Source organism: Eisenbergiella sp. OF01-20, from assembly GCF_003478085.1.
Classification (GTDB): domain Bacteria; phylum Bacillota; class Clostridia; order Lachnospirales; family Lachnospiraceae; genus Eisenbergiella.
Map to the genome: position 1 here is coordinate 115,343 of NZ_QUES01000007.1, position 57,671 is coordinate 173,013.

General features: G+C 47.7%; 47 protein-coding genes (2 of these 47 running past the window's edge). 15 read left to right on the forward strand and 32 right to left on the reverse strand.

Features of this window, described 5'->3' with window-relative positions; translation table 11 throughout:
* The 13 genes from DXA36_RS11265 to DXA36_RS11325 all read right to left on the reverse strand — a co-directional run.
* Positions 1-2,491, reverse strand: partial view of an alpha-L-rhamnosidase gene (locus DXA36_RS11265; RefSeq protein WP_118679169.1) — the 5' portion only. 215 nt of this gene lie to the left of the window's left edge; only the first 2,491 of its 2,706 coding nucleotides appear in the window; its start codon is at positions 2,489-2,491; its stop codon lies off the left edge, out of view.
* Positions 2,492-2,515: 24 nt separating this feature from the next.
* Positions 2,516-4,819, reverse strand: coding sequence for a helix-turn-helix domain-containing protein (locus DXA36_RS11270; protein ID WP_182479017.1), 2,304 nt, complete (start codon positions 4,817-4,819; stop codon positions 2,516-2,518).
* Positions 4,820-4,893: 74 nt separating this feature from the next.
* Positions 4,894-6,315, reverse strand: a complete 1,422-nt coding sequence (locus DXA36_RS11275; RefSeq protein WP_147366578.1) for a hypothetical protein — start codon at positions 6,313-6,315, stop codon at positions 4,894-4,896.
* 100 nt (positions 6,316-6,415) lie between these two features.
* Complete coding sequence (locus DXA36_RS11280; RefSeq protein ID WP_118679175.1) at positions 6,416-7,987, reverse strand: ABC transporter substrate-binding protein; 1,572 nt, start codon at positions 7,985-7,987, stop codon at positions 6,416-6,418.
* Between the two features lie 89 nt (positions 7,988-8,076).
* Positions 8,077-8,982, reverse strand: coding sequence for a carbohydrate ABC transporter permease (locus DXA36_RS11285; protein WP_182479018.1), 906 nt, complete (start codon positions 8,980-8,982; stop codon positions 8,077-8,079).
* 19 nt (positions 8,983-9,001) lie between these two features.
* On the reverse strand, positions 9,002-9,967 hold the full coding sequence (locus tag DXA36_RS11290; RefSeq protein WP_182479019.1) for an ABC transporter permease: 966 nt from the start codon (positions 9,965-9,967) through the stop codon (positions 9,002-9,004).
* Positions 9,968-10,288: 321 nt separating this feature from the next.
* The gene (locus DXA36_RS11295; protein ID WP_147366579.1) at positions 10,289-12,073 is read right to left on the reverse strand and encodes a hypothetical protein; all 1,785 of its coding nucleotides are present in this window, start codon (positions 12,071-12,073) and stop codon (positions 10,289-10,291) included.
* Positions 12,074-12,198: 125 nt separating this feature from the next.
* A complete protein-coding gene (locus tag DXA36_RS11300; RefSeq protein WP_118679320.1) occupies positions 12,199-12,801 on the reverse strand; it encodes a cytidylate kinase-like family protein in 603 nt (200 codons plus the stop codon).
* 141 nt (positions 12,802-12,942) lie between these two features.
* A complete protein-coding gene (locus DXA36_RS11305) occupies positions 12,943-14,298 on the reverse strand; it encodes an SLC13 family permease (protein ID WP_118679183.1) in 1,356 nt (451 codons plus the stop codon).
* Positions 14,299-14,566: 268 nt separating this feature from the next.
* Positions 14,567-15,079, reverse strand: a complete 513-nt coding sequence (locus DXA36_RS11310; protein ID WP_182479020.1) for a hypothetical protein — start codon at positions 15,077-15,079, stop codon at positions 14,567-14,569.
* The gene (locus tag DXA36_RS11315) at positions 15,079-15,474 is read right to left on the reverse strand and encodes a DUF4430 domain-containing protein (RefSeq protein ID WP_118679185.1); all 396 of its coding nucleotides are present in this window, start codon (positions 15,472-15,474) and stop codon (positions 15,079-15,081) included. The genes DXA36_RS11310 and DXA36_RS11315 overlap by 1 nt, the downstream gene beginning before the upstream one ends.
* Positions 15,475-15,635: 161 nt before the next feature.
* Positions 15,636-17,087: a response regulator gene (locus DXA36_RS11320; protein ID WP_118679187.1), complete on the reverse strand. Its 1,452-nt coding sequence runs from the start codon at positions 17,085-17,087 to the stop codon at positions 15,636-15,638.
* 11 nt (positions 17,088-17,098) lie between these two features.
* Complete coding sequence (locus tag DXA36_RS11325) at positions 17,099-18,841, reverse strand: sensor histidine kinase (RefSeq protein WP_182479021.1); 1,743 nt, start codon at positions 18,839-18,841, stop codon at positions 17,099-17,101.
* Between the two features lie 386 nt (positions 18,842-19,227).
* On the opposite strand from DXA36_RS11325, the gene DXA36_RS11330 reads away from it, so the two are divergent.
* From DXA36_RS11330 to DXA36_RS11340, 3 genes are all read left to right on the forward strand, one after another.
* On the forward strand, positions 19,228-20,163 hold the full coding sequence (locus tag DXA36_RS11330; protein ID WP_118679191.1) for an ABC transporter permease: 936 nt from the start codon (positions 19,228-19,230) through the stop codon (positions 20,161-20,163).
* An 11-nt stretch (positions 20,164-20,174) separates the two neighbouring features.
* Positions 20,175-21,059 (forward strand): carbohydrate ABC transporter permease, encoded by an 885-nt coding sequence (locus tag DXA36_RS11335; protein ID WP_118679193.1) that lies wholly within the window; start codon positions 20,175-20,177, stop codon positions 21,057-21,059.
* Between the two features lie 86 nt (positions 21,060-21,145).
* Positions 21,146-22,726 (forward strand): extracellular solute-binding protein, encoded by a 1,581-nt coding sequence (locus tag DXA36_RS11340; protein WP_118679195.1) that lies wholly within the window; start codon positions 21,146-21,148, stop codon positions 22,724-22,726.
* Between the two features lie 63 nt (positions 22,727-22,789).
* Here DXA36_RS11340 and DXA36_RS11345 read toward each other — a convergent pair whose 3' ends face one another.
* The 3 genes from DXA36_RS11345 to DXA36_RS11355 are packed head-to-tail and all read right to left on the reverse strand — an operon-like array spanning position 22,790 to position 25,117.
* Entirely contained in the window at positions 22,790-23,971 is a 1,182-nt protein-coding gene (locus DXA36_RS11345; RefSeq protein WP_118679197.1) for a MalY/PatB family protein, read from the reverse strand.
* Positions 23,961-24,254, reverse strand: coding sequence for a hypothetical protein (locus DXA36_RS11350; protein WP_243114624.1), 294 nt, complete (start codon positions 24,252-24,254; stop codon positions 23,961-23,963). The genes DXA36_RS11345 and DXA36_RS11350 overlap by 11 nt, the downstream gene beginning before the upstream one ends.
* A gap of 2 nt (positions 24,255-24,256) precedes the next feature.
* Entirely contained in the window at positions 24,257-25,117 is an 861-nt protein-coding gene (locus DXA36_RS11355) for a DUF3737 family protein (protein ID WP_118679199.1), read from the reverse strand.
* Between the two features lie 241 nt (positions 25,118-25,358).
* On the opposite strand from DXA36_RS11355, the gene DXA36_RS11360 reads away from it, so the two are divergent.
* The gene (locus tag DXA36_RS11360) at positions 25,359-26,249 is read left to right on the forward strand and encodes a LysR family transcriptional regulator (RefSeq protein WP_118679201.1); all 891 of its coding nucleotides are present in this window, start codon (positions 25,359-25,361) and stop codon (positions 26,247-26,249) included.
* 37 nt (positions 26,250-26,286) lie between these two features.
* On the opposite strand, the gene DXA36_RS11365 is transcribed toward DXA36_RS11360, so the two are convergent.
* The 3 genes from DXA36_RS11365 to DXA36_RS11375 all read right to left on the reverse strand — a co-directional run bounded on the left by DXA36_RS11365 (position 26,287) and on the right by DXA36_RS11375 (position 27,474).
* Positions 26,287-26,550, reverse strand: a complete 264-nt coding sequence (locus tag DXA36_RS11365; protein ID WP_118679203.1) for a hypothetical protein — start codon at positions 26,548-26,550, stop codon at positions 26,287-26,289.
* A gap of 18 nt (positions 26,551-26,568) precedes the next feature.
* Positions 26,569-26,991 (reverse strand): SHOCT-like domain-containing protein, encoded by a 423-nt coding sequence (locus tag DXA36_RS11370; RefSeq protein ID WP_118679205.1) that lies wholly within the window; start codon positions 26,989-26,991, stop codon positions 26,569-26,571.
* 108 nt (positions 26,992-27,099) lie between these two features.
* Positions 27,100-27,474 carry a DUF2089 domain-containing protein gene (locus tag DXA36_RS11375; protein WP_118679326.1) on the reverse strand — a complete coding sequence of 125 codons (375 nt, stop codon included), beginning with the start codon at positions 27,472-27,474 and terminating at the stop codon, positions 27,100-27,102.
* Between the two features lie 308 nt (positions 27,475-27,782).
* On the opposite strand from DXA36_RS11375, the gene DXA36_RS11380 reads away from it, so the two are divergent.
* On the forward strand, positions 27,783-28,226 hold the full coding sequence (locus tag DXA36_RS11380; protein WP_182479022.1) for a DUF4177 domain-containing protein: 444 nt from the start codon (positions 27,783-27,785) through the stop codon (positions 28,224-28,226).
* Positions 28,227-28,393: 167 nt separating this feature from the next.
* Entirely contained in the window at positions 28,394-29,167 is a 774-nt protein-coding gene (locus DXA36_RS11385; protein WP_118679207.1) for an AIM24 family protein, read from the forward strand.
* A gap of 158 nt (positions 29,168-29,325) precedes the next feature.
* Here the strand turns inward: DXA36_RS11385 and DXA36_RS11390 are convergent, their stop codons facing one another.
* From DXA36_RS11390 to DXA36_RS11400, 3 genes are read right to left on the reverse strand one after another with little or no spacing between them, the layout of a single operon-like run.
* A complete protein-coding gene (locus tag DXA36_RS11390) occupies positions 29,326-30,375 on the reverse strand; it encodes a DUF5692 family protein (protein WP_118679208.1) in 1,050 nt (349 codons plus the stop codon).
* Positions 30,376-30,412: 37 nt separating this feature from the next.
* A complete protein-coding gene (locus tag DXA36_RS11395; protein ID WP_118679209.1) occupies positions 30,413-30,757 on the reverse strand; it encodes a hydrogenase maturation nickel metallochaperone HypA in 345 nt (114 codons plus the stop codon).
* Positions 30,750-33,473: an FAD-dependent oxidoreductase gene (locus tag DXA36_RS11400; protein ID WP_118679210.1), complete on the reverse strand. Its 2,724-nt coding sequence runs from the start codon at positions 33,471-33,473 to the stop codon at positions 30,750-30,752. Before DXA36_RS11400 ends, DXA36_RS11395 begins: the two co-directional genes overlap by 8 nt.
* Positions 33,474-33,830: 357 nt before the next feature.
* On the opposite strand from DXA36_RS11400, the gene DXA36_RS11405 reads away from it, so the two are divergent.
* From DXA36_RS11405 to DXA36_RS11415, 3 genes are read left to right on the forward strand one after another with little or no spacing between them, the layout of a single operon-like run.
* Entirely contained in the window at positions 33,831-34,166 is a 336-nt protein-coding gene (locus DXA36_RS11405; protein ID WP_118679211.1) for a DUF6442 family protein, read from the forward strand.
* Between the two features lie 12 nt (positions 34,167-34,178).
* The gene (locus DXA36_RS11410) at positions 34,179-34,388 is read left to right on the forward strand and encodes a helix-turn-helix transcriptional regulator (RefSeq protein WP_118679212.1); all 210 of its coding nucleotides are present in this window, start codon (positions 34,179-34,181) and stop codon (positions 34,386-34,388) included.
* A gap of 32 nt (positions 34,389-34,420) precedes the next feature.
* A complete protein-coding gene (locus tag DXA36_RS11415; RefSeq protein ID WP_118679213.1) occupies positions 34,421-35,206 on the forward strand; it encodes a helix-turn-helix domain-containing protein in 786 nt (261 codons plus the stop codon).
* Between the two features lie 73 nt (positions 35,207-35,279).
* Here DXA36_RS11415 and DXA36_RS11420 read toward each other — a convergent pair whose 3' ends face one another.
* Positions 35,280-37,130: a family 43 glycosylhydrolase gene (locus tag DXA36_RS11420; protein ID WP_118679214.1), complete on the reverse strand. Its 1,851-nt coding sequence runs from the start codon at positions 37,128-37,130 to the stop codon at positions 35,280-35,282.
* Between the two features lie 342 nt (positions 37,131-37,472).
* On the opposite strand from DXA36_RS11420, the gene DXA36_RS11425 reads away from it, so the two are divergent.
* From DXA36_RS11425 to DXA36_RS11440, 4 genes are all read left to right on the forward strand, one after another.
* Positions 37,473-38,078: a TetR/AcrR family transcriptional regulator gene (locus tag DXA36_RS11425; RefSeq protein ID WP_118679216.1), complete on the forward strand. Its 606-nt coding sequence runs from the start codon at positions 37,473-37,475 to the stop codon at positions 38,076-38,078.
* Position 38,079: 1 nt separating this feature from the next.
* Positions 38,080-38,832, forward strand: a complete 753-nt coding sequence (locus DXA36_RS11430) for an SDR family NAD(P)-dependent oxidoreductase (protein WP_118679218.1) — start codon at positions 38,080-38,082, stop codon at positions 38,830-38,832.
* A 66-nt stretch (positions 38,833-38,898) separates the two neighbouring features.
* Positions 38,899-39,429, forward strand: a complete 531-nt coding sequence (locus DXA36_RS11435; RefSeq protein WP_118679220.1) for a histidine phosphatase family protein — start codon at positions 38,899-38,901, stop codon at positions 39,427-39,429.
* Between the two features lie 114 nt (positions 39,430-39,543).
* Positions 39,544-41,202 (forward strand): sensor domain-containing diguanylate cyclase, encoded by a 1,659-nt coding sequence (locus tag DXA36_RS11440; RefSeq protein WP_182479023.1) that lies wholly within the window; start codon positions 39,544-39,546, stop codon positions 41,200-41,202.
* A 98-nt stretch (positions 41,203-41,300) separates the two neighbouring features.
* Here DXA36_RS11440 and DXA36_RS11445 read toward each other — a convergent pair whose 3' ends face one another.
* Entirely contained in the window at positions 41,301-43,310 is a 2,010-nt protein-coding gene (locus tag DXA36_RS11445; RefSeq protein ID WP_118679328.1) for a beta-galactosidase, read from the reverse strand.
* 153 nt (positions 43,311-43,463) lie between these two features.
* On the opposite strand from DXA36_RS11445, the gene DXA36_RS11450 reads away from it, so the two are divergent.
* Positions 43,464-44,270: an AraC family transcriptional regulator gene (locus DXA36_RS11450; protein ID WP_118679224.1), complete on the forward strand. Its 807-nt coding sequence runs from the start codon at positions 43,464-43,466 to the stop codon at positions 44,268-44,270.
* A 132-nt stretch (positions 44,271-44,402) separates the two neighbouring features.
* A complete protein-coding gene (locus DXA36_RS11455; protein WP_182479024.1) occupies positions 44,403-46,553 on the forward strand; it encodes a PTS sugar transporter subunit IIC/EAL domain-containing protein in 2,151 nt (716 codons plus the stop codon).
* A gap of 111 nt (positions 46,554-46,664) precedes the next feature.
* On the opposite strand, the gene DXA36_RS11460 is transcribed toward DXA36_RS11455, so the two are convergent.
* The 8 genes from DXA36_RS11460 to DXA36_RS11495 form a co-directional block, all read right to left on the reverse strand.
* Positions 46,665-48,173 carry an alpha-L-fucosidase gene (locus DXA36_RS11460; protein WP_330425017.1) on the reverse strand — a complete coding sequence of 503 codons (1,509 nt, stop codon included), beginning with the start codon at positions 48,171-48,173 and terminating at the stop codon, positions 46,665-46,667.
* 16 nt (positions 48,174-48,189) lie between these two features.
* Positions 48,190-49,092, reverse strand: a complete 903-nt coding sequence (locus DXA36_RS11465; protein WP_118679226.1) for a carbohydrate ABC transporter permease — start codon at positions 49,090-49,092, stop codon at positions 48,190-48,192.
* Between the two features lie 43 nt (positions 49,093-49,135).
* Positions 49,136-50,044, reverse strand: coding sequence for an ABC transporter permease subunit (locus DXA36_RS11470; protein ID WP_118679334.1), 909 nt, complete (start codon positions 50,042-50,044; stop codon positions 49,136-49,138).
* A 70-nt stretch (positions 50,045-50,114) separates the two neighbouring features.
* Entirely contained in the window at positions 50,115-51,911 is a 1,797-nt protein-coding gene (locus DXA36_RS11475; protein WP_118679228.1) for a hypothetical protein, read from the reverse strand.
* Positions 51,912-52,095: 184 nt separating this feature from the next.
* Positions 52,096-53,802 carry a cache domain-containing sensor histidine kinase gene (locus tag DXA36_RS11480; RefSeq protein WP_118679230.1) on the reverse strand — a complete coding sequence of 569 codons (1,707 nt, stop codon included), beginning with the start codon at positions 53,800-53,802 and terminating at the stop codon, positions 52,096-52,098.
* Positions 53,799-54,971, reverse strand: coding sequence for a response regulator transcription factor (locus DXA36_RS11485; protein WP_118679232.1), 1,173 nt, complete (start codon positions 54,969-54,971; stop codon positions 53,799-53,801). The genes DXA36_RS11480 and DXA36_RS11485 overlap by 4 nt, the downstream gene beginning before the upstream one ends.
* 196 nt (positions 54,972-55,167) lie before the next feature.
* Positions 55,168-57,027 carry an elongation factor G gene (locus DXA36_RS11490; RefSeq protein ID WP_118679234.1) on the reverse strand — a complete coding sequence of 620 codons (1,860 nt, stop codon included), beginning with the start codon at positions 57,025-57,027 and terminating at the stop codon, positions 55,168-55,170.
* A 249-nt stretch (positions 57,028-57,276) separates the two neighbouring features.
* A protein-coding gene (locus DXA36_RS11495) for a GGDEF/HDGYP domain-containing response regulator (protein WP_118679236.1) crosses the window boundary here: on the reverse strand, positions 57,277-57,671 show its 3' portion. It continues 1,681 nt past the right edge of the window; only the last 395 of its 2,076 coding nucleotides appear in the window; its start codon lies beyond the right edge, outside the window; the stop codon is at positions 57,277-57,279.

Below are 57,671 nucleotides of genomic sequence, written 5' to 3' on the forward strand. Positions count from 1 at the left end.
CGCTTGTTTCGTAAGTATATTCATACACACCCGCTTCCGCTTCAAACGTTTCTCTCTCCGATGCCGGCAATGTCACATACGCCCTGCATCCGTCCGGAACGGAAAACTTTATCGTCACCTTATTTTTGTCCACGATTTTCCATTGGATTTCATAACTGCCTGCCGGGGACATGAATACAGCGTTAAGGTACTGTAAGTTCCAATTGACATGCGGCTTTATCCTCACTTCTTTAAAACCCGGACCAGTTTCCATGGGGGAAATTCCGGCCACATCACTCCAAAGCCAGCTTGCGATTGCGCCGTAGGAATAGTGATTTAAACTGTTCATCCCCACCGAGGAGATATGTCCTGACTCATCCAGGGAATTCCAACGTTCCCAGATCGTGGTGGCTCCCCGGTTTATCTCATATAACCAACCGGGATATTCCTCCGATAACAATAAGCGGAAAGCTTCCTTTTCCATCTTTTCCGCCGTCAGGACCCTGCATAAAATAGGAGTCCCCACAAACCCGGTTGTGAGTTTATTCCCCTTGTTTTCCAACAGCGTTTTTAACATGTCTCTTGCCCTTTTGGGATCCGATAATCCTTCCTCCAAAGTGAGCAGTGCTGCCGTCTGTGTTGGAATGGCACATCTTCCCGTTTTGGTAAAATATTCCTCCCGTATTCCCTCTAAAACAGCATCAGCCAATTTTTCAAAATACGCCGCTTCTTCCGGCTTATTCAGGATCCTTGCCGTTTTTGCTGCGATAATTGCACTTTTCCTATAATAGACATCTGCAATAAATCCTTCATCCGTACCGCCTTTGGTCTGCGCTTCCCCCTCATACGGAGAATCCAGTGCAAGCCAGTCCCCATAATGAAAGCAGGTTCTCCAGCCATGATTGTTACCATCCGTTTTAGTAACATACGCCAGCCAGGAAACCATACTTTCATAATACTCCTTTAATATGGACGTATCCCCGCTGAAAACATAAAGGTTCCAGGGAATCAGGCAAACAGCATCCCCCCATACGGAAGTACATTGATTCATACCGAAGGAGGGTACGACCACCGGAACCGCCCCATCCCGCATTTTCTGCTCTTTTGCCATATCATATAAATATTTCCGATAGAATGCAAAGGGATCCGACAGATAGCAGGCCGTTTCACTGAAAATCTGCGCATCTCCGGTCCATCCCATCCGTTCATCCCGCTGGGGGCAGTCCGTGGGAATATCTACAAAATTACTTTTCATTCCCCAACGGACATTGGAAAGCAGCCGGTTTACTTTTTCATTTCCTGTTTCAAGCGTTCCTCTCATGGGGATGTCTGAATAAACTGCAATGCCCGTAAAATCGTCGGCACAGGGATTTTCTATTCCTTCTACCTTAACATAGCGATAGCCATAGTACGTAAAATGTGGTTTTATCCACTCCTCTCTGCCGCTTGCCGTGTACCAATACTCTGCTTTTGCATTGCGCAGGTTCCCGCGGTAAAAGCAGCCATCCTGCAATACTTCCCCAAATTGAAGATGTATTTTCGTTCCTCTTTTTTCGGTCACATGCAGTTCAAAAATACCCGCCAGATTTTGCCCGATATCGAAAACACGTTCTCCTTTTGGCGTCATGATCAGCTTCGGCCGGAATCTTTCATGCTCCATAACAGCCGGTCCCAGGCAATCCACCAGCTCCACCCCATCTATAGCGGCCTTTACGGCACTTTCCGGCACCGTATCTTCCAGCGTGTCATCCACAATCTCCCCATCATAAATACCGGAAAATAAAATATTGCTTCGATCCACAATCCAGGAATCATCCGTACAGATGCATTCTTCTGTTCCATCCTCATAAATAAGATATATCTGTGCAAGAAGCAGATACGGCCTTGGCTTTTTAGCGGCATCATAATGAAAGCCATATCTTCCCCGATACCAGCCGTCACCGAGCAGGATTCCTATTTCATTCTCTTCCTCTAAAGCATAGGTAATGTCATAGGTTCTTGTCTGCAGGTACTGATCATACAAAAAGCAGCCGGGCGCCAGATAATCCTTACCGATTTTCTGTCCATTTACAGATACTTCATAAAGGCCCAATCCGCATATGTATAATCTTCCGGACACCACTTTTTTCTTTTTTGCTTTAAAATGCTTCTTAAATATGGGAAGTCTGTCCCCATCCTTTTTACAGGTGATCCAATCTGCGGTCCATGCCTCCTGGCATTTGCCCGTTTCAAAAAAATGCCCGCCGCTGTGTACCACGTTACCACTCTCATCTTTTGCACTGACGATCCAGCGGTATTTTGTCCTGGCTTCCAGTTTTATTTCCACTTCAGCCGCAAGCGGATTCAGCTGTGCCCATTGTGTATCCGCTATTTTTTCCTCTCCCTGAAATACCTCAATCCGGTATTCATCGCTGTGTTTTCCCTGTATGATCCACGAAAACATAACCGGATTCCCCAGGTAACATCCCAGCGGATCCTTATAATGATTTACTCTGCAATGAAAAATTTTCATGATTTATCCCTCTTTTCCACGATCTCACAACCGGTCATTCCCGCCCGCCGGTGTTTCTTCCCGTGCCTCCGTCATACCCGACACTGCATGGTAATCCCGGAACCGGGAAGGGGTCACCCCGTAGAATTTTTTATATGCCGTTGTAAAATATGTGCTGTTATTATATCCCACCGCATCTGCAATCTGTGCAATATCTTTATCAGGCTCCGACAAAAGCAGATCCCTGGCCTTTTCCATCCGGACCTTCAAAATATAATCCAGCGTCCGGGAACCGGTGAATTCCGTGAACAGCTTTCCAAAATATGCGGCGCTGATATTCAGCTTGTCTGCAAGCAGATTCACGTTCAGGTTGCTGTCGTCATAATTGTTCCGGATATAATCAACGGCTTCCTCCATCATAGCCGCTGTGGAATGGTTGCTGATTTTGCTGATTTGTATGGCGGCTTCATCATACAGAGATTCCAGCCATAAGAGCAGTTCTTCCTTGCCGGTAAGGGAGGCGATCCGATCCTTGAGGGAAAGCTTTCCCTCTTCCCCCGGATCCGTATTTCTTGCCATTTTCCCCGCCTTCAGAATAGCCCCCGCCACGGCCTCCAGCCGGACGGCAAACTGTCCGTAAGGCATCTTCCCACACGCGTTAAGCATTTGTACGACGGCTTCCATATACCCCGCTTTATCCCTGCGCTTCAGACAGTTGATAATCGCTTCGGTTCCTGCTTCCGGAACAGGTTCCGTACAGCCGTCCAGGATAACCGTTTCCTCGCAGCCAAGCAGCTGCCTTGTCTTGAGACAGTCATTCATCAGCACAAACCAGCGGACGCATTCACTTCCGCCGTCCCGCAGGCAGGGGGATATCATGGCGGAGGCCCTTACCTGGGACAGTCTTTGCACGGAATTTTTCGCTTTTTCCACTGCATCCAGCATCCACTGCTCCTGCTGCTCCTCTTCCGTTTCCCTGGATACCATAAACAGCATCCTTCTAAGCCCCACCTCGAAATATGTGCCGTGTCCGTACTGCTCCAGGGCAGAGGAGAACACGCCGCTCACCATACTCCTGAGCATATCGTATTCCTGCATGCTCAGACTGTCCGCCCGCTCCTTATTTTCCACAAAAACGACAATCATATAGTAGGGATTGCTGCCTGAAATAATCCCCTTCTGCTGCATCAGAAGCTGGATCTCCTTTCTCTGGTTGCCCAGAAGGAGGTTTTTGACTATGAAGTCATTTTCTTTTTTTTCATTCAGGGTTTCGATATGCGTGGAGATCCCCTGGTAAAAATGTTCCAGGAAGGCGACCTCGTCACTCTCCGGCTCCATCTCTTCCGCAATCTGCGACTGCTTCAGGTTGCCGACCATGGTGGTAAAAGGGCGGAAAATCCTGCGGGAAACAATCAGCATCATGACTATTATCGCTGCGGCCGCAGTGATAATCACGGCAAATACAATGTAGAAAACATAGTTAATATTAACAATCTGTGTCACATAATCCGTCTGGGCCACAATATAAAAACCATCCTGTCTTGTGCGGAAGGAGAGGTATTCCCAGCGTTTTCCGTCCTCCTTCATTTCGAACTGGTTTTCATCCGCCAGCACGCGCTGCACCCACTCCTTGCCGGACCAGTCCTCACCCAGGTGCTCCAAATTGCTGTTGGCTACTACCATTCCGGTTTTGTCCAATATAATCATACGGAACTGCTCTTCCTTTTGGTTAGAAAACAGATTCTTATTCATCTGCCTCAAATCAATATTTATCACCGCCATCCCATAAAAATTACTATCATTCATAGCGGTTTCCGCCATGGGTATTGTAAGAAGCGGAATCACTTCCTGATTGGAGCGACGGCTTTTTACATTCCATATGAATGCCTGGTTTCTTCCGTTTTTTTCAGACATTTTTTCTATAAGGATGCGATCCAGATTCTCCGGATAGGAAACGCTGGAACCTACATTCAATGCCATTTGCCTTTGATAATTGATAAAACAGGCCGACTGGAGATAGGCATTGCTGTTAAGCATACTCAACATTTTATTGATAAAAGATATATGGTTGGTAAATTCCGTATCTTCCTCCAGACGCAGGCTGACGCCGTCGGAAGACGCATACCATTCCGTAATCATATTTTTTGCGTCGGTAATACTACGGCTGAATACCGCATCCGTATTTCCCATGGCAGCACGGGTAAGCTCATAATATCCTTTTACCATCTGGGAACGGAACCAGGCAAACAGAATAGCTGCCACAATGATCAATACCGTAAGTGATACGGAAAGCATTCCCAATAAAGTTTTTGAAAATAAAGATTTCGTCTTTGCCCGGAGCCATTTCATACTCACTTCCCCCTCTAAATAATCTTTCATTATTGTAACAGAATGCTTTCCGTCTGTAAAACACAGCCCTCCGTTTAATGCTTCAGACAGATAGTCAGTTCATAAGGTGCCTGCCCGCTGCGTACCTGCGCAGCAAATCTCGCCGGCCTTCTCTTCTGTCCAATAACGAGATCCATAGACAATACTATTTTATCTCCGCAATTTTTAGGAAGAGGCAGTTCTACCAATGCCATTCTGCCTCCAAGTATACCTGGTTCTACTGACACAGAAGTAAATTCCCCCTTACTTTCAGCCTTAAAAATAACAGTGCCGGGGGGATTGGCAACACCATCATTTACCATTCCCAATACAAGGCTTTGGCTTCCGTCCTCCTGTAGTACCTTCCAACAGATAGATGGGCGCAGCCGATAGCCAATCCGGTTCTTAAACGCATCAAACAACTGAGGTACCATATGGTCTGCATGAAGAGTATCGAGAGGATTGAACCCTACAATTCCATAAGCCGCCCCATAATCGCACATTCGATCAGGCATTTCCAAATAACTGTAACGAAAAGCAGGATCTTCGTTATCCTCCATGGAAATACCCGGCATAACCGTTTCAAAAATCATAGCTGCATCCGATCGCTTCATCAAACCATACTGCGCGTGATCCGCCTGGAACCAGTGATGATAACTGTCTCTCCTGACCCAGCATCCCTCCTGAATGGCCTGCTGCGCCGCCCGGTACTCACTGAGTACCAGATTAAGCACCATTGGAGTGGCAGGAAATGCATTCTGATGACTGTGAATCAGATTTTCCACTATTTCCTCCGTTCTTTCTCTGGAATCCAGTTCCAAATCCACAACAGGCCCGTTTGGTTTAACATGACATCCATGATGGCCCTCTCCCCACAGGCCGAAACCGGAAACATCCGCATATTCCAGTTCCGTTGTCTTATCGTATTTTTCTCCCAGTAAAACAAGCATCTCTTCCCAGTATTTCAAATATTCTTTCGTATAAAGAGGAAGCTTTTTAGGTGACGGCCCATAAAAATCGCCGTCATAATACGGATACATAGGCAGCTTATCCGCCAGGAATTCCGGTATAAGATGCTCGGCAGGATTACTCGGAGAAGCCTGCATAATACGAAATCCCCAACTGATTCCTGCTTTCTGTGCCGCCTCTACAGCCATCTCAAATTCGGGGATAAGCTCCAGCCTTCCCTTCTCCTTCTGTACATCGTTCCAACCCACACGAATATATATATTATCAATATAGGGTAATGCCGTTACCTCATCCAACATCTTTTCAGTAAGGGAAAACGGCTTTTTCCTATCACCTACTGCTCTTTCCTGCGGTGTATATCCGGTTGTCATATGGTCACTAACTGCCATAGTTATGATACCCATTCCCGGATTATGTATATGTCCTTTATATGGCATAAAATAAGCCACCTGTTCCGATTTACGGCCCGAAAACGGGTTATTAAAATTATTATCCGTTACCTGATTCATGTTTTCCCTTTCCATTCCTTAAGAGTACGTATCCTTTGATTTTATAGCTAAAAAGGCGCCCGCAGTATACGGGCGCCCTTTCAATTACCATAAAAGTTGGTTACTGGTTCTGCTGTGCATAGAATTCAGAGAACTGTTTCTGATATTCTGCAACATAGGTATCCAGACCCGCCGCTTTTAGCTCTGCAAGTACGCTGTCGATGTTCTCCTCATAATCGAGGAATCCCCAAAGCATGGGTTTGAGCTTTTCATCATAAATAGATGTGAGCATCGCCACCTCGGTAGCAACAGGCTTGGTATCGAAGGAGAATCCGGTAAGCTTTGAAAATACTGCATCATCATCAAAATGTTCGTATTCCTCAATTGTTTCCTGCGGAATGGAAGAATCATATATATTATAAGGGATTGCTTCCATAAACCAGCTGTCAATAAATGAATCAGATACCAGCTTTGTAATAGAACCATCTTCATTCAGTTCATAATCTTTTCCTTCTACGCCATATACACAAAAGTTAAAGTGATCCTGATCCTTATACATCCAGTTGAACAAATCCAGCCAGCGGGATACATTTTCCTGATCAGCTGCAGAGATTGCAATTCCCCAGTCATAATCCTTATTCTTTATTTTAAGCTGGTCCCCTACTTTTACCATAGTTTCGTAAGCATCGGGATCTGCCGTCTTTAAGCTGCTGGATATAAGGGACCCGGGCATACCGTTTCTTGCAAAACAGTTGGCAGCGTTCCAATCAGCCTCACTTTGGGAAGGATTTGTTATCAGATCCTTGTTAATATATCCCAGATCTACCCACCTGCTGGTAATCTCACAATGTTTCTTAAAGGCTTCCGATTCAAAATAACTGTAAACAGCATCTCCCTCTTCTTCCTCATTTATATATACAAAATCATTCGCTTCATTTACGGACCTTGTTCCGTCTCCGCAATAAGACCACAGGGCATAAGGAAGGAAGTCAATATTCATTACACTACGCATATCCGGATATTTTTCCTTGCATGCCGCCATTACCTCTTCCAGCTTTTCCAGCGTATTAACATCCTCCGGGCTGTATCCCAGTTCCTCCAGAACATCTCCCCTCATATCAAAGTACTGCATGGATCCTGCATAAGGTTTATTACCGAAGGGAACCGCATAAATCTTGCCATTATATTTGGTACACTCAAATCCATTGTTTTCCCCGCGGGTTGCAATCAAATCCGGCAGATGGGTTTCCAGCAACGATTCGTCGATTTCTGCCAGATATCCTTTTGTATGCCAGTCATAATTAGATACAATATATTCTACAGCGAATCTTTCACCGCTTGCCAGCATGGTAGATACATTGGTATCGGATCCCCATGGCAGATATTCAACGGTCAGATCAATGTTCAAATCCTCAAGAACAGCGTCATGGAATTCATTTTTAAAGAACTCCTCACGACGGGAAGACATATCTCCGTAAAAAATCAGCCGCAGTTCCACCAGTTCCTGATCTGAAACCGCCCCTCCTGCCTGCGTACCTTCCGCCGCAGCGCTTTCCGCTGCCCCCGATTCCACTGCAGGACTTTCTTCATTTGCTGCCGGAGCTGATTCCCCGGTTCCCTTAGAGCCACAGCCAGCCAGCGCAGAAGCGGCCAAAACCAGCCCCAATGCCAGTGCCAATAACCTCTTTCTCATCCTTTTCCTCTCTTTCCGCGGTTTCTATAAACCGCTCCTTATTTTTACTATATCCAATTGATGCACTTTCATCAACTATGATATCATGCTTAACCTTTGACAGCCCCCACGGTTATCCCCTTTACGAAGTACTTCTGCGCAAAAGGATAAAATACTAATACCGGAAGCACGGTAAATACCGTCATCGCCATTCTTGCTGTATTTGAAGGTAAAACAATATGCTCTTTTGCTGACTGTAAAGAAGAATTCGTAAGCAATGCTGAAATATTTGCCATCATATTATAAAGAAGTTTCTGAAGGGTATACAAATCTGTTTTAGTAACCAGATAAAGTGATAAGTAAAAATCGTTCCAATACTGCAGCGCCATAAATAAAATCACGCTCACCAGGCCCACCTTGGCCAAAGGCAGTGATACCGAAAAGAATACCCTTGCATCCGTTGCGCCATCGATCCTGGCCGCTTCCACCAATTCCTCCGGAACCGCTTTAAAATTATTTTTCAGCACAAACATATAAAACACATTCATCCCATAAGGCAGGATCAGCGCCCATATATTATTCTGGAGTCCATAATATTTTGTACAAAGTATGTACCAGGGTAACAGCCCTCCACTGAAAATCATTGTAAACCAGGCAAAAAAAGACAGTATATTGGAAAACCGGAAGTTTTCCTTTTTCTGCGCTGTAGCATAGGCGAATAAAGTCATAACCGCCACAGAATAAACCGTACCTATAATCACAGTCAGAAACGATATCCCATACGCCCGGAATAACATCGTTCCTTTATTTTCAATAATAAACTTATATGTATCCAACGTAGGCTTTCTTGGTAAAAGGGAAAAACCGGAATTAACTATTGCCGATTCCTCCGATATAGAAGCCACGAATGCTATCCATAGAGGAAGGAAGCAGCTTACCGCCATGATTCCTACAATCATATAACACAGAACACTTTCTTTGCTTTTACGTGATTGGATTTCCTGTTGTTTCTTCATATTAAGCTCTCCTTTCTCATCAGAATAATGCATAATCCGGATCAAACTTCTTCACCAGTAAATTTGATCCCAGTACCAGAAAGAAACCGAAAATAGATTGATACAGCGTAATTGCGGAAGCGGATTCAAACTGCCCGTTTACAATAGCCGATCGGTACACAAAGGTGGCGATTGTATCCGTCTTTTCCAGCAGCAGCGGATTCAGGCTTGTCATACCCATAATCTGATCCACTCCTCCCGCCAGGATTCCGCCGATATTCAGTAAGAACATGATAATTATTGTTGGTTTCAGCAGCGGAAGCGTTATCCGCCAAATCCTCTGCCACCTGCCTGCCCCGTCAATCTCTGCCGCTTCATACAGACTCTGATCAAATCCGGTCAATGCACAGAAATAAATAATAGAACCATATCCCGCATTCTTCCATATAGTGGTAATTATCATTATCGGCCACCAGTAATCTGCATTGGAGTACCATTCCACCGGTGTTCCTCCCAAAGCCGTAATTGCCGAATTGATAATTCCCGTATTTTCATCAAACAGCGCCAGCGCTACCATACCAACCACTATCCAGGAGATAAAATAAGGAAACAGCATAACCGACTGCGTAACTTTCCGGTACCTCTTACCGTTGATTTCATTAAGAAGAACTGCAAGTCCTACATTTACCACAACACCCAGACCAATGCTGAAACCGTTGATAACCAGCGTATTCCTGGTAGCACGGATAGCATTATTCAGATTCATAAAAAAGAATTTGAAATTCTGCAACCCCACAAATTCGCTTCCGAACAATCCGCCCTGATAGGTATAACGTTCAAATACCACGTACAGACCGGCCATCGGCAGATAGCAGAACATTATCAGACAGATGACACCGGGTATGGCAATCAGATAAAAAAACCACTTCTTTCTGATTTCCTGCATCAGGGTAAGCCTTTTGCCGGCAGCCGGAACTACTTTCTTATTATTTTGTTTCGATTTCACTTCCATGGCCTCCTTCGTTTTTCTGAGGCAACCATATCATTTGTAATTGTTGTCTTCAACCAAAAAATATTAAAATAGCTTAAAAATTCCAGCATTTTTACTTTATTCCCAAAATTTTAATCCCTATTTTTTTGAATTATTATAAATATTTGTTTGTTTTATATCAGTTTTAAGGCAATTCGCCCTGTTTTTATATTTTATAGGAACTAATAAATTAGAGGGAAAAAATCCCTGGTTTTCAGCACTTCAATAAAAACCGGGGAGCGAGCTCTTTATAAAATAGATTATCAAATATGTATATTATTTTACCTTCTTATCATTTTATCCCCAATACTCATCTTTCCATTCCAAGGATAAATATTTATTAGTCATTGAAACAATATTAATTCTATAGATACATCCGCGGGGAAAATAATTTTTATCATCGTTTTCATCAAATAACAGCTTATTACGGGACATACCGGTTGAATAGAATTCTGTCGATAAATCATCTCCATTGTATATCTGTATAAATCCTCTGCAATTTTCCGCGGCAGCGTTCAATTTAACATATTCCAGTCTGCCGTTATTAATAAGAATTTTTTCTATTATTACCGGATACTCCATATCTGTCACTTCTGCATTCGAATATAAATCAGCAGGCATCCCTTCGATGTCTACAACCACATATGGCAACTCATCCCTTGCATTTTCCACAATTTCATCAAAAAGAGCCTCTTCTGAGCTGTTTTTCAGATGTTTCATTTCTGTTACGATGGCAAACGCCGTATTATCCGCGCCGGCTTCATTTATATGCTCCGGATCAACCTCCGCATGCTTATCTGTACGATAATAATAATCTGCTGCGTATTGTATTAGTTTCTGACCATCTGGCTTTATCTCATTATGCTTTTTAAATACCTGCCTTATTAGCATATTTAGTCTGTTTATAAATACTTTATTTACATCAAGAAACGCAATATCTCTTTTCCCTTCTCTTCTTTTGCGTTCTACAAATTCCGAAGCCGCACAGGCATAATCACGCATGGTAGATTGCCACATTTCCAATTGGGAATTCCAATTTTTATTCTTCTCATGCCGCTGTGTGCAGCTTGCAATAATAAGTTTTACGCCTTTTTCACGGGCTGCTGTATAATATTTCTCAAGATTGTCCCTATATTGGGCTATATCATTATACTGCTGTTTATCGTTAATCCCATATTGTACATATAAAAAATCACCTTTTCTCATATGCTTTACTGTGTTATCAAAGTGATCCTCATCTGAAGCGCATAAACCACCTTCTGCCTGATTTGACACAGCAATCTCCGGATTGATATACTTTGACAAAAAAGCTCCTGTTCCGCCATAATTTCTCAGGGGATAACATGGAACAGGTGAGATATAATCACATACCGTCGAATCTCCCAGTATCCATAACGTCTTTCCAAAATCATCATGCTTCTTTATTCTAATCTCTGCAAGTCCTGCATGACTTCCGCAGATGCTTACATTAAGCACATTATTAGGGTACAGTGCTCCGTGTGAAAATACCGATTCCAAATTGACATTAAATGCTGCATCTATCCTTTCTCCGGGTAACAATTCCTTTTCAAATAAAATGAATCTACGCTTTTCGGAACATAGTGTAACACGTGTATTTTCAGTTTTGCTTGTATTTAGAAGCCTGACTGTTACTGTATAATATCGATGTTCCTCCAGTTCCACTGAAAAACGCAGCGGTATATATCCATCCTTAATACATCTCTTCAGAATTGGGCTATATTTATCATAATCAACTTCTATATATCCGCTGCCCTCTGTAATCTGCACAGGGTATACCTCACGATTATACTCAAAGCCATCCAGCATTCCATTCATACCTATGGTTTCACTTCCTGATATTCCAAGCAACCCATATATCAATCCGTTTTCCTGTAAGCCATATGACGTGTCAGACCTAACGATTACCGCATTTTTTTTGTACCCGCTATTACCAAAATTAAATATATGCATGACTATGTTCCCCCTGTGTATGTTCCTGGACACAAAATAAACTAAAATATTACTTCTGTCCAGAGAATATCTAATTTTTGATGTAATTTCAAATTTTCTAAGAATATCCAATCACAACAAGCTTCCTGAACTTATTAATAAATAAAAGGCCCCTTTCCGGCAGAAGTATACATTACTGTTCCTGCCGGAAAGAAGCCTTCCCGAAACTTATTATATTCCCTATACGTTATCCGCCGTTACCCGTTCTGCTCCATACATGCCCGGATACAGGTTTCCAGCATATCCGTTGTCTTATCTATTCCCAGCTTGCTGCTGTTGATAGAAAAATCATAATTCCTGGAATCTCCCCATTTCCCTTTACAATAATAATTATGATAGGATTTCCTGTTCCAGTCCTCCCGCTTCATCATACGTCTGGCTTCTTCTTCCGATACGCCGTACACTGTCTTGATCCGCTCCGCCTTTACCTGCGGATCCCCCAGGACAAATACCGTCACCAGCCCTTCGTTCCCCTTCAGAATCGTTTCCGAACAGCGCCCCACAACAACAAAGGATTCCCCGTCGGCCGCCTTCTTTTTCAAGTAATCGAACTGCATATTGGCAAGATTCTCCTGCATGGAATTGGAATACCCCCGGACTGTTCTGGAAAACAGCCTGTTCTTCGGCTTCTCATCATACTTTTTCAGTCCATCATGGGAAATTTCCTTTTCTTCTGCAATATGCTCCAGCAGGTTATTGTCATACAGCGGAAGGTCAAACCTCCCGGCAAGCTCCTCAGCGATCACATGGCCGCCGCTGCCAAATTCACGTCCTACGGAAATAATCAACTGTTTTCCCATACCATTTCCCCCAAGCTTATGAAATTGGTGACTGTCCGGACCGTTCGGAACGATCACCTGCATTTGCTTCCTTCACTTTTATTTTAGCATTATTACACACAATGGCAAGTATTTTTGACATAAGCCGCCGGCGCTTCGGTGTTAAAAATACCGGATATAAATACAAACCATCGATATCAGCACCACCATAATCGTTGCCGGAGCCGCATATTTGCAGTATTTTCCCCAGCCGATCATATGCCCTTCCTTCGCCGCAACGGAAATACCCACAACATTGGCGGAAGCGCCGATAGGAGTGGCGCTGCCGCCGATATCGGTTCCCATGGCAAGTGTCCAGGCCAGCACGGAAAGCTCCACTCCCTGGGCCGCCGACAGGCTTTTGATAACCGGAACCATCGTCGCCGCAAAAGGGATATTATCCACAAATGCGCTGGCAATGGCGGAAATCCACAATACAATAGCAATCATCATCATGGCGTTGCTGCCGCTTATCCTGGCAATGAAGCCCGCAATCAGCTCCAGGATTCCTGTCTGCTCCAATCCGCCGACCACGATGAACAGGCCGATAAAGAACAGAAGGGTTTTGTAATCCACTTTTTTCAGCAGGATAACCGCATCCCTGCCCGCCGTCACCAGGGAAACCGCGCCGATGAACACTCCGATAGCGGCTACCGTCAATCCCGTCTGTGCATGGGTGATCAAAAGAACCACCGCACAGGCAAATATGATACAGCTGATAAGAAAATCCTTTTTATTATCTATTGCGTCTTTGGGATCCGGATAAGACACCGCCCCTCTTCCCGCTGCATTCTGCTGCAGCTCCTTCCGGAAGCAGAAATAGAAATAAAGAATGGTAAAAACCAGTGCGATCAGGGCAATCATTCCCGTATTCCTGATAAAATCGCCGAAGGAATACCCCAGCGATGTTCCCACGATAATGTTCGGCGGATCGCCGCACATCGTGGCTGAACCTCCCAGGTTGGCACAGAAAATCTCCGAAATAATCATAGGAACCGGGTTGAACTTCAGCAGCCGTGCCAGTTCCACGGTTGCCGCCGCCAAAAACAGAATAACCGTAATGCTGTCAATAAACATAGCAAGAATACTGGACATCACCATAAATGTGACGAAAAGCGGGATCGTCCTGTATTTTACCGCTTTGGCAATCCGCAGGCACAGCCACCGGAAAAACCCGGCGCGTCCCATCCCTTCCACCATCAGCATCATTCCCGCAATAAACAAAATCGTGGCCCAGTTAATCCCGGAGGATGACTCTGAAGCCTCCCCCGCCTGGTACCAGAAGCCCGCAGCCAGAAAATCCTTCAGCGCAAGCGTATTCCAGATAGCCTGCATACTGTGCATGCTTAACCCGAAAACCAGGATGATCATCAGTAACCCGCAGCCCAGGGAAACGAGATGACGCTCTATTTTCTCCGACACAATCAATCCGAACATTGCCACAAAAATAACAACAGCTACTATCTGTGCTACCGTCATGTCCTATCTTCCTCCTCATGTAGAATACTTAAGATATAGCTAAACCGGGTCAGAAACAGGATTTCTGATACCCGGCTTGTTATTATAGTACAAAAAGTCACGGAAGGATATGGCAATATCTCACAACTTTTTCTACGGGCTGTCAGGCATTTTGGAAGGATACGCCCCCTCGCAGATTCGTATGTCCCCTGTTTTACTGCAAAAATGACGGTCCCGTCAGATGTGCTAACGTTCCGCTAAGAATCGCAGCACAAATGCTGCAGGGAAATCATTCCATACAGACATCGATTTCCCTGCAGCATTTCCGCAGAATATAGACCAGAGGCCTGAACAGAACCAGGCACAAAACCACATTTCCGATACAATGAGGAATGTCATAGGCCAGCCCGGATACCCAGTAGGCAAACGCAGCCGACGGGCCTCCTATGGCAAAATAGGGGAGCGAACAGAGCGCCCCGAAGGTTATGCCGTAAAAGCCTGCCAGTATGCTCCAGAACACCACAGACTTCTGCTTCCGGAAAAGAAGGTTGACCGCCGCCTGTATGCTCCATACATACAGGTAGTTAATCCACCAGATACCAAAACCGTATACCAGCCCTTCCGCCAGGACAAAAATATATATGATGAAAAAGACCTTTTTACGGAATACAATGGTATAAACCATAAGGAGCAGGGTTACCACCTCTATATTGGGCAGAAACCCCAGCGCAATCTGCCCGATCAGCAAAATGGCGCTCAACAGTGCCAGGAGCGCCATCTCCTTCGCCCTCAGGCGCAGCATCAATAGCCCTCCTTCAGAGTCAGCTCATAGCTGTCCCCGTCCGCTATCGGTGTCTGAGCCGCGGAGGTATTCACGGTTTCCCCGCCCTTGGTGATACACCACCACTGCTGTCTGGAATCGTCCGCCTGTTCTCCGTCCGCAGCGGTGATAAACATCCCGTACTGCCCCTGGGTACCCTCCACCAGCTTTTCAGCCTCCAGCACCTCTCCCAGATACTCCGCATCCGTAGTATACCGGAACTTCTTTTCACTGCCGTCCCCGTGAACCACCGTTACCGTAATGTTTTTGCTGCCTTCATTCACAGAAGGCCGGAATTTCAGATACAAGGCCCCCGCTCCCACGCAAACCAGAACCAACAGAACCGCCGCTGCAATCGTTCCTTTTTTCCCCATCATGCCACCGCTCCTTACTAAAACTCATTGTAAAATAATTTACTGTTCCCCAAACGGTAATTCTTATTAATTAAACGCTGGATTGTTTCTTTTGTCAAGTCCCTGCGGCGGACAATCAGCTGCTGTGCTTTTTATAGTTGTAACAATTCACACAGTACATGATCTCAGGTACAGTTCCGTTCCTTCTGCAGCCATTGCCTGGGACTGATACCGAATTTTCCACGGAATATTTTATGGAAATACGAGGCGGAATGATAACCGGTCCTCGCCGCCACTTCATCCAGCGACAGCTCCGGATTGTCTGCCATAAGCCTGCATGCTTTCTGCAGCCTTATATTGGTAAGATACTGCAAAAACGTACTGCCCGTTTCTTTTTTAAATATATAACTGAGATAGCTGGGATTGATGGAAATATACGCAGCAACCTGCTCCAATGCAATATCCTGGCCGGAATGCAGATCGATATATCCACAGGCCATGGCAATTTTAGAAGAATACTGCTCCTGTTCGGTCGGCGTAAAGGAATCGTACCAAAAATTCAACGTTTTCTCCATAAATAAGGAAAGCGTCTTTTTATCATGAACGGTTTCCGCCTGCGCCCGGTAAAGTTGAAGTATCGTTTCCGGCGGCAGATAGATCCCGGCAATCATAATATAAGCCGCGAGTGCTTCGGTAAATACCAGAAGGAAATTAAACGGAGTATCCCGGCCGGGATCATAGGCTGTATTGATATAATCTGAAATACTATACTCAAACATCAGTACTTTAACTGCCGGCTGCAGCGTACGTTCGGTAATTCTTTCGGCAGTGCTTTCTTTCATGCTTTGCGATACCGGAAGAAGGGACAGAACAAGATCACACAATGCGGTCTGGTACGGCAGGGTAATATTTCTGATTCCTGCTCCCAGGTTTTCTCCGTTAAAAAGACAAATCCCACAGGCCATGCCTGAAAAAGTTTCCTCCAAAAGGGAACGCAGTTCTTCTTCACTAATTCTGACAGAATAATTAATAAGGAAAACACTCCAATTATTCTGGGAGAACATATAGCAGTTGTCAAAATAGGCAGCAATACGATAACGCAGCTTTTCCGCTTCCGGCGAAAAAACACCTGCCGTACAAAGTGCAAAATAAGTGTCCGGAAACAGCCTCCTAATCTCATCATCTGTTAATTCCCGTGGCTGGAACCGTTCACCTGAAAACAATAAAAGTCTGATTTTCAAGAGTGTATGCTGCTGCTTTGTCTGTTTCTCTTCACCGATCTCTTTCAGCCGGTGAATCAGACAAGCCTTATCAACCGGTTTCGTCAAATAATCCGCCACATGAAGCCTCAGCGCTCTTTTCAAATACTCCTGATCCTCATATCCGCTGACAATAATGAACTTACATTCCGGATTCCCCCTGTAAATCTCTTCCAGCATAGTCAGTCCATCCACCTCCGGCATATTGATGTCTGCAATGATTACATCCGGCTGCCAGAAATCCATCTTTTCCATGGCATCCACCGCGTCCATGGCGGTCATAAGTTCAAGCGCAACCTCCTTCTGTTCCCCCAGCATAATCTCCAGCCCTTTCAGTACGATATATTCATCATCCACCAACAGTACTTTCAATCCCATTTTTTCCTCCCTCAAAAATTAATAAGATGCCTGTGAATGCGCACACTGCAGGTAGTGAGTACATTTTCTTCGCTTTCTATCGTAAAATAATAACCCTCACCATAAAAAAGTTTCAGCCGGTCGCTGATATTAAAGATACTGCGTCCATTATTTTCACTTTTCAGTGTATCCCGCTCCTTTGGATGCTCCAACAGATAATGAAGTTCATTAAGTCTTTGGGGGGATACTCCCGGACCGGTGTTGGAAACCGTAAAAGTAAGATCCTCTCCCTCCTTCTCCACCTTGATGACAATACGGATATATCCTCTGCACTTGCTCACGTTGTGTGAAAATACATTTTCCACCATGCTGAACAGCACAAATTTCGGGCAGCGCCATTTGTCATCCAGTCCGCAGAGCTGCCAATCCACGGAAAAACGGTTAACCAGCCTTTTTTCCTGGATGGAAACGTACTGCTGTGTCATATCAATTTCCCGGGAAACAGGAACCAAATATTCCCGGGAAAGGGAATAGCGCATAAGCATACCGAAGGAAAAAGCGATATCGGAAATAAGCTCCTGATGACTGGCTTCCGCGATCATGCGTATGCTTTCTAATGTGCCGTAAAAAAAATGAGGGTTAAGCTGGGCCTGCAGGGCTTCTATCTGGGCATTTTTCAGCTGCATTTCATTATTTAAAAGACTGGAGGACAACTCATTAATCCGCTGCGTCATTTTATTAAAGGAAAGAATCAGTTCTCCCGTCTCATCCTTTGACAGCTTTCCTGAATAGGGAGCCAGCGTATGGTTATTCTGCCGGTTCATATGCTCGGAAAGCCTGACTATATTTTTAAATGGCCTGAAGATTAAAAGAAACATGATAATACTGGCACAGAACAAAATAAAAATGGATACAAGAAAACTCAGCAGAAACGGCCTGTAGGAAAAAATATTACCTGCTTCCGGGGTTATTTTTATCACCTGAAACACACCATTGTTTAGAGCAAAGCTGCTTAAAATGCACCGGCTTTGTTTATCCGGAATAATCTGTACCGCACTTTCCAGGCTGCCGGAACCAAGCTGCTCTTTATAATTTTCCAGGCACATCGCCGTCTGCGCCGATGAATTGCTTTCATACAGAAGCTTACCGTTCAGGCAGACATATACCGATGCCTCCGGATTCGCCGCCGCATAAGAATCGAAAATGTTGTTATTATAGTTCAGCCGTGCAATACCCGGAAACACGGTCATGGGAGGATTTGGGAATCCAATATAGAAGGAAAATCCCATAGACTTCCCGTCATCTCCGACAGACCAGAACCCGTCTATCAGTTCCGGACGGGATTTGATTCCTGGAGCTAAAGCAGATATCGGCTCAAAGAACCTAAGAATTTCTGCCGCCTTCTGGTTTTCAGCATAAATGGTCAAATCCGCGAGATTGGGATCATACAGGAAAATGCTGCTGAGAAGCGAATATATCTGACTGTTATAAGCATATACAATTTCCTGTTCCGTAGTATAAAAGCCCCTGAGCAGCTTCTGCAGTTCATAATTGGATTTCAGCTGATTAAAATATATCTGTGCACTGTCCAGCTGGTTTTCCAGATAATTCTGTTCCGTAATAAGAGAATTCCTTTTTTCATTCAGATATTCTTTTGTCCGCTGATCATTATGATAGTAATATATCACGCTGCTCAGAAACATAATGGGTATAAATATTGCCAGCATATAACAAATAAAAAAACGCGTTTGCAACCTGGTTATTTTAGAAAACATATCTTTTCCTCTGCGGTACTTTGGGGATGGGTATAGCAAACCGCGTTCCTTTCCCATGTTTGTCCCTGCCGGGACATTGCTTTCTGTAATATCGCCCCTTTTTTTATTATCACTGAAACGCCGGTAAAACACAAGACAGGCTGCGCAATTACGGTGTGCAAATTCTTTGGATTTGTCAACTTTTTTTAGCCGGCTCTTGTCCAAAAGAAACGCCTGTTTAACAAAATGGCCTGCATTCAAAAGAAATATATAAAAATGTCATTTATTTTAAATGATATCTCCCAGTATCTGTTCCGTCCAAAATATATACCATTTCGAGTGCACTTTCTGCAATGTTACAATACATCTGTAAAAAGACAATACATAAAAGGGGGATAACCAACAGCATGAAAAAAGGGGTTAGAAAATTCGGACGGCAAATCGAAATTCAGTTTTTTGCACTGGCCGGTGTGCTATACCTCCTGCTTTTTTCTGTAATTCCAATGTTTGGCATAATACTTGCCTTTAAGTCCTACAAAATAACATCAGGAATACAAGGAATATTCAGCAGTGAGTGGATAGGTCTAAAATATTTCAGGGAGTTCTTTACCGATTACCGGTTTGCAGAGCTGCTGCGGAATACAATTGCTATCAGTACACTGAAAATGATATTCGCCTTTCCAGTTCCCATCATTCTTGCCATACTGATATCCGAGTGTCATAACAAGCCATTTAAAAGGCTGATCCAGACAGCAAGCTATCTGCCCAATTTTGTATCCTGGGTTCTTGTATATGGTATCAGCAGCGCCCTGCTTTCCCAGAACAGCGGTGTTATCAACCAGCTTCTGGTGAAATTGGGAATTGTATCACAGGGAATTCCTTTCCTTACGGATCCGGACTACTTTTGGGGTACTACGGTCGTTCTATCCATATGGAAAAGCTCCGGCTGGTGGGCAATCATATTTCTGGCTGCTATATCAGGAATAGACAGTACCTTGTATGAAGCCGCCGGTATTGATGGCGCAGGAAGGCTGAAAAGGATCTGGCATATCACGCTGCCGGGTATTAAAGGTTCCATTGTTACAGTCCTTATCCTGTCAATAGGCAGCTTTCTGGGGGGCGGCATGGTAGGTTCTAATTTCGAACAGTCTTTCCTTATGGGAAATACGGTAAATAACGCCACCTCGGAAATCATTCAGACCTATGCATTTAAAATGGGAATGGCCCAGGGCCGTTTTTCTTACGCTACTGCTGTTGATCTGATCCAGTCGGTTCTGTCCATATTTTTAGTGATTATCAGTAACCAGGCAGCAAAAAAAGTATCCGGCGAAGGGCTTTTTTAAGGAGGATTGTTATGAAAGTGAAAATAAATGAAGATAGGGCGGTTGACATCATCGTCTACATCCTGCTGTCCCTGATAGGGCTCATTACCTTATACCCTTTTTACTATACGATTCTGTGTTCCTTTAACGATGGACTGGATCTTATGAAAGGCGGCATTTATTTCTGGCCGCGTAAATTCACCCTGTCCAATTACGAGCTGTTTATCGGTGACGCGGACTGGAGGCATGCTTTTCTTATCTCAGTGTCAAGAACCCTGGCCGGGACTATATTATGTACAGGCTTTACAAGCATGTTCAGTTATGCTTTGTCAAGAAACAATCTGATGTTTAAAAAAGCATATCGTTTCCTGGTTGTATTCACTATGTATTTCTCCGGCGGACTAATTCCCTATTATGTTCTTCTCCGGGGATTAGGGCTTCTGAATACCTTCTGGGTATACGTAATTCCGGGCATGGTAAACGGCTTTTTTGTAATGACGGGCATCAATTTTTTTAGTGCCATCCCTGAATCGATGATTGAAGCGGCTAAAATAGATGGTGCCAGGGAAATTCAGGTTTTATCCAAAGTGGTACTCCCTGTATCCAAACCTTTCCTTGCCACCCTGTCCCTTTTTGCTGCCGTAGGCCAATGGAACAGCTGGCTGGATTCCGCTTATTATGTGAGGGATATCAACCTGCATACCCTCTCCTACAAGATGATGACCACCATTAACCAAACGCTTGCGACCGCTGCCAATGCAGATGCAGCCGGACAGATCTCACAGGCAAACACGGCCACATCATTTACTGTACAGGCCACTGCCATGGCCGTATCCATGATTCCCATTATGTGTGTATATCCGTTTCTTCAAAAGTATTTTGTACAGGGCATGATGATCGGTGCCGTAAAAGAATAAGGTTTTGAAAGGCAGTCCGACCAGAAAGCTTTGCCAGCTTGTCCGGTCTGTAACATAAGAATATAATATAGCAGGAGGAATGAATTATGAAGTGGAAAAAAGTAACAGCGGTTCTGTTATCAATGGTAATTGCCGCAACGACGGCAGCATGTGGAAGTACCCGGGAAGCCTCTCCCGATGACAGCAATACTGCTGCACAGGGGACGGAAACCGCACAGACGGAAAACGGACAGGTTCCGACTCTGACTCTGTTTGTGGATGAGACCTGGTGGCCCTATGAGAAATGGGAAGGCGCGGTCCCTGAGGAATTAGAGAAACGGCTGGGTGTCAACATCGAAGTAACCAGAGCCGCCGACGAAAACCAGCTGTCCCTTATGGTAGCTTCCGGCGATATGCCTGACATTATCTGTTCTTACCGATATCAATATCTTGCGGACTCCCAGGTGTGCTATCCTTTGGACGAACTGCATGAAACCTATCCGGAAATCGAGTTTAATGTAGATCCGATATACCAATTCGTAAACCAGGCTGCGGATGGTCATTATTATACGATTGGCTGTGGTTTTTCTCCGGAATATGAGTACGATAAATATGATAAAATACTGTCTGAAGGTCCGGGTTTTATGTATCGCAGCGATATTGCCGAAGAATTGGGACTTGAATTCCGGACACTGGAAGATTTGGACTCCGCTTTTGATAAAGTAGCAAAGGCCCACCCCGATATGACCGTGTGCTCTTTCAACAGCGCCCATAAATTCAACTGGCTGATGCAGCAGCTCGGACTCAAGGGAAACGGCTATTATGAAGCCCCGGACGGCACACTGAAATGGTGGCTCCGTCAGGATGGTCTGCTTGATTATTACAAAAAAATCAATGAATGGTACCGCCTGGGTTATCTGACAGCGGAAAACTTCGCTTACCAGTCCGAAGATGAAACCAAGGAGATCTGTGTGGGCGGCAACGTATTCGCCAACTTCGGCTATGATAACCATGCGGATAATTACAATGCTGCTATTACCGCAAATAAAGATAACTTCCGCTTCACGCTCGTAACGAATGAACTGAGTGATTCCTGTGCTTCCTATGATACCAACTGCGGGGGGCGCGGCCTGTATATCACACGTTCCTGTAAGGACGTGGAAGCCGCTTATAAACTGCTCGCCTATGCTTACGGCGAAGAAGGCATGAAGCTTCTGATGTGGGGAATTGAAGGGGATGATTATTCCCTGGATTCCGACGGCTATCCCACCTTTACTTACGACTTCCAGGGTGATAATTCCGTGCTCCAGCCCAGAGGCCTGAAATACTGGGGCTGGCTGGTCCACAACGCCATTGTTACCAGCATTGCGGAAGCCAACTCGGATTCCCAGACCGCAGTGGACAGGCAAAATCTGACAGAATATGTGAATAGAAATCCTGTAATCGGTATGATCCGGTTTGCAACCGATTCGGACGAAGCCAATATTAATGCGAAACTGGATGAAATGGTAAAAAACCAGAATACCAACATTTTCATGGCGGAATCCGAAGAAGCCTGTGAAGAAGCGTTTCACGCCATGATCCAGCAGGCCGAACAGATCGGGATGAAAACACTTGAGGATTACGGGAATGCCAGCTACCCGGAACTGAAGGCACAGTACGATGAATTGATAGCAGCGACCAGGTAAGAGCCAATCGATAAGGGCAGGTTAACAGGAGATATCTGTTTACCTGCTCTTCCTCTGCCGTCATCAGCACAAGGAAACCTCCCATTTCTCAAATCCCGGTACCGCTTCCTTCAGTCTCTTAAGCCCATCCGCCAGCCTTTCCCTTGGGCAGGCAAGATTCATACGCAGGAACCGTTCCCCATTTCCCCCGTACGCCGCGCCGTCCGACAAATACAATCCGGTATTCTGTCTGGTATAGCGGCACAGCTGTGAGGCACTTCCCACGGTTCCTTTGCAATCCAGCCAAAGAAGGTAGGTGGCCTCTGACGGTACGGCAGTTATACCCGGCACTTCCTTTTCCAGAAATTCCACAGCGAATTTCTTGTTTTCATACAGGTATTCCCGCAGGGCGTCCAGCCATTCTGCTCCCTTTGTATATGCGGCTATGGCGGCGCAGACAGCAAAGCTGTTGGGTTCTGCCGCCTCATCGGTATTCAGTGCCCGTTCCATTTTATGGCGCAGGTTCTCATCCGGCACGATGACCGCCGCAGACTGCAGCCCCGCCAGGTTAAAGGATTTAGAGGGGGAAATACAGGTAATGCTGTTCGCTGCGCATTCTTCCGAAACGGATGCGAAGGGCACATACACATATCCGGGATCGGTCAAATCGCAATGGATTTCATCCGCCAGCACAAGGACATGGTATTTTGCACATAATGCACCGATTCTTTCCAGCGTCTGCGCATCCCAACGCTTCCCTGCCGGATTATGGGGATTGCAGAGAATCATCATGGTTGTCTGCGGATCAGACAGCTTCTTTTCCAAATCCGCAAAATCTACCCTGTATTGTATTCCATCATAGCGCAGCCTGTTTTCCGCCACATGACGGCCGTTGTTACGGATGGAGTGGAAAAAAACAGGATAAGCCGGCGTCTGAACCAACACTTTTTCACCCACTGTCGTAAATTTCCTGACTGCACTGGATACTGTGGGAATAACGCCGCCTGCAAAAACCAGCCATTCCTTTTTTATAACAAAACCGTACCGGTCCGCCCACCAGGACTGTATGGACCGGTACCATTCCCCGGGCACCGTTTCATAACCGAATATCCCGTTTGCGGCGCGGTTCTCTATCGCTTCCCGGATCGCCGGCGCCGTTTCGAAATCCATATCGGCCACCCACATGGGAAGCTCTTTTTCCCCTACCTCCCATTTCAGGGAGTTCGTTCCCCGGCGCTCTGTCATTCTGTCAAAATCATATGTCATTTTCATCTTCCTTTTCTTCTTTTTTTATTTCATAAATCAGATAATCCAGACAATCCAGACGTTTCTGGTTTTCGTGGACATCATCCAGAAGGCGGCATCGCTGTCCGGCAAGGAGACGTTTTTGCTTATCCCGGTTTCCTTCCTTCCGGGATTCCAGAAACCGCCGGATAAATTCTTCCGTACAGCCGGCATCCTCAAGGTTCTGTACCAGCAGCCGGGCCTGAATCTGCCGGCCTTTTTCCTTCTCTTCCATACTCAGCCTGCCTTTTTCCTTCTCTTCCATATTCAGCCCGCCTTTTCCGCCTGCGTAATACGCTGCATGACCCGCGTGTCCTCCCGTTTCATGTCCGGATTATCAAAAATCAGCTCACCGATTTCCCGCGCCGTTATCCTGCCGGAACAAGGATTCTTCACACTTTCGATCCTTCCGTCAATTTCCGCATCCACCGTGGAATATTCAAAGGCAAGATCCGTATTCAGAAGGCGGCAGTTCTTCATGACCACGTTATCCATGTAACACATTCCCTGCTCGCTTTCCACCGTACAGTTCACCAGCGTCACATTTTTTGAATTCCACCCCAGATACTGGCCTGCGATAAAGGAATCGTACACCGTTACGTTTTCACAGTTCCAGAAAGCGTCTTTGGTGAGCATCTTCGCATTGCGTATTGTCAGATTCTTCACCCCGTCAAAGGCATAGTTCCCCGTCAGGATAAATCCGTCGATTTCCATATCCATGCTGTTCATGGCAAAATAATCCCCCGCCGCCGTAATCTCCTTCATGACCACATCCCGGCAGTTCCACAGGGTTTCGGCCGCATTTGTCATAGTGACTTTTTCCAGCTTTATATCCCGGCAGCGGCGGAAGGTTTTAGGCGCCTGTATGGTTATGTTTTTCATACGGATCCGGTTGGTATACCAGATCCCCGCCCTGGCTGTTTCAAAGAGGGTACTGTCCTCTACCTTTACGCTGCTGCAGTACCAGAGGGGATATTTCCATTGGAAAAGGCTGTTGTCAATATCCAGATCCCGGCTTTCCTTCAGCGGCGATTCCCCTTCCGCAAAGGTACAATAGGAAAGCTGCAGCCCCTTACTCTGGAACAAAGCTCTTTCTCCTGTAAATTTTTGTTCTTTCATTTTTTTCATAGCAGTTACCTCCATATATATGCTGCCGCATCAGTTGTAACAGGTCAGACAGATCCGAACTGTTACCATCCGTTCCTGTCTTTTCTTTTCTCTTTTCTTACCTTTATTATATTTCCCGGCACTTTTAATAGCAAATAGTTATATAGAATACTTACCCATAGTTGACAGGAATGGCTAGATGAAAGTATAATAAAACCACGGGCATTACCGCGCCGCGGGAAAGGAAAAGGGGGACGGCAGAATGGAACTACGGGTATTACGATATTTTTTGGCGGTTGCACGGGAAGAAAGCATCACGGCAGCGGCAGATTCCCTGCATGTCACGCAGCCTACGCTTTCCAAACAGCTGAAGGAGCTGGAAGATGAGCTGGGAAAACAGCTTTTCATCCGCGGAAACCGGAAAATAACGCTCACGGAGGAAGGATTGTTTCTGCGAAAAAGGGCACAGGAAATCGTGGATTTAACGGATAAGACGGAAAATGATTTTCTGAAACCGGATGAGCTTGTCAGCGGCGATGTGTATATCGGCGGCGGGGAAACCGACGCCATGCGTCTCATCGCCCGGACTGCCAAAGGACTGCGGGAGGATTACCCTCATATTCATTACTATCTTTACAGCGGTAATGCGGATGATGTATCGGAACGTCTGGACAAAGGGCTATTGGACTTCGGCATTCTGATTGAACCCGCAGACATTAAAAAATATGATTATCTGAGACTGCCCGCCTCCGATACCTGGGGGCTGCTGATGCAAAAGGACAGTCCCCTGGCTTCCCATGAATTCATAAGTCCCGGGGATCTGATGGATATTCCTCTCCTGTGCTCCCGCCAGACTTCGGTGCATAATGAGTTTTCCGGATGGGTGGGCAAAAGCTTTGAAACGTTGAATATCGTAGCGAATTATAACCTGATCTACAACGCCTCCCTCATGGTGGAGGAAGGCGTCGGATATGCATTAACTCTGGATAAGCTGGTTAACACCAGTGGAAACAGCAATCTGGTATTCCGTCCGCTGAAGCCTGCCCTGAAAGCAGGCCTGAATATTGTGTGGAAAAAATACCAGGTATTTTCCAAAGCGGCCAGGATTTTCCTGAGCCGGCTTCAGGAAGAAATGAATATTGTACAGTACTAGTACTACAGCGTGTTTTACAAACACACGCTGTCTTCTGTTATAACCGGACAGAAACAAAGGTACCGTCCCTGGCTTCCACATGTACTATCTCAAGCCCTTTGTATTCCTTTAATACCATACGGCATTCCCGCACCAGCGACTGAAGAAGCTCTTTGGTAATCACCTCCCCATAGGGTGCCGGAACCGATTTTCTCAAATCCTCCACGACGGCTTCCGGCAGGAAACGGACTGCTGCATCTGCCAGAGCCAACGGAACAGGCAGCCGCATATTCACATCCTTGGAACGGATAATAATGCGCATCAGCTCCTCCTCCCGCCACTATCCGATATAAATTCTGACCGTCGTGCCGTCAGAACTGTTCACTTCCACTATATTTCCCAGGGTTTCATTATCAATGCATTCAAGAACCGAGGCCGTCAGCGCTTCCAGATCGATCCCTTCCAGCTCTTCGCTTTTAATAGGAAGCTTTCCCGTTACCTTTAGCATCTGTCGTATAATTTTTACCGGAAGCTGGATATTTACCTTATCCCCGGCCGGACTGTCCACAATCACACGCAGCATTTTATTTTCATAGGGAATATTGCTGTTAACAATTGCCGTCTGTTCATATGCATCTTGATCATAATCAGCCGTTTCCCCTTCCGGCACGGTGCCTTCCAGCGCTTTTAACAATTCCACAGCCTGTTCTGCGGAAAGCTTCCCTTCTTCTACCATTTTTAAGATTCTTAGTTTTTCATCCATATCCTTTTCCTCATTTCCGCGCTGTCATCACCGTTCCTTCCGGCCAGCGCTTATCTGTCAGCCGAATCCGCCGGACATCCGATCCGTGTCCGCCCATTACGGCCCTGATTACTTTTCCTTCATCTGCTCCAATGCTTCTTCCGGGGTGATTTCCCCGTTTTCCAAAGCGCTCAGAATTTCCTTTTTGCGCGAAGAAGAGGGGGCAGGGACGGCTGTCTTTGGCTTTCCATCCAGTTTTCCTATGATATCATCCAGCCTGGATCGCACCGTCGGATAGGAAATCTTAAGTTCCTTTTCCACTTCCTTTATGTTTCCCCGGCATTTCAAAAAGGTTTCCGCAAAAAAGAGGTCCTCGGTACTGAGATAATCAAATTTGCTGAGGCAGAAATCATTTTCAATGACCGTATCGCAGTTTTCACATTGGAGCTTGACAACTTTAAGCTTTTTCCCGCATACGGGGCAGCTGCTTATAACCTGGTACATTCTGTCACCTTCTTTCCTTTCCGCTGCTTTCTGTTTACTTATTATGTGTTTAATATAAACCCCAATTTTAATAATGTCAATATTAAAATTAATATAATTAATATTTATATTCATTATTTTAATTTTATGTTATAAATAATTAATTAATATTTTTTTAGGGGCGGCTTTGGAATACGGTTCCAAATATGTTGTGCAAGTTATGCATTACCATTAGCGGGAATGAATTATGAAATACACGCTCTGGCAATTATCCCCTTATTGTGGTAGAATTTTTATAAAGTACACAGGAAGAAATGGAGGGATTTCCTATGAAACAGTGCCCCAACTGCGGAGAACTTATCGGCGATGATGTCAAGGAATGTTTCAACTGCCATTATAGTTATTTTCACAGACGCGTGATAAACTCCAATGAAATAGCCAATATCCGTTATGCTAATGAGCAGCTGGCCCGTGAAAGGGAGGAACAGCAGAAAGAAAAAGAAAGGCAGAAAGAAGCCCAGCTTAAAAAGAATCCTCTATATGAATATAAAACAGTCATTATAAACGATTTATCCACCGGGGAAATTGACGGCAAAGCCTTTAATATGGCGCTGAGCGAATATGCGGAACAAGGATGGAGGCACCATTCTGTTTTTGTAAATGAAGTAGGCAAAACGGTAAGCCCTATGATGTTTATCCAGATTAGTCTCAATGCAACTATAGATCAGACCATTCTGATTTTTGAGAGGTGTATAAAGACGGAAGACGCTTGAGGCCGGCTAGCGCACCGGTAACGGTCTGAACACCGCATTCCCGTATTTCGCGGTATAGAAAAAGGGATGATTTCCGTTCACCGCCATTTTCATGAAATCTTAATTTGTCATCCCCCTTCCCAAATGCTACACTTAACTTATATAAACCCTTTGAAGGAGGTATGAAAATGTATCAGATTTCAAATTTCATGGACAATGACGATATCAAGACGCTGGCAAATGCCGGCCCGTTTACGGTTATTGAATACGAGCGGGATCTCAGTGTGATGCCCTCATCTGCTACAGTGGCCTATTTCAGCAGTAAAATGAATGTGCGTAAGCGTCAGGTGGTCTGCGACCTGAGCAAGGCTAATGTGACCATCCAGGCCGGAGCCATGCAGTGGATGCTGGGAAACGTAAATGCCACCACCGGTATTAAGGGAGTGGGCGACTTGTTCGGAAAAGCCGTGCGCGGCAAGGTTACCGGCGAATCCGCAATCAAACCGGAATACACCGGGGACGGCGTCCTGGTACTGGAACCTACATACAAGCATCTGATTCTGATGGATGCCGCAGACTGGGGCGGTTCCGTCGTCCTGGATGACGGTCTTTTCCTTGCGTGTGATTCCAGGCTCCAGCATAAAGCGGTTATGCGTTCCAACCTCTCCTCTGCGGTCGCCGGCGGGGAAGGCCTGTTTAACCTGAGCCTGAACGGCAGCGGCGTATTCTGCATCGAAGCGGACTGCCCGAAGGAGGAACTGGTGGAAATCACCCTCCAGAACGATGTGCTGAAGGTAGACGGGAATATGGCAATCGCCTGGAGCGGCAGCCTGCAGTTTACGGTGGAACGCTCCGGGAAATCCCTGATTGGTTCCGCTGCCTCCGGGGAAGGCCTTGTAAATGTATACCGGGACACCGGAAAGATCCTGATGGCGCCGGTTTCCAAAATGCCTAACGTATGATGAAGCTTTTATTATAAGAAAGATACAGGGTATTACGCCCCTTAACCAAGAAACAGGAATAAGCCGGGTAATTGCCTGTAGGAAAAACGGCCATACTTTTTATGGTATGGCCGTTTTATCAATCTGTTTTACGGATCCCTGCCCGCTGTATTCCGGGCCTATTTCACATCCGCTCTTGCCAGGGCATCCTTATAATACTTAAATTCGGTAAACACTTCTCCGGTATAGGGATTCTTCTTATTTTTCACCGACTTGTATACAATATAGCCCAATGCGGCGGCGTTGGTGAGCAGCGCCAGGGCACTGACAACAAACATTGCCGTAGGGTTGGCATTGGCCGCACCGCCCGCGGCAATACCGTTCATGGTGCCGTCCGCATACTGAACCGGTATGGCTGCCCATTTATATACTGCGGAGCCGTCCGGGAAGGTTTCCTGGAAAAGCGGGAAAACCTGGGCGAACATACACCACATACAGAGCGTATTGGCGCGGTTCATGATCCAGCCGCCCTTGTTCCAGAAAAGAGCTGCAATCGTAGGGGCCAGCAGCAGCGCCACCCCGCAGAACCAGGCATGGGTGGGCAGGCAGTTATAAGTATAGGCGAAATTCCATATATCATATACCACGATATAGACCCAGATCATATCCGGCCATATCATGTCCTTTTTATCCCTGGAAGCGTAAACCGCCCACCAGCCGGTCATGCACAGGATGTTGAGAATCCCTGCGACTGCGTTCATGATATTATGCCAGCCGCCATACAGCCAGACACTTTCCGACGACATCCACCAGGAATTCCAGCCGTTAGCCGCCGATTCAAAATCACTCGCAACGGCAATCAGGATGTTAACCGCCACAATAGCAAAAGGAAATGCCCTGAACCAATGCTTTTTGCCGATACCCCAGCCATATTTAATCATCATAAAACCGATACAGCCGGCCAGTGACGCATATAGCTTGGCATAATGGAACCACCCGTTCATATACAGATGGGTCTGGTTCTGAAGCGCCCACTCCGCCCCCTGCCCGGCTGCAGCTTCTATTACCACAAAATAAACCGTGAGCGCTGCCGGCAGGACGCCGAACATGAACAAGCCTCCGAATTTGCTCCTTCTTGAAAATTCATTCAGCAGGATAAGCGCCGCCAGAACAGCCAGCATGGCAACCCACTGATAAACCGCATTACTGCCGTAAACATGAAATAACATAAACTCCCCTCCTCGCCTTTCTTTCCGTCAGCCGCTTTCAGCAGGCCTCAATTTCTTTAATGCTGCACTCATTTCCCGTAACCAGACAGGTATCCCAGCTGCCGCAGCTGGGACACTGCCGTCCGTAACGCACAGTGGGGTAGGTCTTTTGGCAGGCTTCGCAAAGCGTCACGGCAGGAAGTATTTCTATTTTCAAATCCGAATCCTTTAACAGCTCCGATTTCTTACGGTAATACTTCCAGCAGTCCGTCATATACTCCGGAACCACTCCGCTCACCTCTCCCACCTCAAGCGTCACCGATCCGATTTCCGTCAGCCGGTTTTCCTCTGCCACCGCATCCAGCGTCCGGGAAATATGTACGATAATACCCAATTCATGCATTCCCGCTTTCCCGTCCCTTCTTTCCTTTTCGTAGAATCCGGATTTCGCGCTTCAGCATATAAGGAAGAATGGCCTTCATCTTGTCCTCCGCCTTATACATCTTGCTGGCCTCCGGCAGATCTCTGCTGAGATGAATCGCATCAAATTCGCATTTGGTGGTACAAATGCCGCAGCCTATACACTTATTGGGATCCACCACCGTGGCTCCGCAGCCCAGGCAGCGGTTCGCTTCCGCTTTTACCTGCTCTTCGGTAAAAGTACTGCGTAAATCACTAAAGTCCGTCCCGGCATCGGGGCTTTTCCGTCCCGGAACCTGCCGCTTCGCATTATCGAAGGATTCCGGATCCAGCCTGAGATTCTCTTTATCCAGCTCCACAAACATTCTCCGGTTTCTGCCTATTGTAAGGCTCTGTCCTTCATGTACAAACCGGTGTATGGATACACAGCCTTCTTTTCCTGCCGCAATGGCATCAATGGCAAATTTCGGCCCCGTATAAACATCACCTCCTGCAAAGATATCCGGTTCCCCGGTCTGATACGTCAGAGGATCGGCCTTTACGGTTCCGTTTTTATTGATTTCCACCTTCGTTCCCGTTAGCAGCTCTCCCCACCGGACGGACTGTCCGATAGATACCAGGACAGACTCGCATGCCACCCGGAGCAGCTGTTCTTCGTCATACCGGGGATGGAACCGGCCGTTCTCATCAAATACAGAAATACATTTTTTAAATACCACTCCCGATACTCTTCCGTTTTCCATAATGATCTCCTTCGGTCCCCAGGAATTGCAAATCGTAATTCCCTCTTCCAGTGCCTCCGCAACCTCGTCCGCCGCTGCGGGCATGGTTTCCCGTGTTTCCAGGCAATACATGGCTGCGGCTTCGGAACCGGCACGCAGAGCCGTTCTCGCCACATCCACCGCCACATTCCCGCCGCCGATTACCACAGTGCGGCCGGCAAGCCGGACGTCAGCCGCATCCTGATTCACGGAACGTAAGAATTCCAGACCTGTAAGCACACCTTCCGCCTCTTCTCCCGGAATTCCCGCCCGGCGTCCGTCCTGGGCCCCTATGGCAACATAAAACGCTTTATAACCTTCCCTGCGCAGCTTCTCTATGGTAGTATCCCGCCCCACTTCTATCCCGCACCGGAATTCCACTCCCATAGACCGAAGGACATCAATTTCCGCCTCGATGACATCCTTTTCCAGCCGGAAAGACGGGATGCCGTTCAGCAGCATACCGCCGGGACGTTTTTCCTTTTCAAAAACAGTAACCGGATATCCGCTTCTTTTTAAATAAAAGGCAGCCGACATTCCCGCAGGCCCCGCTCCGATCACGGCAATCTTTTCCGGAAAGGGCTTTCCTGAATAATTCAGCATCTGCGGAATATAACGGTTCCGGGCATACAGCTCCTGCTCTGCAATGAATTTTTTGATCTCGTCGATTGCCACCGCATTGTCAACCGTTCCCCTGGTACAGGCATCCTCACAGCGCCGGTTGCAGATAGCGCCGCATACCGCCGGGAACGGGTTTTCCGTCTTAATCAGCTTCAGCGCATCCATATATCTGCCCTGGGAAGCCATCTTAATATAACCCTGTACCGGAAGATGGGCCGGACAGGCCGCCTTGCAGGGAGCCGTCCCGGTATCATAGCAGTTGATCTGGTTTTTGTCCCGGTAGTCCACACTCCACTTTTCCCTGCCCCATTTTGTTTCATCCGGCAGTTCCTGCCTGGGATATTCGATCTCCCCGCTTTTGGTACACAGCTTCTGCCCCAGTCTGGCGGCTCCGGAAGGACAGTATTCCACACATCTGCCGCAGGCCACACAGTCTTCTTTTGTCACGCTGGCGCGATAGGCCGAGCGGGACATATTCGGGGTATTGAACAACTGGGAAGTCCGCAGACCGTTGCACACGCCCACCGCACAGTTGCATATGGCAAAAATTTTCTCTTCTCCGTCGATATTGGTGATTTGATGGACATAGCCGTTATCCTCTGCCCGCTGCAGGATCTCCATGACTTCATTGATATCAATATAGCGGCCCTTCCCCGTTTCCACCAGGTAATCGGCCATATCCCCCACGCCTATGCACAGATCATCCTCCAAATCGCCGGTCCCTTCCCCGCGCACGCGCTGCTGGCGCCTGCAGGAGCAGGCCCCTACCGCATATTTATCCTTGTACTTATTCAGCCAATAGGAAATATGCTCGATGCTCGCCGACTCCTGCCTGGCCGGAATCGCTTTTTCCACAGGGATGACATGCATGCCGATTCCCGCTCCGCCGTAAGGCACCATGGGTGTTACCTTTTCCAGCGGAAGCCTGGCCATCTGTTCAAAGAAATCAGCCAGCTCCGGATGCTCCTCCACCTGTTTTGCATTCATCATCATAAATTCCGCACAGCCGGGGACAAACATAGGAAGCACATATTGTTTATGGTGATCCTCATTCTCCCAGTTGTATTCAATCAGGCCGATTACGCTCATCTCCTGAAGCAGTTCTTCGGTGCGCTCCACGCTCTTTTTACACCGCCTGGCAATCCACTGTGCGGTAGCCGGGACCCTCACCTTCATGGCCAGGGCAACCTCCGCCATCTCATCCGTTATCACACATGCCAGTCCCCAGTACTCCGGATCCTCCACGGTCACCTTCACGCCGATCCGGTCCGTTATTTTCTGACCCAGTTTCAGAATCAGCTCTCTTCCCTCCGCCATACTTCATCTCCTTTGTTTTTGGCAATATTCACATCATTCCGAACAAAGCATCTGCTTATTCATTATTTATATTATATAACATCACACCTGATTATACAATTTTTTTGTTATATTTCTACAAAATAATAACAATAACAGCATCCATCCTGTGAATCCGCCTCCGGCGGGTGACAATGTTCTGCCGTGGCTGCTTTAGCAGCTTCCATACCTTACAGAGAGGCTTTGAACCCGTGGCTGCGGAAACAAGGCTGTCACTTTTATTGCACGGATAACCAAAGAATATGTTGACAAGTTAACTTGGCAGTGTTATTCTGTGTTTGACAAGTTAACTTGGTATTCAGAAAGGGAAAGCTCTTTATGGAAAAGGAAGAAATACTGGAAAAAAGCCGTAAGGAAAATAAGAACCGGGATATTTTTGAAAAAGAGGTTCTGAAGGAAGGCGGGAATATCGGAGGCATTGCCGCCGGAATCCTGGCGACCCTGTTCTTTATTCTGCAGATAGCAGCGGGCGGGGGTATCAATTACGGATTGTATGCCGTGGTATTTTCTATCCCTTCGGCCGCCTTTACCGTGAAAGCCGTCCGCATGAGGCGCAGGCACGAAATCGCAATGTCGGTGTTTTATACCGTTTTTGTTCTTGCACTCTCCGCAGCCCATATCTTTAACCTGTTCACGGCGCCGGCAGTACGGTAAGGCGGTGGTATTATGAACGAAGACCTCATCCTGAAGAACCGTCTGAGAGAAGCCAGAAATGAAAAGAAGCTGTCCCAGTCCCAGCTGGCGGAACTGGTAGGCGTATCCCGCAACACCATAAGCTCCATCGAAACCGGACAGTTCAGCCCCACTGCCAAGCTTGCTCTCATCCTGAGCATTGCACTGGACAAGAAATTCGAAGAATTATTTTATTTTGGCTGAAGTAACCCGCAATCTGTTTTGGGAGGTTCCCTATGTTTACATGCCTGCAAGGAGGCTATAATACCCGCCATCCCCGGACCTTTTTCAATTCCCGTCCCCAAGGCTCCGATCACTTTCTGCTGCTCCTGGTAAGGACACAGACCGCATTTTGTATAGACGGGCACAGTTTTGCGGCTGAATCCGGGAGCATTGTCCTTATTCAACCGAATACCCCATACCGGTACCATGGCACCGGCAGCGAATATTCCGACGACTGGCTGAGTTTCCTTTGTCCGGATCCGGAGGCCTTCCGAAATTCCGGTATTGATTTTCATATGAGCATCCCCATCGGCAATCCGGATATGTCATCCTCTTATATCAGGCAGATCCTGCTGGAAAAGTCCTGCATTTCGGAGGAGTACAGGAACCAGAATATCCATATGTTGTTTTGCGTTCTCTTTAATAATCTGCGGCTTGCCTGCATGAAAAAAGCCAGGGACAGGCTCTGCAGCCCTTATTTTTCCAAAATGCAGAACCTGCGCCTGTCCCTGGCATCCGAACCCTACCGTGAGTATACGCCGGCGCTTCTGGCCGGCCCGATGGGAATAAGCGCCTCTTATTTTCAGCACCTGTATACAGAATTTTTCCATATTTCCCTGCGTTCCGACCTGATACGGATGCGTATTGAATATGCAAAGGGCCTGCTGCAGAATACGGACATGTCCATAGAGGATATCGCCGAGGCCAGCGGCTATTCCAGCAAAATCCATTTTTACAGACAGTTCCGCCGAATTGCAGGAACCACGCCTTCCGTTTACCGCAGTTCCTTTTATCAATGACTCAAACTTTGCAGACAGCGGGTGAAGGGGCATTTGGCAGCTGTGCAGTTTGAGTCGTTGCGTTTACCCTGTTTTATAACATAATTTCAATTTGCATGGTTACCTTGCGCAAGTCCGGATTCAGATCCTTATCTTCCGTCATTTCCAGATAAGGGTACCCCGCTGCGCTCCAGTGTACCCGCCGGATACCCATATGCCTTCCCAATGTCTTACCTTCTCTGTCATGAGGCACCGCATGATATATCAGCAAGTCGTCCCCGCTTTCCGGATCTTTAATAAAACAATTGTGTCCCGGCCCGAATTCCCCCGGAACACTTTCCTTTGTCAGGACAGGATAAGGCAGCCAGTCCCAGCCGTCCGGTGAAAGCAGATTATTGCCTCTGCGGGCATGGAGAAGGCCGACACAGTACAAATCCGCCAGCCCGGTACTGGATCCGGATATGGTAACAAACAGATCGTCCCCATGCCGGAGCAGATAAGGGCCTTCATCCACCTCCGTCTCATAACGGTCCCAGCCATATACAGGCCGGAGAATTCGGACCGGATTAGTAGTCAGCTGCCAGGGCGCAGCCGGATCGATTGTTGCTATATATATGTCTGCCGATTCGGCAACCGTATGATCCGGTGATTTATCCGCAAAACACCGGTCCGACCACATGATATAATGTACACCGTCCACACAGAACCAGGTCATGTCCAGGGTAATACCGTCCTCCCGCAATTCCGTGCCGTCCGGTTTCACCACCAGCCGGGGAGCTTCCCAATCCTGCGGTTTTGCCGGATCCCCATTACACCGAAGCACATGGCTTCGTACCGTAGTCCAGGATTTCTCTCCTACCGTAGTGAACAAATACGGGACTCCGCAGATGATATGCAGTTCCGGAGCCCACATATTGGCATGTATGGTATCGGACTCAGGCATGGTATACACCGCAACCGGTTCTGCCTCCGCCAGCCCTTCCAGGGTATCGCTTATCCGAAGGGTTACGCTCCTCTGGCCGGATGCAGATAAGTAGAATTTACCGTTTATCCGGCAGATACACGGATCCGACATATGCGCATCCAGGAAAGGGAACGGGTAATGCCTCTGCCTTATTTCCCCGCTTATACTGACTCTGCCGGGACAGGAAAAGTCAATGGCTTCCCATTCCTCACGGTTCCAGCAGACAGACTTTTCATGAGTGGAACCGTCATTGTACAGACATACAGCTCCCGGCAGACTGCCAAATTCCGGTTTTTCCCCTGCTTTCACAGTGAGCGTAACCGGAGCGGTGCCGGTATGGGATATCTCCCCCAGATACCGTTCCATCCGCTGGACTTCTTCCTCGCTTACCTCCAGGATACTCCCCGGTACGGCATTGTCTATCCCACAGCTTCCGGCTTCTTCAAAGACCGTCTCCGGGCAAACCTGTATCTCTTCCATCTCCTGAAAAAAACGGGTACGGCCGCACATATGCCCTTTCCTATTCTCCCATTCCAGACGGTAAGACTGTTTTTCTTCCTCCCAACGGCACCGGGGTCGGCGTATCTCTTCCCCGCCAGCCTTCAGGAATCCGCCTTCCCGGAAACGCACCAGATCTTCAGACCAGAACAACATGATGCAACCCGTGCTCAGCGGATCCGGTGCCTCCTGGTTTCGGCGTACGGCACAGACGCCGAAGGTTCCATCCTGTTTTCGGAAAAGCCAGGGATCCAGAAGTGTCTTGGTCGTCCCTCCCGGTCTCCCTTCTGTAAAATCCGCTTCAGGAAACAGGATACCCGTATTATTCCGCAGCGGAATATATTCCTTACCGTCACGGCTTACCGCCAGGTGCATGGCATCATTCACATCACAGTTCCTGGCCGTAAGCCCGGGATAATTGCCGCTGTTTCCGCTGTCATAACAGGGATCCCCTTTTTTGGTATAAGCAAATACAAAAGCCATTTCTTATTTTCCTTCCTTCCGTGTGTCGGACACTCCCCCCAGGGCTGTCACTCACCGCAATCCTTGTCTGCAGCCCGTTCATACCGCTATACTTCATTTATACGGAATTGCAGTAGTTAAGTAAATATCATACTTTGCTAATTGTTAACCTTTTCTGCTATGAATTCACGTATGATCGGAAGAACTATCTTCTCCTGACGGCACCGCTTCCTCTTTTTGCTATATTTCCTAAATTTTCTTCATGGATATGGATTTACATAAGCTTTTTATGTACTTGACCGCCTAGCAGTTGCTAGGTATAATAATATATAGCAAATGTCACATACGTAAAGGAGGCATACCATGGAAACGAAGGAGCTGATACAGGAAGCCGCTTTGGATTTATTTTCACACAAGGGCTTTGATTCCTCTTCGGTGCGGGATATTGCGGCAAAAACCGGCATCAGGGACAGTTCCCTGTATTTTCATTTTAAAAATAAGCAGGCGATACTGGACTCTCTCATGGACCGGTATATCCAGATATCCCGGCAGATGATGGACCGTTTGGAGGAAGGGCTGGGCCACATTACGGCAATGGATGATAAACATTTTTACGCGGTTACGGAACAATACATCCGGTACTTTTTTTTGGATCCTTTTATCAGCCGGATGATTATGCTCATGAATCATGAACGCAGCCATAATGACAGAATCCGGGATCAATATGTCCGTTGGTGTATAGAAAAGCCTCTTGCCTTTCAGACAATGGTCATGAAGAAGCTGCTGGACATCGGTTATCTGGAAGGAAAGGATCCCGCCCATATCGCCCTGGAATACTATTCTCCGATCTTCTTATATTTCAGTCAATATATGAACCATTCCTATACGGAGAAAGAGAAGGAACGCTTCAGGAAAGCGGTAATGTCTGCGGCACAGAACTTTTTAGCAACCTATCGGAAGGGGAACTGATATGAATATATTTATCACCGGCGCAAATCAGGGAATCGGTTATTATCTGGCAGAAGGTCTGTTGGAACTGGGACACCGGGTGACCGTATTGGATGTGGAAACCACAAAGCTGCTTACACTGCAGGAGAAATATCCCGGACAGCTTCTGCCCCTTGTCTGTGATGTCAGGGATACGGCCGGTATGCGGGCCGCCGTGCAAAAAAGTGCCGATACCTATGGCGCTATTGATATCGCCATCCATAATGCCTGCCTTTGTACCTTTGGCTTCATGAAGGATACCGGTACCCCTGTATACGAAGAAGTATTCAATGTAAATTATTATGGGGCGCTGCGGCTTGCCAGGGCTGTTGTTCCGTATATGGAAAAGGAGGGAAAAGGCAGGGTGATTTTCACAAGTTCCGGCGTAGGTGTAATGGGTTTTCCCGATATCAGCCCCTACGCCTCCTCAAAAGGCGCCGTGGAAGCCCTCGCCAAATGCCTGAACCTTGAATATATGGACAAAGGGATACGGTTCCAGCTTTTTCATCCGCCTCTTACCCGGACCAAATCCGCCGCCCCGCTTCCGATCCCCAAGGATTTTATGGCCGATCCGCTAGCGGTGGGACACGGCCTTGCCCGCCGTATTAACAAAAAAAGCTTCTATATCTGCCATACGGCAAGGCAGCAGCTGCTGACGGCTTTATGTTATCTTTTCCCCGTTAAAATGGGTGAATCCATGAGTAAACTGTTAAAAAAGAAGCGAAGTGTATCGTAAAACCTGAGAAAGAACCAGGGCGGGCGTAAACTTTGTTTATGTCTGCCTGCAGGAGGTTATTAACAAATGTTTTATTTTATCAGACATGGTTCCGCCGACTATTCGGAGCGGAACACTAAAATATATCAGGACTTCGGCGTTAATCTTGCCCCTCTTTCACCGGAAGGAGTGAAACAAATAAAAGCTTCGGCAAAGGACAGCCGACTTCAGGGCGCAGATATTATCCTGTCTTCTCCATATACGAGGGCGCTGCAGACTGCCGCTATTTTATCCCGGGAGCTCCGCGCAGATATCATCGTGGAAACCGATTTGCATGAATGGATGGCAAACAAACACTACATATACGAAACGGACGAAAAGGCAGAAATAAGTTACCATGAATTCCTTTCTTCCGGCGGCGTATACCCTGCCGGAGAAGAAAAAGAATGGGAAGACTGTTCCGCCATGAAAAAAAGAGCTATGGCTGTACTGGACAAATACAGGGAATACGATAAAGTAATCGTAGCCTGTCATGGAATGCTTATAAAAGCAGTATGCAATGTCCGCCATCCGGCCAACGGAGAAATAGTGGAACTGAATCAAAGAGATTCCTATTGACGGTATATCCAGGAAGTTTATAATGTAGGTAGTACCCCGGATCTAAACTGCCTTCCCCAGGGCTGTACGGCTGCCGTTCGGTGCGAAATATACGACTCGATGAGGTGGCTCTTTATGAACATTCGAACTTCTATGTACCGGATAGTTTTCCTGCTCATAGCTCTTCCTTTTTTGCTTTTCAGCATGGTAATCACCTATATATACTCTTCCAGACTGGAAAAAGCACTCACGGAAAGCCTGCAGGTGGTAGCCGGTACACAGGTGGCGGAAATGACGGACTTTTGTGAACAGCAGAAGGATTACCTGACTATGATCGGCTCCATGGATATTTGTCTCGCCGCGATGCGGGGAGAACTGGACGATGATATGCATAGGTACCTTGATAATATGTTTTACTCCAGGGTGGAAAGCATGAACTATCTGAAGGTACTGGCCCTGGTTGACCGGGACCTCCGTGTAGCTGCCTGCAGCGAAGAGCACAGTGATATTGCTGATGACGGGATCCGTACGTTAATCCAAAACATGGGCGGTCAGCCGTTTTATTTTTCCGATATTTTAATCGACGGTCAGGGCAGCAAAACATTGGTTGCCATTGCACGGATTGAGCACCAGGGGGAAACGCTTGGATATTCCCTGATGGAAATCAATCTGGATTTTTACGAAAATATACGGAAACGGGCGGAGCTGTGGAATGATGCCACCTTTTATCTTCTGGACGGAAAGATGCAGATTATCAGTGCCGGCACAGTGGAAGAACGCCGGGACGATTTTGTCACTTCCGCCGCAGAACGGAAAGATTACCTCAATAAATACAGGGAAATTGATTTCGAAACCAATCCCCGGGGCAGCTTCCAGTATAAGGTCGGGGGCAAAAGCTATATCACCTACTATTCCGATGTTACTTATACGCATTGGCGGATTATGCTGTCAGTGAATCTGGACAACTATCAGTCACGGAAAAGTGTTTATTATGTCATGGCCTTTTTTATGGTTTTCCTTTGCTCTATTCTTGCTGTCTGGATCGGGGCCTTTGCTTCCAGACGTATTGTCCATCCGGTAAAAAGCATTTCCGATACTCTGAAGAATATCCGCCGGACCCAGGATTATTCTCTCCGGGTGCCGGCAGGACGCAAGGATGAAATAGGCAGCCTGTCTGTGGAAATCAATAATCTGATTGATTATATTGAAACAGAAAATCTGTACAAAGCACAGACACAACGGCTTCTGCAGCAAAAGGCCGAACAGGATGCTCTTACCAAGGTACTGAACAGGGAACGAATCAGCCAGTTTCTCCAGGAATCCCTGGAAAAGCATCGTTCTGACGGCACAGCCATTGCCGTACTTTTCCTTGACATTGACGATTTTAAAATATTTAATAACAATTACGGACATCATGTGGGCGATCAGGTTCTGCTGTTTCTGACCTCCCTGCTTACCCGGGAATCCGGCGGCACCGTAGGTCGGGTTGGCGGAGATGAATTCCTGGTGATAGTGGAAGATCAGGAAAATGTCCGTCATCTGGATTCGTGTCTGCTGCGGATCGAACAAGCCGCCCGGAGCCAGTTTGTAGTACGCGGCAGCGGCTGCCGGCTGCCTATCTTCTGCTGCATCGGCGCCGTACAGATAGACTTTGCCGCTTCCCCGGACGAAGCTCCGGACGCAGAAAAGGTGATCACCATGGCAGATGCCGCCATGTATCAGGTTAAGAACAACGGAAAACAGGGACATCGTATCCTGGATTACAGCTCCTTTCAGGCAGCGGCAATCCCCTGAAAATAAGGATCCTTCTATGGAAACAGATCCGCGAAAAGAAGAGCCATGAAAACAGGGTCCGCGGAAAACCGCGGGCCCTTCTGTATCCGGTATTTTGTTTATTTTTCCACACGGATTATTTTCACATCATATTTGGAAAGCATTTCTCCTTCCGGTACCTTCTCACCGGTGATCATATCCATATATCCCGTCAACTCTTCCGGTACCGGAAGTTCTTGATCCTTGAAATTCAGGACAAAATAAAAGCTGCAGACATCCGTTTCCCTGCATGTGATTTCAAGTCCCCCAGCACCGCTTATTACAGGCTGTACCGCCGCATCAGCCACAGCCATGTCCATCACCCGGGAAAGACCTTCTTCCTCGACATTAGTACCTATATAATAGACAAATCCCTCACCAAAATGATTTTTTGTAACGGCAGGGCATCCGGCGTAGAAATCACTTCCGTATTCCGCCAGGATTTCGGCCCCTTCCGTATGCATCAGTTCACATACCAGCCCGCAGGATACCTTTGTACCATCTTTGAAAACCACTTCATTGGATTGTTCCGGAGAAAGGGCATCCACTTCTTCCACCCACACGCCGGCAAGCTCCCGCAGCGGTCCGGGGTAACCTCCGGGAAACACATTATCCGACTGATCGGCAATCCCGCACATGTAGGTAAGAATAAGCACACCTCCCTTTTCCACAAAAGAGGTGAGCGCTTCCTTCATCCCTTCCTTTATCATATAAAGCACAGGTGCCACCACCACCTTATAGCGGCTGAAATCCGCATCGAAGGGAATGAGATTCACCGGAATATTGCGTTCATAAAAATAGGTATAATACTGATGGATATGTTTTACATAGGTAAGGTCAACAGACGGCCCGCTGGTGTATTCCAAAGCCCAGTAATTATCCCAGTCAAAGATAATACCGGTCTCCGCCTCATTTACGGAACCGGGAGTCACCGCCGAAAGACGTTCCAGCTCCAGTCCCAGCTGGCGTACCTCACGGAATACCCTGGTATTATCCGTCCCCGCGTGCTCAATCACCGCTCCATGGAATTTTTCACAGGCTCCCGCACTCCGGCGAAGCTGGAAAAATTGTATGGTATCCGCTCCGTGGGCTATGGTCTGATAACTCTGGGCGCGCATCTGCCCCGGCTTTTTCAGGGAATTATACTGCTGCCAGTTCTGCTGGCTGGGTGTCTGTTCCATGAGCATGAACGGCGCATCCTTTAACCCTCTCATCAAATCATGGCACATCGCCGTATAACTCCAGGGTGTATCGTATCTGGGATAATTATCCCAGGAAACCACATCCATTTCTTTCGCCCACTTAAAATAATCCAGCCCTTTATAAGTCCCCATCAGGTTCGTGGTGATCGGCGCTTCCGTATCAAAACGGCGTATACTGTCCCTTTCCATCCTGTAATTGGAAAGCATGCTGTCGGACATAAATCTTCGGTAGTCTATCGAAATTCCTGCAAAAGCTGTTTTTCCGCCCTGCAGCCCTTCACTCAATGCATTGGGAAGTACAATTTCATCCCAGTCATAAATGGTATGTCCCCAGAACTCCAGGTTCCATGCCTGATTAAGAGCCTCCAGCGTCTTGTATTTTTTCCGCAGCCATATACGGAATGCCTTTTCACAGTTTTCACAATAGCATTCCCCGCCGTACTCATTATTTACATGCCAGCAGGTTATGCGTCCGTTCTTCCCATATCGTTCCGCCAGCTTTTCAGCAAGGGCCGCCGCAAATCTTTGGTAAACCGGGGAATTCGGGCATGCGTTGTGGCGCTGTCCGAATTTATGGTGCCTTCCTTCGTAATCGGTCCTGGATACCTCCGGATAGCGTTTCACCATCCATGCCGGAAGGGCCGCAGTGGAGGTTGCCAGTACAATATCATAGTTTTCCCGGCTCAGCATATCCACTATATCATCCAACTCGGAAAAATCATATCTCTCTTCTGCCGGCTGGATTTTAGCCCAGGAAAATACATTTACCGTTGCGCTGTTAATGCGGGCATTTCTAAATATCCGCATATCTTCTTCCCATATTTCCCTGGGCCACTGGTTGGGATTGTAGTCTCCCCCGTATAAAATTCTTTTAAACTGACTTTTCATAACATCCTGTCCTTTCTTCCTCATGAGCTTCCGCCTTGCAAGAGCCGCCGGTTCCGGCCGCAAGCCCTCTGCACCGTCATTATATTATGGATGGACAGCCGGATGTGTAATATGTTAAGCTAAATAATATAACATTATGAAACAGGTGAGTATATGCCAATCATATTCCGCAGCACACCGGTAAGCGAACCCTTAACCTTTGATTCCGTAGGAAACCACTGGTCCCAGGAAAGCGTCCGGCGCCCGAAGGGCTATCCCCTCTATCACTATCTTCAGACGGAAAAGGGGTGCGGGTGTATTGAAATCCAGGGAAAATCATATCTGCTGAATGAAGGGGAAGGTGTGCTGACCGCTCCCTTTGTACGCCATTCCTATTCCGGGAAAACAGAGGAATGGCTTACATTGTTTGCCACATTTACGGGAACCATCGAAAGCAGTATTGCCAAAATTCTTGGAAACCGGCAAATCGTTTTCATCGGGAAAGACCAGGGGACAAAGATTGCCTCCCTGATCGTTTCCATCATGGGCAAATATGAAAATCCGCCGGTGGATGCCAAAGCCCTTTCCCTTGACTGCTACGGCCTGCTTCTGCATTTTGTGGATGGCGTGTATACCCGTGACCTCATGGAAGATCCGTTGTATCAAAGATATATAGCACCTGTAATAAAAGAGATCGAAACAAATTATGACTCAGAGCTGACGGTAAAGGGGCTGAGCGGGCAGGTATATATTACCCCGCAGTATCTCTCCCGGCTGTTCGGGCGTTTTCTGGGATGCTCTGCCTATGAATATCTGACCACTTACCGAATTAACAAGGCAAAGGAATTCCTCCTGACCGATCCCCGGATGGAGGTCCAGAAAATCGCACAGCGGGTGGGCTTTCTGGATACCAGCCACTTTATTGCCATGTTTAAAAAGGTGACCGGACTTACGCCGCTGGAATTCAGGAGGCTGAACTGATTGGTAACGATGGGTTAATCAATACCGGTATATTTTTTTCTATTGTTTTATGCGCCGGTTTATTATACACTGTTAAAGTAACTCTTATTATAGAACATAACGGTACTCCTCCAAATGGCGAAAGAGGTACACATGGAATCCAATCGTCTTATATCCCGTTTCAGAAATTCAATCGCCTCCCAATCCATAAGGCGCGGCCTCACACTGGCTATCCCTTTTCTCATCATGGGTTCCTTCTCCCTGCTTTTCAGGAACTTCCCGAGTGACAGCTATCAGCTATTTATCCGGAATTATCTGGATGGAGCTGCCGTTGCCCTTCTTGATACCCTATACAACATCAGTCTTGGATCGCTGGCCCTTATCCTGTCCGTCACCATCAGCCTGTCCTATGGGCTTCTGGCTGAACCGGATACGTTTATCCTCTATCCTGTTGTTTCCGTATGCTCCTATCTGGCCTTCTGCGGAGGTATCCAGGAGCAAGAAGAATACATTTTCAACGCAGAATGGGTATTTACCGCCATGTGCATTACCCTGCTTTCCTGTATCCTGTTCCGCCGGATATTGAAGCTGAGCAACCGCCTTGACCGGCTGCATACCACAGGAGCGGAATATTTATTCAATATATCCATACAAAGCCTGTTTCCCGTTATCATCATCCTGGTCTTTTTTGCTGCCGTGGGATATCTGCTCCGTTCGGCATGGGGAAGCAGTAATATTACCAATTTCGGTTCTTATATATTCCTGAAACTATTTGACAAGTCCAGCAATAACCTGTTCGGCATCCTGCTTTATGTCATCATTACCCATATCCTCTGGTTCTTCGGCATTCATGGGACCAACACGCTGGAAGCCGTTTCCAGACGATTATTGGAACCTAATGTTTCCATCAACCAGTCTTTGCTGCTGGCAGGAAATGTGCCTACGGAAATTTTCTCAAAGACCTTTCTGGATACCTTTGTATTTCTGGGGGGATGCGGATGTGCTCTGAGTTTTGTCATTGCCCTTTGTATCGCCTCCCGAAAAAGCCATAACCGGAAGATTGCCTATGTGGCGCTGCCTTCCGCTTTCTTTAACATCAGTGAGATTGCCGTTTTCGGCTTTCCTATCATTTTCAATTTCACCATGGCGGTTCCCTTTATTCTCACGCCCGTGGTGCTGACCCTCACCAGCTACCTCGCAGCTGCCGCAGGGCTTGTACCTGTTGTGACCCAGTCTGTTGACTGGACGGTCCCGCTCCTGTTCAGCGGTTATAAAGCAACCGGATCCCTTGCGGGAAGCTTCCTACAGCTTATTAATGTTCTGCTGGGAGTCTGCATTTACATTCCCTTTATCAAACGGAGCGAGCAGAAGGAAACTGCCGAATTCCAGCGGATCGTCAGGTGTATGGAGAGTGATATGGCCGCGGGGGAAAGCAGCGGCACGCTGCCGTTATTTCTCAGCCACAAATATCCCCACAATTACTATGCCAAGACGCTCTCCCTGGATTTAAAAAATGCGCTCCGCCGCAACCAGGTAGAACTGTTTTATCAGCCCCAGACCACCGTAGAAGGGAATTTGCATGGAATAGAAGCTCTGCTTCGCTGGAAACACCCTGTCACCGGCTATATCTCTCCTCCGGTGGTGTTTGCCCTTGCCTATGAAGGGGGCTTTTTATACGAAATGAGCAGCTATCTGCTTCACCGTGCCTGCCGGGATGCCCATACCCTGGAACCCCTTCTGAACGAGGATCTGATTTTGTCGGTGAACATATCGGCAAAGCAGATGGAGGAAAATGGTTTTTTTGATAAAACACGGGACATCATAGAGAGCTATCAACTGAAACAGATTCATTTCATGCTGGAGATCACGGAGCGGGCCGCCATGAAGATTTCCGATTCCCTGCTGCATGACATGAACACGCTGAAAAGCAGCGGCATCACCTTCAGCCTGGATGATTTCGGTATGGGGCATAATTCCATTCTGTACCTCCAGGAAGGCATTTTTAATGAAGTCAAGCTGGACGGCCAGCTTGTTTCCCAGCTGCCGGGCAATGGACGTTCCAAGGATATCATATCCGGCATTATCCGGATGGCTGACAGTCTGGATTTACGTGTATTGGCGGAGTTCGTGGAAACAAAGGAGCAGCGCGATATGCTTGCGGAGTTAGGCTGTAACCACTATCAGGGATACTACTACAGCCGGCCGCTGCCGCTTGCGGAGTTGGTGGAATATATCAGCGTTACGCAGTCTCATACAGAACCCCTGCAAGCCGGCAGCACCGAAAAACAGCGAAACCTCCACTGATTCCTCCGGACCGCATCCGATCCGGAGATACGGCGCACGAAAAAGCACCGGTCAGTTTGATAAAATCTTAAAGTATCCTTTCAAGGGCGTATCCATAAGAAAAACAAACCATCAAAACACGCCGATAAAAGCCAGGACAGGTGCCACCCTTGCATCTGTAACCGTGAACCGGATCCCCTTTGTCCGCATTCCGCCAAGCTTCACAATCCGTTTATATCCGATTGTAGTTCCCGAAGCATTGGGTTTCCAGCTGCCGTCCTCTTCCAGAATACACACTTCAAACTGTTCCACCCGCTGGCTGAAAGCGATAGCCTCCTGCACTACCAGGTATGTAAGCCTGCATTCCTCTTCCCAGCGGAAGGTTATCTGAAGCTCCCTTTGTCCGTCCGGATTACGGAACCAGGTACTGTCACCGGGTTCCAGAAGAACCCTGCCGTCTTTTCCTTCGCAGTCTGCAGAAGGCAGCACCGTCATTTCGGCTTTCTCCGCCAGATTCACGCGGAAGGATTCCCGGATGAAATCTCCCAGCAGGAACACGCTTTTTCTGTCCTCCTCCCGGATCAACCCTTCCTTATCGGGAGGGATATTCAGAAGGAGCGTACAGTTTCCGCCCACAGATTTCAGGTATATCTCTTTCAGGTTTTCAAAGGAGCGCACCCTGTCATTTTCTTCCTCATGGTAAAACCAGCCCGGACGTATGGAAACATCCACTTCCGCCGGATACCAGATCAGCTTCTTTTCCTCCTTCAGGACATCCCTGCCGCCCAGATTCTGCGCCGTGCTGGAGATTTTTTTCTCCCGGAATTGCTCATTGTCCTCCTGCTGGCTGTCGGCAGCCACTTTTTCTGCGTCCGCCAGACCGGCAGCTACCACACTCCACTCGCTGGGTCTGGTATCTCCGGCTTCATTGCCGCACCACCTCACATCCGGTCCGCATCCGAAGATATTGGCTCCGGGCTGCAGGCGCCTGACCACTTCATAATACCGTTCCCAGTCATATACCTGCTTTTTCCCATTCTGCCCTTCCCCGCAGGCGCCGTCCAGCCAGACGGTGAAAATTTCCCCATAGTTCGTCAGAAGCTCCGTAAGCTGGTTCACATAGTAGTCGTCATACGGTTTTCCCGTTCCGTAGGCCGGATGGTTTCTGTCCCATGGAGACAAATAGACGCCGAATTGAAGCCCCTGTTCCCGGCAGGCCTGGGAAAGCTCTTTTACAATATCTCCTTTCCCCTCTTTATAGGGTGAATTTTTAACGCTGTGTTCCGTATAAGCGCTTGGCCAGAGGCAGAATCCATCGTGATGCTTGCAGGTAAGGATCAGGCCCGTCATGCCTCCTTTGGCCGCCGTTTCGGCCCACTGCCCAGCATCCAGCTTTTCGGGATGGAACAACGAAGGGGATTCTTCCCCGCTTCCCCATTCTTTCCCGGTAAAGGTATTGACTGTGAAATGGATAAAGCCGAAATACTCCATTTTCTGATGGGCAATCTGCCTGGGCGACGGCACAATGCCCGTCAGCCTCACATCCTCCCAATATCCGGGATATCTTTCTTCAGACCGCATTTCTTTTTCCTCCTGCTTCTTTGCGTATTTTTTATAGCTGTTCTGTCCTTGCCGCTGCATTCGCCCTTCCCTGTATCTATCCCTTAACTGCCCCGATCATAATCCCTTTCACAAAGTATTTCTGCATAAACGGATATACCATAAAAATAGGCAGGGAAGCCAACACGGTGATGGTCATTCTCACCCCTTTGGGGGAAATGGTTTCCATGGCATTTTCAATACTGCTCAGGTTGCTGGTATTTTTAATCTGCTCCGCCAGCCTCTGTGATTCGTTCAGGTAGTTGTACAGCAGATACTGCAGCGTTGTCAGGGAGCTTTCCCCCCTTGTGTAAATGTGGTTATCAAACCAGGAATTCCAGTGTCCCACTGCCACAAATACCGCCACCGTGGCGATAATCGGTTTGGACAGCGGCAGGATAATGCTTGTGAATACCCGGATATACCCCGCCCCGTCCAGCATAGCGGATTCCTCCAGGGATGCCGGGAGAGATTCCATGTAGGTCTTTATCAGCACAATATTGTAGGCGGAAATCAGCATGGGCAGTATGTAGATCCAGAAGGTGTTCAATAGCCCGTAGGATTTCATCACGATAAAGGTGGAGATCAGTCCACCGTTAATATACATCGTCATTACCAGGAAACGGTATAAAAGCTTTCTGCCGGGCATCTCTTCTTTGGTGAACATATAGCCGAGAAAAGCACATACCAGCACGGCCGCTATGGTTCCCCCCACCGTACGGAGAACGGAAATCCCCAGTGCCGGGAAAAAACCGCTCAGCTTGAAGATATCCGCATAGTTGGAAACGGAAAACCCTCTTGGCAGGAAAACAGGGCTGTTTATCCCGGCCTTTGCGGAATCACTGAAGGTATAAATAACAATATACCAGAAAGGATACACACAGACAAAGGTAGCCAGCAGCATCAGCACATAATTGAAGATCTGAAACGCAATTCTTGATTTAGACGGTTTTATTTTCATGTTTATACCCCTTATCCGCTTCAGCGGACATTAATTCAATTGGTCAAATTACCGTATTTCCCCGGATCCTTTTGGCTACCATATTCGCCAGAACCACCAGGGAGATACTGACCAGGGATTTGAGGATGCTGATAGCCACTCCGTAGGAATAATCCATGTTCTCCAGGCCGATACGGTAGGTATACAGATCCAGCACCTCAATATTGTTGGCCGTCAGTGCATTTTTAAACAGCATGTACTGTTCATAGCCGGTATTGAGGAAGTTGCCGATCTGCAGGATAAAAAGCACCACATAGGTTTCCATCAGGGCCGGAACCGTTACATGGACAGCACATTGAAAATAACCCGCTCCATCCACTCTGGCGGCCTCATACTGTTCCTGGTCAATGCCGGCTATGGCGGCCAGGTAAATGATGGAGCTCCAACCCAGGGATTTCCAGATCCCCAGCAGGGTCTGGAACCAGTAAACCGACTCTCCCGAGCTTAAAATAGAAGTCACTTCGTTTCCCGTTATCCGTGCGATGAGGGAGGTGACCACACCGTCTGTTGCAAACAGGGAAAAAGCGAGGGAAAAAATGATAACCCAGCTGATAAAGTTGGGCAGGGTGGTGAAGGTCTGTACCACTCTCCGCACGGGACTGCATTTGATCTCATTGAGCAGTATGGCAAAAAACATGGGAAGAGGGGTGAGCACAATGCCTATCAGTGCAAAAATAAAGGTGTTTTTCAGAGTCCTGACTACGTTGGCATCCCGGAAGATCAGCCGGAAATAATCCAGTCCTACAAAATCACACTCCAGAATGGATACGCCGGGTATATAGTCAAATACCGAATAAATCCAGCCGAATATAGGAACATAATTGAACAGAAGCACAATAACCATAAAAGGCAGGGTCATAAAAAGCAGATTATACTTTTTCCTCCGCCCCGGTATCACAGTCGTTTTTTTCATCGCAAACCTCCTGATTCCGTCTTTACCGGATTGCGGCAGACAGGTTCTCTGTCCGCCGCAGAAAGTATAATCACTGCATTTTTTCAACCGCTTCTTTTGAAGTATTCCAGGCCTGTGTCCACCAGGCAATGGAGTCTTCGACGCCCGCTGCTTTCAGTTCGGCCAGCAGCGCATCCTTTGCCGCCCGGAATTCTTCTTCCGTTTTGGCCTGGACAAGTCCCGGAATCGCGTTAATGGTAATCTGCTCGCAGTTGCTGTCGATCCTACCGATATCGCTGGGAACGATCTCCATGCCGAACTGGATGGCGGAATTACCTGCGTTCAAATCCATACTTTCTCCGGATTCCACCTTTTCCTTCAGCAGATCGGAAGGCAGTTCGATAGCAAGGGTGGCACACATATCCTTTTCCGCGGCCGTCAGGTTCCTCACCATAATTTCCTGCTGTTCCCAGAGGCTTATAGCACTGCCGTCGGAAGCGATGTTATTGGAATCATAACCCACCATATCGGAAAAGGTGGAGCCGATACCGCTCTTTGTCCACTCTTCGGCACGGGCCGTGTTGGATTTCATGTCGATCGTATCCTCCGTCAGGGCCGGTGTTCCGTCCGCACCGGTTTCCCATCTGCCGTCCACGCCGCAGTCAACGATTCTGGCGCATTCTTCGCTCTGTAAAAAGTCCAGAATCATCACCGCCCGTTCCACATGTTTGCTGTGGGAGGATACCAGAAAATATTTTCCCTGCCATCCGGCATAATTTCTTTCGTTTGCCCAGCCCATATAGGCGGGAAGGATCACGTACTGCTTCAGGGTTTCCGGATCCGCCGTTCTGGCGTTCTTATTGTAATTGCCGTAATGCCAGTTTACATAGCCGCCCAGATACTGGCCCTTCGTATATTTCTCCGTCAGATCCTCTCCCTTGGTAATAAAGCAGTCCGGATCCAGCAGGTTAGCATTATACAGTTTATTGTAGAAGGAGATTCCCGCCCAGAAGGGAGTGGTAAGCCCGTCCAGATCCACATCATAGATATCCGGAATGAGGTCATTCGTTTTCATGTCCTTCACATACAAACCGCTTTCCATATTGGAGTAGCCCTGGGTCAGACAGCCGATGAAGAAATAAGGATGCAGATTACTGTCATTGTAAGCGCTCAGGGCATAGACCGGAAGACCGTCCTCCGTTTCCGGGTAAATCTCTTTCATCTGAACCAGAGCGTCCACATAATCATCGTCATTTTTTATTTCGGGACAGCCGATTTCTTTATAAAGATCCCAACGTACAACATAACCATAATTCAAGGTAGCGCCATAGGTGGACTGGGCATTGTCCGAGGTCACACGGGGCGTCACAAAATACAGTTTATTCTCCCCATTGCTTTTGAAGCTTTTCAGGACTTCATTCCGGAAAGAATAGGTATCCGAGAAAATATTGGCCGCCAGGCTGTCCTGGTACTGGGACAGCTCCACCGCGTGTTTCCCCTTTAAAATAGATTCAATATGTTCATCATTGATCTGCAGGATATCACAGGTGGTCCCTCCTGACAAATCCAGATTAAGGCTCTCATTATCATAGGATTTGGTTTCCAGCGTCACGTTGAATTTCTCTTCTATATAGGTGACAATTTCCGTGGGCCATCCGTCGGCGGAGCTGGAATTTCCCACATTGATTCCGCCGATTGAAATGGCGACATGCTCGGAAATATCCCCTGCCGCCCCCTCTGCGGAGCCGCCGTCCTGCGTACCCGCCACCGTATTGTTATCGGAATCCGCCGGAACGGCATTTCCCCCGTCACTCCGGCCGCAGCCGGCCAGACAGCCGGTTACCAGTGCCGCTGTACAAATTAATGCCGCAATTTTTTTCTTTTTCATCGTACATCCCCTTCCAATAATCGTTTGATACAGTTGTGCAACAGACGTCTTGTGCTACCTGTGTATAAACTTTATCAAATATCGGGGATTTTTATCTGCCTTATTTTACTTTTCATTTGTCAGATTTCATCTGCTCTGTAATTTTGTCTTATATTTTCTGACTTATATTCTTATTTTTGTACATTTATACAGAAAACATAATTTCGCCGACGACTTCCTTTCCTTCTGCCCTGAGCAAGACGCTGCTATGATCTCCATAGAGATAAGAGAGTCTCTTCACCACATTTATGAGACCCACATCTTCTTTTCCCGATTCCCTGCGGCTCCTCAGCTGTTCACTGACCTGCGCAAGACGTTCCTCATCCACCTGATCCGCGGTATTCCTGACCTCTATCCGGAAGCTGTTGTTTTCCTTCCGGATCCGCACCCGGATTTCCATGCCGTCCGTTTTGCTGCGGCAATGGACAAAGCAGTTTTCAATCACCGGCTGCAGAACAAACCGGGGAAAGGCCTCCTCATACAGCTCCTCCCCGCACTCCATCCGGTACTGGAGATTCCCTGCATAGCGCAGCATCATCATTCCGATATAATTATCCAGAAAGGCTAACTCGTCACTGATTTTCCATGTCAGGCTGGGATTTCGGAAAACGGGTGTGATGATTTTGGTCAGCATGACTATGGAATCGGCGATTTTCCCGTTGTTTGTCATCATGGCCATCCAGCGGATGGAATTCAGGGAATTATACAGGAAGTGGGGATTAATCTGATACTGCAGAGCCTTCAGCTCTTCCGCCGCTTTGTCCTTTTCCGCCTGCTGCAGGTCTGCGATATAGGTTTTCAGTCTCCGGACCGTTTGACAGAATTCCTGGTTGAGATTATCCAGCTCGGAAAGACCGGTTTTCTCCGGCAAAGCAATGTCAAGCTGCTCCTTCCCCACCTTCTCCATATTGTCCATCAGACTCTGGATGGGGGCCGTATACCTCCTGCTCCATATCACCGCAATCAAAATGACACACAGCGCAGCAGTAAGGATAATCGCCAGGGAAAAATTGCGGAAGGTACGGATATCCCTCTGGTAGTTTTTGACCGGTATCATATTAACCAGCGTCCAGTTATTATAGGAGAGCGGATAAACCACGATCTGGCAGTCCTTCTCCGGTTCAAAGGTACGATAGAGCAGCCCTTCCCGCGTGCTGGAAATTATCTTTCCCTCTTCGTCCAGAAGCATGGCGGAACTTCCGTTATAGACCACCGACTCATAACACCTGCGTATCCTTTCCTCTGAAATGCCGAGTACAATATAGCTGTCCTCCTCCATCCGATCGGACTTGCCGATGGATCGTATTCCCAGGATTGCAGGATCCTCCACCGCCTTGCACAGGATTTCCGTGTCTCCCAGGACATCTCCCGGCACCCATTGGAAAGCAGGATAGGATTGTGTGCTTTTCTGCAGGATTTCCCGGAATTCCTCCGGTATCATGGTCATACCGCTGCGGTTCTTACTCACGGTGGATATGACGGTCTGCCCGTTCCCGTTCATCTGGGCCACAGAACTGAGATTGGGGTTGATAGCGAGGATTTCTTCAAAACGGAGGATCATTTTCCGGTTCAGCGCCGTTCTTCCGGCATCATCGGCATATTCCCCGTTTCCGAAATTCCATGCCAGCATATCCATATCATAACGGTTGGCGTCCCGGATCCCCAGCTTGATTATCTCTTCCAGGTTTTCCTCCGCCTGCCCGAAATTGATCTGGGCGATCTTTTCATCGTTTTTGCGCAGCTGGGATGCAAAAAACAGATAGGTCACCAGATAAAGGATCGCTACCACCAGACTGACGGCGCCGATGATGGTAATCACAAGCTTTATTTTCCAGTTAAGCCGGCTCGTCACCGCGGACCACCATCCTTTCCAAAATGCCTCTGTCTCCACTTCACCGGGGAAATCCCCATCTTTTTCTTAAAAAAGCGGGTAAAATACTCCTGGCTGCCAAAGCCGTGCCGTTCCGCGATGCAGGCTATTTTATCCCGGGAGCCTCCGAGTTCGATCAGCACCTTTTCCAGACGGATATCATTGAGATATTCCACAAAGCTTTTTCCGGTATTTTTCTTAAACTGTGAGGAGAAATAGCTGGTGCTGATACAGAGATATTCCGTAATTTCCTGGAGGGTGATCTGCTTTCCATGGTTGTCCTCCATAAACCGGACTGCCTTTTCCATCAGCGGATCCTCCTCCCGGGCCGTTTCTTTCTCCTTCTGAAGGGTACGGTAAGTCTCCCACACGGAATGTTCCCGGGAAAGGCGCCCCTTCTTTTTCCGGAAGGCCACATCCAGAAGATTACTGACGGCATTGTCAAATTTCAGCAGCTGTTCCTCCGCCGCCTCCCCCTCCCCTGCGTAAATCGCCGCCAGGCAGGTACTGCCCGTCTGCACGCAGACTGCCCCCGGAAAGCTCTGGCGCAAAAGCTGACAGGCCAGCTTCATACCCAGTTCATTGATTTTCTTCTTGTCCGCTTCCCGCAGGGACAGGAGGATCAGCGTATGCAGGTTTTCCAGGGGAATCCCCCAGTCTGCCATCCAGCGGATGGTTTCCTCCGGCCTGGTATCGCTGCACAGATAATTGCGCAGTGCGTTTTCTCTTTGTTCCTCCTTATTTTCTTCCTGTACGGCCTGCTGCCTGCGCACGTTTACAAGATACTGCCTCGTACGGTTCAGCACATCCCCTATCTCTTCAAGCGTCATGCTTGCCTTCAAGATATAGCCGATAATGCAGTAGCCCATCATCCGGCGCAGTGTCTCAAAATCATCCAGGCAGGAAATAATCACCACAGCGCAGCTTCCGTCAATATCCCTCACCCGCTTAATCAGCTCATACCCATCCATCCCGCCCATTTTAATATCCGTAATCAGCACATCCGGCCTCAGCTCCTCAAACAGCTCCAGAGCCGTGATCCCGTTATCCGCTTCTCCCACCACTTCCATCTCATAATCGGACCATTTGATGGCATTTTTCAAGCCAAGACGCACAAGCAATTCATCTTCCGCAAATAATACCCTGTACATATGCCCTCTTTTCTTTGTATACTTTCACCATTTTACCCAGAGCTTTTTACCTGATATTGGATATTATAACAAATCGGAAAAATATTGAGAAGTTCCTTTTTGTGCAAAATCTGAATCTGCACAAAAACACCGGTAATTTTACCGGCAGTAGGGGAACAGAGGGTCCGGAGAGCCGGACTCCCGCACCGGAGGGCGGCTACCCCTGCCTGGCCCTTCTGTATTCCAGAAATTCCATTTCAAAAATCCCCCTGCCGTCCGTCATACTTTTTAAATCTACCTGGAATTCCTTCGCCGTATCAAAGGGCACCTCTCCGGTAACCTCCATTTCCCATTCACTGTAGGTTACTTTTCCGACAACCGCCTGCAGCTTCGCAAGCCTCCCCATAATTCTTTTTTCCTCCCCTGCGGGAGCGATGAGGCGATAACTCATATAAGGCTCCAGGGTGATGACCCCAGCCTGGCGGAGCGCTTTTCGGACCACCTTCGGCGCAAGCCTGCGATAATCCGCCGGGGTGCTTGTCACGCTGTCATAATCCGCGCTTTCAAATACCGCCAGCGTATCCGTCACTTCATCGGCAAGCCCCTCCTCCAGAGCTTTCCTTACCCCTTCCTGTACCGCATTCTGAAAGGATTTTTCAATATAGCCAAAGGAGACCTCCGTCTCATACCGGTTTCCTTCCCCCGCCGCCAAAGGCTCTATCCGGATTCCGATTCCCGCCCGGTGCAGATTTCCCTTTTCCCCCAGACGGATTTCAGCACGCGCCGGTCCTGCCGGCTTCTCCCTTCCTATCGTCTTCATCCCGGAAAAGTTTGCCCGTACGGCAAACCGCTCCCACAGGATGGCCTGCAGGATCTCTATCTGCAGCTTGCCATAAAGATCCGCCAGGATTTCACCTGTTTGTTCCTGAACCCGGACACGAAGAAGGGGATCCTCCTCCAGAAGCACATTCAAAGCATCCAGAAGCCGGTACCGGTCCGCCGCCGGTACCGGCTGTACATTGACACACAGCATCGGCTCCATCAGACGTCCGGCACCTTTCCCGGGTGCCGGAACCCCGATAAAGCCGCCGCACCTTAACGCCGGCACATCTGTCAGGATTCCGATATCGTTTGCGCCCACCTCCCGGACACGAAGCTGTTTCCCCTCTCTAACCGTCTGCAGATTATTTACGGTAATTTCCTGTTCCGTCCCGGCAGCCGATACCTTGTCCTTCTGCTTTACGGTACCGGAAAACACCCGGAAATAAGCCAGCCTGTGCCCGCCTTCGTCATGCTCCACCTTATAAATATACGCGCAGAGACTGTCTCCGCCCGGCTTTCCCGAAGGAAGCCACCGCACAATCCCCTTCATCAACTCCCTGATCCCCAGATCCTTCAGCGCGGAACCGGCATAGACCGGATACAGCCGTCCTTTTCCCGTCCGGAACCGGATGGCCGCCGCCAGCTCTTCCTCCCCTATTTTTTCCCCGTCCAGGTATCGTTCCAGCAGCTTTTCCGTACAGACCAGGACCTGCTCCGTAAAGACGCCCTCCCCGAACCCATAGTCCCGGATCCGGCAGCCTTCCGGGCTTTGCTTCACATCCTGCATGAGCAGGATCCGTTTTGTCAGCTGGGAACGTATCTGGCTGCAGACTGCTTCGTAATCCGCTCCCAGACGGTCGATTTTGTTGATAAACAGGATTACGGGCATCTGCAGCTTTTTCAGCTGATGAAACAGGATACGGGTCTGGGGCTGCACCCCTTCCCGCGCCGATACGACCAGAACCACGCCGTCCAAAGCACGCAGGCAGCGTTCCACCTCCCCGATAAAATCCACATGGCCCGGGGTATCTATCAGATTGATCTTTACCGTTCCTATGGAAAAGGAAACGGTGGACGCTTTTATAGTCATCCCTCTTTTCTGCTCCAGCTCCATGGAATCCGTAATGGTAGTCCCTTTGTCCACGCTTCCCCTTTTTTTCACAATCCCGCTGTGATAAAGAAGGCTCTCCGTCAAAGTTGTTTTTCCTGCATCCACATGGGCCATAATGCCCAGGTTCAATATTCTGTTTTCCATATATAACACGCTTTCCAGCCAGTTTTACATTCCTTCTATGGGTTCGGAATGCCTGCCTGCGGTAAAAAGCGTACAAAAAAACCACAGTCTGAAACTGTGGTTAAAAGGATCACGAAAAAACGCTTTTACTTATCTCACATAGCAGGCTGACTTAATGATTATAAAATTCCCATGTGAAAAAGTTTTTTGCATCTGTTATCAGCCTCCTGTCGTTTATTTGTTTCAGTATAGCAAGGAGGGCAGGGATTGTCAATACCGGGTTTTCTCTGCCCCTTCCTCTACCCGTGAGAGTACGGAGAGAAGTTCCTGCATGGTGTCATCATAAAAGCAGTAATGGTGCCTCCCGTTCTTTTTGGCAGCATACAGGGCTTTATCCGCATGGAGAAACAGCTGGTCGTATTCCATGCCGTTTACCGGGGAAAGCGCCACACCCATACTGGCGGCAATGCGGAAATTGTGATATTGACCGCCGATGGCCCGGTATACACGCTCTACCAACAAGGCAATGTTATCCTTATATTCCATAAAAATCAGGAATTCATCTCCCCCGATACGGGCACAGATATCATTGGAACGCACGCTCCCACGCACCTTTCCGGCCACTTCCTCCAATACCTTGTCTCCGAACTGATGTCCATACTGGT

Bases quoted from the DNA above. Each gene is read 5' to 3' on its own strand.
- DXA36_RS11270 (WP_182479017.1), bottom strand. From the start codon at position 4,819: ATGAAATGGCTCCGGGCAAAGACGAAATCTTTATTTTCAAAAACTTTA.
- DXA36_RS11275 (WP_147366578.1), bottom strand. From the start codon at position 6,315: ATGAATCAGGTAACGGATAATAATTTTAATAACCCGTTTTCGGGCCGT.
- DXA36_RS11280 (WP_118679175.1), bottom strand. From the start codon at position 7,987: ATGAGAAAGAGGTTATTGGCACTGGCATTGGGGCTGGTTTTGGCCGCT.
- DXA36_RS11285 (WP_182479018.1), bottom strand. From the start codon at position 8,982: ATGAAGAAACAACAGGAAATCCAATCACGTAAAAGCAAAGAAAGTGTT.
- DXA36_RS11300 (WP_118679320.1), bottom strand. From the start codon at position 12,801: ATGGGAAAACAGTTGATTATTTCCGTAGGACGTGAATTTGGCAGCGGC.
- DXA36_RS11305 (WP_118679183.1), bottom strand. From the start codon at position 14,298: ATGACGGTAGCACAGATAGTAGCTGTTGTTATTTTTGTGGCAATGTTC.
- DXA36_RS11310 (WP_182479020.1), bottom strand. From the start codon at position 15,079: ATGCTGCGCCTGAGGGCGAAGGAGATGGCGCTCCTGGCACTGTTGAGC.
- DXA36_RS11315 (WP_118679185.1), bottom strand. From the start codon at position 15,474: ATGATGGGGAAAAAAGGAACGATTGCAGCGGCGGTTCTGTTGGTTCTG.
- DXA36_RS11320 (WP_118679187.1), bottom strand. From the start codon at position 17,087: ATGGGATTGAAAGTACTGTTGGTGGATGATGAATATATCGTACTGAAA.
- DXA36_RS11325 (WP_182479021.1), bottom strand. From the start codon at position 18,841: ATGTTTTCTAAAATAACCAGGTTGCAAACGCGTTTTTTTATTTGTTAT.
- DXA36_RS11330 (WP_118679191.1), top strand. From the start codon at position 19,228: ATGAAAAAAGGGGTTAGAAAATTCGGACGGCAAATCGAAATTCAGTTT.
- DXA36_RS11335 (WP_118679193.1), top strand. From the start codon at position 20,175: ATGAAAGTGAAAATAAATGAAGATAGGGCGGTTGACATCATCGTCTAC.
- DXA36_RS11340 (WP_118679195.1), top strand. From the start codon at position 21,146: ATGAAGTGGAAAAAAGTAACAGCGGTTCTGTTATCAATGGTAATTGCC.
- DXA36_RS11345 (WP_118679197.1), bottom strand. From the start codon at position 23,971: ATGACATATGATTTTGACAGAATGACAGAGCGCCGGGGAACGAACTCC.
- DXA36_RS11350 (WP_243114624.1), bottom strand. From the start codon at position 24,254: ATGGAAGAGAAGGAAAAAGGCAGGCTGAGTATGGAAGAGAAGGAAAAA.
- DXA36_RS11355 (WP_118679199.1), bottom strand. From the start codon at position 25,117: ATGAAAAAAATGAAAGAACAAAAATTTACAGGAGAAAGAGCTTTGTTC.
- DXA36_RS11360 (WP_118679201.1), top strand. From the start codon at position 25,359: ATGGAACTACGGGTATTACGATATTTTTTGGCGGTTGCACGGGAAGAA.
- DXA36_RS11365 (WP_118679203.1), bottom strand. From the start codon at position 26,550: ATGCGCATTATTATCCGTTCCAAGGATGTGAATATGCGGCTGCCTGTT.
- DXA36_RS11370 (WP_118679205.1), bottom strand. From the start codon at position 26,991: ATGGATGAAAAACTAAGAATCTTAAAAATGGTAGAAGAAGGGAAGCTT.
- DXA36_RS11375 (WP_118679326.1), bottom strand. From the start codon at position 27,474: ATGTACCAGGTTATAAGCAGCTGCCCCGTATGCGGGAAAAAGCTTAAA.
- DXA36_RS11380 (WP_182479022.1), top strand. From the start codon at position 27,783: ATGAAACAGTGCCCCAACTGCGGAGAACTTATCGGCGATGATGTCAAG.
- DXA36_RS11385 (WP_118679207.1), top strand. From the start codon at position 28,394: ATGTATCAGATTTCAAATTTCATGGACAATGACGATATCAAGACGCTG.
- DXA36_RS11390 (WP_118679208.1), bottom strand. From the start codon at position 30,375: ATGTTATTTCATGTTTACGGCAGTAATGCGGTTTATCAGTGGGTTGCC.
- DXA36_RS11395 (WP_118679209.1), bottom strand. From the start codon at position 30,757: ATGCATGAATTGGGTATTATCGTACATATTTCCCGGACGCTGGATGCG.
- DXA36_RS11400 (WP_118679210.1), bottom strand. From the start codon at position 33,473: ATGGCGGAGGGAAGAGAGCTGATTCTGAAACTGGGTCAGAAAATAACG.
- DXA36_RS11405 (WP_118679211.1), top strand. From the start codon at position 33,831: ATGGAAAAGGAAGAAATACTGGAAAAAAGCCGTAAGGAAAATAAGAAC.
- DXA36_RS11410 (WP_118679212.1), top strand. From the start codon at position 34,179: ATGAACGAAGACCTCATCCTGAAGAACCGTCTGAGAGAAGCCAGAAAT.
- DXA36_RS11415 (WP_118679213.1), top strand. From the start codon at position 34,421: ATGTTTACATGCCTGCAAGGAGGCTATAATACCCGCCATCCCCGGACC.
- DXA36_RS11420 (WP_118679214.1), bottom strand. From the start codon at position 37,130: ATGGCTTTTGTATTTGCTTATACCAAAAAAGGGGATCCCTGTTATGAC.
- DXA36_RS11425 (WP_118679216.1), top strand. From the start codon at position 37,473: ATGGAAACGAAGGAGCTGATACAGGAAGCCGCTTTGGATTTATTTTCA.
- DXA36_RS11430 (WP_118679218.1), top strand. From the start codon at position 38,080: ATGAATATATTTATCACCGGCGCAAATCAGGGAATCGGTTATTATCTG.
- DXA36_RS11435 (WP_118679220.1), top strand. From the start codon at position 38,899: ATGTTTTATTTTATCAGACATGGTTCCGCCGACTATTCGGAGCGGAAC.
- DXA36_RS11440 (WP_182479023.1), top strand. From the start codon at position 39,544: ATGAACATTCGAACTTCTATGTACCGGATAGTTTTCCTGCTCATAGCT.
- DXA36_RS11445 (WP_118679328.1), bottom strand. From the start codon at position 43,310: ATGAAAAGTCAGTTTAAAAGAATTTTATACGGGGGAGACTACAATCCC.
- DXA36_RS11450 (WP_118679224.1), top strand. From the start codon at position 43,464: ATGCCAATCATATTCCGCAGCACACCGGTAAGCGAACCCTTAACCTTT.
- DXA36_RS11455 (WP_182479024.1), top strand. From the start codon at position 44,403: ATGGAATCCAATCGTCTTATATCCCGTTTCAGAAATTCAATCGCCTCC.
- DXA36_RS11460 (WP_330425017.1), bottom strand. From the start codon at position 48,173: ATGCAGCGGCAAGGACAGAACAGCTATAAAAAATACGCAAAGAAGCAG.
- DXA36_RS11465 (WP_118679226.1), bottom strand. From the start codon at position 49,092: ATGAAAATAAAACCGTCTAAATCAAGAATTGCGTTTCAGATCTTCAAT.
- DXA36_RS11470 (WP_118679334.1), bottom strand. From the start codon at position 50,044: ATGAAAAAAACGACTGTGATACCGGGGCGGAGGAAAAAGTATAATCTG.
- DXA36_RS11475 (WP_118679228.1), bottom strand. From the start codon at position 51,911: ATGAAAAAGAAAAAAATTGCGGCATTAATTTGTACAGCGGCACTGGTA.
- DXA36_RS11485 (WP_118679232.1), bottom strand. From the start codon at position 54,971: ATGTACAGGGTATTATTTGCGGAAGATGAATTGCTTGTGCGTCTTGGC.
- DXA36_RS11490 (WP_118679234.1), bottom strand. From the start codon at position 57,027: ATGGAAAACAGAATATTGAACCTGGGCATTATGGCCCATGTGGATGCA.